39 protein-coding genes, 1 pseudogene and 3 riboswitches (2 of these 43 cut by a window edge) are annotated in these 57671 nt (G+C 73.1%); of the genes and pseudogenes, 12 read left to right on the top strand and 28 right to left on the bottom strand.

Going from position 1 to position 57671, the window contains the following annotated elements; genetic code table 11:
• Nucleotides 1-683: the 3' portion of a cobalt-precorrin-6A reductase gene (locus ACIBMZ_RS22770; RefSeq protein ID WP_396696883.1), read on the top strand. 67 nt of this gene lie to the left of the window's left edge; 683 of the gene's 750 nt are visible here — the last part of the coding sequence; the start codon falls outside the window, past its left edge; the stop codon is at nt 681-683.
• Here ACIBMZ_RS22770 and ACIBMZ_RS22765 read toward each other — a convergent pair.
• From ACIBMZ_RS22765 to ACIBMZ_RS22755, 3 genes are read right to left on the bottom strand one after another with little or no spacing between them, the layout of a single operon-like run.
• Nucleotides 671-2185 (bottom strand): precorrin-2 C(20)-methyltransferase, encoded by a 1515-nt coding sequence (locus tag ACIBMZ_RS22765; protein WP_396696881.1) that lies wholly within the window; start codon nt 2183-2185, stop codon nt 671-673. The two genes, ACIBMZ_RS22770 and ACIBMZ_RS22765, sit on opposite strands and share 13 nt — an antisense overlap.
• 2 nt (nt 2186-2187) lie before the next feature.
• On the bottom strand, nt 2188-2817 hold the full coding sequence (locus tag ACIBMZ_RS22760; protein WP_396696879.1) for a precorrin-8X methylmutase: 630 nt from the start codon (nt 2815-2817) through the stop codon (nt 2188-2190).
• Nucleotides 2814-4013, bottom strand: a complete 1200-nt coding sequence (locus tag ACIBMZ_RS22755; RefSeq protein ID WP_396696878.1) for a precorrin-3B synthase — start codon at nt 4011-4013, stop codon at nt 2814-2816. The genes ACIBMZ_RS22760 and ACIBMZ_RS22755 overlap by 4 nt, the downstream gene beginning before the upstream one ends.
• 66 nt (nt 4014-4079) lie before the next feature.
• A riboswitch (cobalamin riboswitch) is annotated at nt 4080-4158 on the top strand.
• A 66-nt stretch (nt 4159-4224) separates the two neighbouring features.
• Here ACIBMZ_RS22755 and cobN point away from each other — a divergent pair.
• On the top strand, nt 4225-7863 hold the full coding sequence (gene cobN, locus ACIBMZ_RS22750) for a cobaltochelatase subunit CobN (protein WP_396696876.1): 3639 nt from the start codon (nt 4225-4227) through the stop codon (nt 7861-7863).
• 43 nt (nt 7864-7906) lie between these two features.
• On the opposite strand, the gene cobA is transcribed toward cobN, so the two are convergent.
• The 4 genes and pseudogenes from cobA to ACIBMZ_RS22730 form a co-directional block, all read right to left on the bottom strand.
• Nucleotides 7907-8674, bottom strand: a complete 768-nt coding sequence (gene cobA, locus ACIBMZ_RS22745) for a uroporphyrinogen-III C-methyltransferase (protein ID WP_396696936.1) — start codon at nt 8672-8674, stop codon at nt 7907-7909.
• Nucleotides 8675-8797: 123 nt separating this feature from the next.
• Nucleotides 8798-10180 (bottom strand): annotated as a pseudogene (locus tag ACIBMZ_RS22740) (cobyrinate a,c-diamide synthase); the annotation flags it as partial.
• On the bottom strand, nt 10174-10788 hold the full coding sequence (gene cobO, locus ACIBMZ_RS22735; protein ID WP_396696874.1) for a cob(I)yrinic acid a,c-diamide adenosyltransferase: 615 nt from the start codon (nt 10786-10788) through the stop codon (nt 10174-10176). The pseudogene ACIBMZ_RS22740 and the gene cobO, both read right to left, overlap by 7 nt.
• Nucleotides 10788-12800 (bottom strand): magnesium chelatase subunit D family protein, encoded by a 2013-nt coding sequence (locus ACIBMZ_RS22730; RefSeq protein ID WP_396696934.1) that lies wholly within the window; start codon nt 12798-12800, stop codon nt 10788-10790. The genes cobO and ACIBMZ_RS22730 overlap by 1 nt, the downstream gene beginning before the upstream one ends.
• Before the next feature lie 119 nt (nt 12801-12919).
• Nucleotides 12920-13023: riboswitch (cobalamin riboswitch) on the bottom strand.
• Nucleotides 13024-13112: 89 nt separating this feature from the next.
• Here ACIBMZ_RS22730 and cbiE point away from each other — a divergent pair.
• Genes cbiE through cobF form a run of 3 tightly spaced genes read left to right on the top strand, consistent with a single transcriptional unit; the run spans nt 13113 to nt 15867 of the window.
• Entirely contained in the window at nt 13113-14324 is a 1212-nt protein-coding gene (cbiE, locus tag ACIBMZ_RS22725) for a precorrin-6y C5,15-methyltransferase (decarboxylating) subunit CbiE (RefSeq protein WP_396696932.1), read from the top strand.
• A complete protein-coding gene (gene cobM / locus ACIBMZ_RS22720) occupies nt 14321-15091 on the top strand; it encodes a precorrin-4 C(11)-methyltransferase (RefSeq protein ID WP_396696872.1) in 771 nt (256 codons plus the stop codon). Before cbiE ends, cobM begins: the two co-directional genes overlap by 4 nt.
• Before the next feature lie 5 nt (nt 15092-15096).
• The gene (gene cobF, locus ACIBMZ_RS22715) at nt 15097-15867 is read left to right on the top strand and encodes a precorrin-6A synthase (deacetylating) (RefSeq protein ID WP_396696870.1); all 771 of its coding nucleotides are present in this window, start codon (nt 15097-15099) and stop codon (nt 15865-15867) included.
• Nucleotides 15868-16009: 142 nt separating this feature from the next.
• Here the strand turns inward: cobF and deoC are convergent, their stop codons facing one another.
• The 9 genes from deoC to ACIBMZ_RS22670 all read right to left on the bottom strand — a co-directional run bounded on the left by deoC (nt 16010) and on the right by ACIBMZ_RS22670 (nt 28152).
• Nucleotides 16010-16720: a deoxyribose-phosphate aldolase gene (deoC, locus tag ACIBMZ_RS22710; RefSeq protein ID WP_396696869.1), complete on the bottom strand. Its 711-nt coding sequence runs from the start codon at nt 16718-16720 to the stop codon at nt 16010-16012.
• A gap of 127 nt (nt 16721-16847) precedes the next feature.
• Complete coding sequence (locus ACIBMZ_RS22705) at nt 16848-17894, bottom strand: zinc-binding dehydrogenase (protein WP_396696867.1); 1047 nt, start codon at nt 17892-17894, stop codon at nt 16848-16850.
• A 26-nt stretch (nt 17895-17920) separates the two neighbouring features.
• Nucleotides 17921-19396, bottom strand: coding sequence for an FGGY-family carbohydrate kinase (locus ACIBMZ_RS22700; RefSeq protein WP_396696865.1), 1476 nt, complete (start codon nt 19394-19396; stop codon nt 17921-17923).
• Complete coding sequence (locus tag ACIBMZ_RS22695; protein WP_396696863.1) at nt 19393-20217, bottom strand: carbohydrate ABC transporter permease; 825 nt, start codon at nt 20215-20217, stop codon at nt 19393-19395. The genes ACIBMZ_RS22700 and ACIBMZ_RS22695 overlap by 4 nt, the downstream gene beginning before the upstream one ends.
• Nucleotides 20217-21188 carry a carbohydrate ABC transporter permease gene (locus tag ACIBMZ_RS22690; protein WP_396696861.1) on the bottom strand — a complete coding sequence of 324 codons (972 nt, stop codon included), beginning with the start codon at nt 21186-21188 and terminating at the stop codon, nt 20217-20219. The genes ACIBMZ_RS22695 and ACIBMZ_RS22690 overlap by 1 nt, the downstream gene beginning before the upstream one ends.
• Before the next feature lie 64 nt (nt 21189-21252).
• A complete protein-coding gene (locus ACIBMZ_RS22685; RefSeq protein ID WP_396696859.1) occupies nt 21253-22629 on the bottom strand; it encodes an ABC transporter substrate-binding protein in 1377 nt (458 codons plus the stop codon).
• 104 nt (nt 22630-22733) lie between these two features.
• Nucleotides 22734-23516: a GntR family transcriptional regulator gene (locus ACIBMZ_RS22680; RefSeq protein WP_396696857.1), complete on the bottom strand. Its 783-nt coding sequence runs from the start codon at nt 23514-23516 to the stop codon at nt 22734-22736.
• A 198-nt stretch (nt 23517-23714) separates the two neighbouring features.
• A complete protein-coding gene (locus tag ACIBMZ_RS22675; protein WP_396696856.1) occupies nt 23715-24707 on the bottom strand; it encodes a glycoside hydrolase family 11 protein in 993 nt (330 codons plus the stop codon).
• 649 nt (nt 24708-25356) lie between these two features.
• Nucleotides 25357-28152, bottom strand: a complete 2796-nt coding sequence (locus ACIBMZ_RS22670; RefSeq protein WP_396696854.1) for an AfsR/SARP family transcriptional regulator — start codon at nt 28150-28152, stop codon at nt 25357-25359.
• A 195-nt stretch (nt 28153-28347) separates the two neighbouring features.
• Between ACIBMZ_RS22670 and ACIBMZ_RS22665 the strand changes: the two genes are divergently transcribed.
• The 5 genes from ACIBMZ_RS22665 to ACIBMZ_RS22645 all read left to right on the top strand — a co-directional run bounded on the left by ACIBMZ_RS22665 (nt 28348) and on the right by ACIBMZ_RS22645 (nt 35886).
• Nucleotides 28348-28989 carry a hypothetical protein gene (locus tag ACIBMZ_RS22665; protein ID WP_396696852.1) on the top strand — a complete coding sequence of 214 codons (642 nt, stop codon included), beginning with the start codon at nt 28348-28350 and terminating at the stop codon, nt 28987-28989.
• Nucleotides 28990-29175: 186 nt separating this feature from the next.
• Nucleotides 29176-29889 (top strand): hypothetical protein, encoded by a 714-nt coding sequence (locus ACIBMZ_RS22660; RefSeq protein ID WP_396696850.1) that lies wholly within the window; start codon nt 29176-29178, stop codon nt 29887-29889.
• A gap of 316 nt (nt 29890-30205) precedes the next feature.
• Complete coding sequence (locus ACIBMZ_RS22655; RefSeq protein WP_396696848.1) at nt 30206-30790, top strand: hypothetical protein; 585 nt, start codon at nt 30206-30208, stop codon at nt 30788-30790.
• Nucleotides 30791-31055: 265 nt separating this feature from the next.
• Nucleotides 31056-34424 carry an endo-1,4-beta-xylanase gene (locus ACIBMZ_RS22650; RefSeq protein ID WP_396696846.1) on the top strand — a complete coding sequence of 1123 codons (3369 nt, stop codon included), beginning with the start codon at nt 31056-31058 and terminating at the stop codon, nt 34422-34424.
• 205 nt (nt 34425-34629) lie between these two features.
• The gene (locus ACIBMZ_RS22645) at nt 34630-35886 is read left to right on the top strand and encodes a M14 family zinc carboxypeptidase (protein ID WP_396696844.1); all 1257 of its coding nucleotides are present in this window, start codon (nt 34630-34632) and stop codon (nt 35884-35886) included.
• A 148-nt stretch (nt 35887-36034) separates the two neighbouring features.
• Here ACIBMZ_RS22645 and ACIBMZ_RS22640 read toward each other — a convergent pair whose 3' ends face one another.
• Both ACIBMZ_RS22640 and ACIBMZ_RS22635 read right to left on the bottom strand, forming a co-directional pair.
• Nucleotides 36035-37687, bottom strand: coding sequence for an amidohydrolase (locus ACIBMZ_RS22640; RefSeq protein ID WP_396696842.1), 1653 nt, complete (start codon nt 37685-37687; stop codon nt 36035-36037).
• A gap of 1 nt (nt 37688) precedes the next feature.
• On the bottom strand, nt 37689-38264 hold the full coding sequence (locus ACIBMZ_RS22635; protein ID WP_396696840.1) for a TetR/AcrR family transcriptional regulator: 576 nt from the start codon (nt 38262-38264) through the stop codon (nt 37689-37691).
• A 117-nt stretch (nt 38265-38381) separates the two neighbouring features.
• On the opposite strand from ACIBMZ_RS22635, the gene ACIBMZ_RS22630 reads away from it, so the two are divergent.
• Complete coding sequence (locus ACIBMZ_RS22630; RefSeq protein WP_396696838.1) at nt 38382-39623, top strand: cytochrome P450; 1242 nt, start codon at nt 38382-38384, stop codon at nt 39621-39623.
• 40 nt (nt 39624-39663) lie between these two features.
• Here the strand turns inward: ACIBMZ_RS22630 and ACIBMZ_RS22625 are convergent, their stop codons facing one another.
• From ACIBMZ_RS22625 to ACIBMZ_RS22580, 10 genes are all read right to left on the bottom strand, one after another.
• Nucleotides 39664-41160 (bottom strand): FGGY-family carbohydrate kinase, encoded by a 1497-nt coding sequence (locus ACIBMZ_RS22625; RefSeq protein ID WP_396696836.1) that lies wholly within the window; start codon nt 41158-41160, stop codon nt 39664-39666.
• Nucleotides 41161-42795, bottom strand: a complete 1635-nt coding sequence (locus ACIBMZ_RS22620; RefSeq protein WP_396696834.1) for a fucose isomerase — start codon at nt 42793-42795, stop codon at nt 41161-41163. It lies immediately after the preceding gene.
• 49 nt (nt 42796-42844) lie between these two features.
• A complete protein-coding gene (locus ACIBMZ_RS22615; protein ID WP_396696832.1) occupies nt 42845-43726 on the bottom strand; it encodes a dihydrodipicolinate synthase family protein in 882 nt (293 codons plus the stop codon).
• Nucleotides 43723-44745: an exo-alpha-sialidase gene (locus tag ACIBMZ_RS22610; protein WP_396696830.1), complete on the bottom strand. Its 1023-nt coding sequence runs from the start codon at nt 44743-44745 to the stop codon at nt 43723-43725. Before ACIBMZ_RS22610 ends, ACIBMZ_RS22615 begins: the two co-directional genes overlap by 4 nt.
• Complete coding sequence (locus tag ACIBMZ_RS22605) at nt 44742-46274, bottom strand: tripartite tricarboxylate transporter permease (protein ID WP_396696828.1); 1533 nt, start codon at nt 46272-46274, stop codon at nt 44742-44744. The genes ACIBMZ_RS22610 and ACIBMZ_RS22605 overlap by 4 nt, the downstream gene beginning before the upstream one ends.
• Nucleotides 46271-46765, bottom strand: coding sequence for a tripartite tricarboxylate transporter TctB family protein (locus ACIBMZ_RS22600; protein ID WP_396696826.1), 495 nt, complete (start codon nt 46763-46765; stop codon nt 46271-46273). The genes ACIBMZ_RS22605 and ACIBMZ_RS22600 overlap by 4 nt, the downstream gene beginning before the upstream one ends.
• On the bottom strand, nt 46765-47730 hold the full coding sequence (locus ACIBMZ_RS22595) for a tripartite tricarboxylate transporter substrate binding protein (protein WP_396696824.1): 966 nt from the start codon (nt 47728-47730) through the stop codon (nt 46765-46767). Before ACIBMZ_RS22595 ends, ACIBMZ_RS22600 begins: the two co-directional genes overlap by 1 nt.
• Nucleotides 47727-48410, bottom strand: coding sequence for a GntR family transcriptional regulator (locus ACIBMZ_RS22590; protein ID WP_396696822.1), 684 nt, complete (start codon nt 48408-48410; stop codon nt 47727-47729). Before ACIBMZ_RS22590 ends, ACIBMZ_RS22595 begins: the two co-directional genes overlap by 4 nt.
• A 942-nt stretch (nt 48411-49352) precedes the next feature.
• The gene (locus ACIBMZ_RS22585) at nt 49353-50408 is read right to left on the bottom strand and encodes a ribonucleotide-diphosphate reductase subunit beta (RefSeq protein WP_396696820.1); all 1056 of its coding nucleotides are present in this window, start codon (nt 50406-50408) and stop codon (nt 49353-49355) included.
• Nucleotides 50399-52774 (bottom strand): ribonucleoside-diphosphate reductase subunit alpha, encoded by a 2376-nt coding sequence (locus ACIBMZ_RS22580; RefSeq protein ID WP_396696818.1) that lies wholly within the window; start codon nt 52772-52774, stop codon nt 50399-50401. The genes ACIBMZ_RS22585 and ACIBMZ_RS22580 overlap by 10 nt, the downstream gene beginning before the upstream one ends.
• Nucleotides 52775-52910: 136 nt before the next feature.
• A riboswitch (cobalamin riboswitch) is annotated at nt 52911-53119 on the bottom strand.
• Between the two features lie 120 nt (nt 53120-53239).
• Here ACIBMZ_RS22580 and ACIBMZ_RS22575 point away from each other — a divergent pair.
• Nucleotides 53240-57671, top strand: partial view of an amino acid adenylation domain-containing protein gene (locus tag ACIBMZ_RS22575; protein WP_396696816.1) — the 5' end (the start) only. It continues 7637 nt past the right edge of the window; 4432 of the gene's 12069 nt are visible here — the first part of the coding sequence; the start codon lies at nt 53240-53242; its stop codon lies beyond the right edge, outside the window.

Raw genomic sequence — 57671 nt, 5'->3', positions numbered from 1 at the left:
CGGCGCTGTCGGTGATCTCGTCGCTGGCCGGGCGGGTCGCCGATCCCCGTCTGCCGGTCGGTGAGGTACGCGTCGGCGGGTTCGGCGGTGCCGACGGGCTGGCCGGTTGGCTCGACGCCCATCGCGTCGACGTGCTGGTCGACGCCACCCACCCGTACGCGGCCCGAATCCGGACTGCCGCCGTCACCGCTGCCGCCCGGGTCGGCGTACCGCACCTACGGCTGGAGCGGCCGGGCTGGACGGCCCGTCCGGGTGACCGCTGGCACCGCGTACCGGACGTGGCCGCCGCGGTCCGGGAACTGCCGGCGCTCGGGCGGCGGGTCCTGCTCACCACCGGACGGCAGAGCCTCGCGGCGTTCCGCCCGTCGACCGGGTTGTGGATCCTGGCCCGGGTGGTGGACGCGCCGGACGACCCGCTGCCGGAGCACATTCGGCTGCTGCGCAGCCGGGGCCCCTACACGCTCGCCGGTGAACTGGAGCTGATCCGTACCCATCGCATCGACGTGGTGGTGACCAAGGACAGCGGCGGCCGGCTCACCGAGGCGAAACTCGACGCGGCCCGACAGCTCGGCCTACCGGTCCTGATGATCGACCGGCCGGTGCCCGCCGTCCACCCGACGACGGTGTCCAGGGTGGACGAGGCGGTGGACTGGGTGTCGGCGCTGCCGCTTCAGCCGGGATAGGTGCGCGGCGTCCAGACCACCACCGACTCGTCCCCTCGGGTGCTGACCTGGGTGGTCGACGAGCCGATGATGAGCAGGCACCGCATGTCCACCGTCTCCGGGTCGAGATCGCCGAGCGTGACCACGGTGATCGACTCGGTCGCCCGGCCCACGTCCCGGGCCAGCACCACGGGCGTCTTCGGGTCACGGTGACGCAGCAGCGTCTCCCGGGCCGCGCCGACCTGCCAGCGACGGCTGGCCGAGGCCGGGTTGTAGAGCGCGAGCACCAGGTCGGCGGCGGCTGCTGCGGCCAGCCGCGCCTCGATGACCGGCCACGGCTTGAGCCGGTCCGACAGCGACAACACCGCGAAGTCGTGCCCGAGCGGGGCACCGACCCGGCTCGCCGCCGCCTGCGCCGCGGTCAGGCCCGGCAGCACCCGCACCGGCACTCCGGTGAACCGGGCCTGCCCGGTCGCCACCTCGTAGACCGCGCTGGCCATCGCGAACACCCCGGGGTCACCGGAGGACACCACCACCACCCGGGCCCCGCCGAGCGCCAACTCCAACGCGTGCGCGGCCCGTTCGGTCTCCACCTGGTTGCCGGAGGTGTGCCGCTGCTGGCCGGGGCGCACCGGCACCCGGTCCACGTACGGGCCGTAGCCCACCAGGTGTTCGGCCTCGCGCAGCGCCCGCGCCACCTCCGGGGTGAGCCAGCGCGGTCCGGCCGGGCCGAGCCCGACCACGACCACCTCCCCCGCCGACGCCGGTGCCGGTGCCGGAAGGTCGTCCCGGCTGGCGGCACTGGTCGGGCTGGGCAGCAACGCCAGCGAGAAGTACGGCACCTCGTCGGCGGACACGTCGGCCAGTGGGGCGTGCCGTCCGCGCCGCGAGGTGGCCCGTTCCACGTACCACGTCTCGGGCAGCCGACCCGCGTCGTCCAGGGCGGCACGGACGTTGTCGAAGGTCCGACCCAGCTTGAGCACGGCGGCGGCGTCGGTGTCGGCGAGCCGCCGGGCGAGTTCCTCGGCGGGCAGCGTGCCGGGCAGGACGGTCAGCACCTCGTCGCGTTCGACGAGCGGCCGACCCAGCACGGCGGAGGCGGCGCTGACCGAGGTCACCCCCGGCACCACCTCGGCCGGGAACCGGTGCGCGAGCCGTTCGTGCAGGTACATGTAGGAGCCGTAGAACATCGGGTCGCCCGCGCAGAGCACCACCACGTCACGTCCGGCGGCGAGGTGGACGGCGAGCCGCTCGGCGCTGTCGTCGTAGAACCGGCGGATCACCCCCTCGTAGCCGTCCGGGTCGTCGGTGCCCTCGGTGGTGACCGGGTAGACCAGCGCCTCGTGAACGTGGTCCTCCCGCAGCAGCCCGGCCACGATGGACCGGGCGATGCTGCGACCGTGCCGGGCCGAGTAGTACGCGACCACGTCGGTCTCGGCGATCAGCCGGGCCGCCTTGACCGTCAACAGTTCCGGGTCGCCGGGTCCGACCCCGACGCCGTAGAGCGTGCCGGGCTCCACCATGGTCACTCCACCTCGCTCGCGATGCCGTTCACCGCCGCCGCGGTGACGGCGCTGCCACCTCGACGACCGTGCACGACCAGGTACGGGATCCCGGCCGGATGTGCGGCCAGGGCCTGCTTGGACTCGGCCGCACCGATGAACCCGACCGGCACGCCGACCACCGCCGCCGGCCGACCCGCGCCCTCGTCGACGAGTTCCAGCAGCCGGAACAGCGAGGTCGGGGCGTTGCCGATGGCGACCACCGCACCGTCGAGCCGGTCCCGCCACAACTCCATCGCGGCGGCGCTGCGGGTGGTGTCCAACTGCCGGGCCAACTCCGGAACCGCCGGATCACGCAGCGTGCACACCACCTCGTTGTCGGCGGGCAGTCGGCTGCGGGTGATCCCGGCGGCCACCATCGCCGCGTCGCAGAGCACCGGCGCACCGGCGGCCAGTGCCGCGTACCCGGCGGCAAGCACTTCGGGGTGCGCGTCCACGTCGTCGATCAGGTCGACCATGCCGCAGGCGTGGATCATCCGCACCACCACCCGGGCGACGTCGGCGGGGAACCGGGACAGGTCGGCCTCGGCGCGGATGGTGGCGAACGAGCGGCGGTAGATCTCGGCGCCCGCGCGGACGTAGTCGTAACTCATCGTGGTCTCCGTGCCTGTGCCACCCGCTCGGCCAGCGGGCCGTGGTGATCTCCTCCTGGGCCGGCGACACGGTAACCGGCGCCGGTGGCCACCGCCAGGGCCGCCGGACCGGCGGGACGCCCGCAGCACCGGTCGCAGCCGGCCCAGTGCAGGGGAAGCGCGGCGGCGGCGGGCGGTGCGGCGGCAGTCAGGGCGGCGGTGGCATCGGCGCGGACGTCGGCGAGCGCGCTGGCGCAACCGGGTCGGCCGGCGCAGGCGGTCACCCCGACCCAGGGCGAGGCCGCGTCGACGACCAGCCCGGCCCCGGTCAGCGCCGGCACCGCCGTCTCGGGTGCGGCGACCACGACGACGGTCCGCCACGGGGTCACCACCACCGGCTCGTCGGTCAGTGCGGCGAGCGTGTCGGCCTGCGCGGCGGTGAGCCGACCCAGTGGTGCGGCGGCGACCACGATGCCGGCCGGATGCGGACCGACTGGAGGCGGGTCGCTCTGTGGCGGGTCGGTCGGCTCGGCGTGCGGCTCGCCGAGCGCCGCGACGATGGCGGCGGATGCCTCCGGTAGGTCGGCCACCCGCCACACGTCGCGCCGTCCGGCACGAAGCCGCAGGAACGCCCGGGCGGCGGCGACGATCGTTGCGGCGACCTGGTTGGTGTCGGCCCGCAGCCCGACGTCGCGGCCCGCCACCAGCAGCGCACCGGTGTCGGCCAGCCAGCACAGGTCCGCGCCGAGGGCGGCGACGTCACCCCGGCCGTCGTCGACGGCGACGAGGAAACGGCCGCTGAGGTCGGCCAGCTCGGGACAGGCGCAGAGGGCCTCGTCGACCCGGGCCACCACCGGCCGTACGTCGGGTCGGCCGCCGTGGTCCAGGCCACTCAGCGGTGAGGCGAGGATGTTGCGGACCGTCTCGTGGCTGGCGCTGGGCAGCAGCCCCGACTCGACCAGGACGGCGGCGATCCGGTCCACCGCCTCCTGGTCGCCGATGCCGCGGAGCTGCACGTTCGCCCGTGAGGTCAGCTCCAGCGTGCCGTCGGCGTCGCGTCGGGCGGTGGCGGCCAGCCGGCGCAGTTGGGACGTGCTCAGCCGACCGCCGGGAAGGCGTACGCGCACCAGGAGTCCGTCGGCGGCCTGATGGGCTCGGAGCGCCCCGGGACACCGGTCGGCGCCGGAGCGGCCGGACGGGGTGGAGACAGCGGGCACCCGTTCATCGTAGAGTCGGAGTCTCGGCACGGAACCCGCCGAGATCAGCATCACGCGGTCGGCGCGGAGGAACCCGGTGCGAGTCCGGGGCGGTCCCGCCACTGTCACCGGCCCGGCCCCGTGCCGGGCCGCGAGCCAGACACTCCGGTCGACCGCGACCGACGGCCACGGGCGCGGACCCGGGGAGGAGTCAACCATGCCCGGTGACGGCGTGATCCTACTACTGTCCACCTCGGACACCGACCTGCTCAGCGCCCGGTCCAGCGGTGCGGCATACCGGCTGGCGAACCCGGCCCGCGTCGGTGAGGAACCGGAGGCGCTGGCCGACCTGACGGCCGGCGTGGACCTCGTGGTGGTCCGCATCCTCGGCGGTTACCGGATGTGGCAGCGTGGTCTGGACACGCTGCTCGGCGGCGACGTGCCGGTGGTCGCGCTCGGCGGTGAACAACTCCCCGACGCCGACCTGATGGCCCGCTCCACGGTGAGCCAGGGCATCGCGGCACAGGCACACGCCTATCTGGCGCAGGGCGGTCCGGACAACCTCCGCGAGCTGCACGCGTTCCTCAGCGACACGGTGCTGCTGACCGGGCACGGTTTCGCGCCGCCGCTCGCGCACCCCGACTGGGGGGTCATGTCGCGTCCGGCACCGACGGTGACCGGGCCGACGGTGGGCATCCTCTACTACCGGGCCCACCAGCTCAGCGGCAACACCGCCTTCGTGGAGGGGCTCTGCGCGGCCGTCGAGCAGGCCGGTGGCGTACCGCTGCCGGTGTTCTGCGCGAGCCTGCGCGCCCCCGAGCCCGGCCTGTTGGAGACGCTCGGCCGGGCGGACGCGCTGCTGGTCACGGTGTTGGCGGCCGGGGGCACCCGGCCGGCGGAGGTGTCCGCCGGGGGTGCCGACGAGGCGTGGGACGTCGGCGCGCTCGCCGAGTTGGACGTGCCGATCCTCCAGGCGCTGGCGCTGACCCAGGACCGGGCGTCCTGGGCGGAGAGTGACGACGGGCTCAGCCCGCTGGACGCGGCCACCCAGGTGGCGGTGCCGGAGTTCGACGGTCGGCTGATCACGGTGCCGTTCTCGTTCAAGGAGACCGACGCCGACGGGCTGCCGCACTACGTCGCCGACCCGGAGCGTGCCCGCCGGGTCGCCGGCATCGCGGTCCGGCACGCACGGCTGCGCCACGTGCCCCCGGCCGAACGACGGATCGCGGTGGTGCTGTCGGCGTACCCGACGAAGCACGCCCGGGTCGGCAACGCGGTCGGTCTGGACACTCCGGCCAGCGCCGTACATCTGCTGCGGACGCTGCGCGGGCGGGGCTACGACGTCGGTCCGGTCGACGGCCCGGACGCGCTGCCCGGTCTGCTGCCCGGCGGTGACGGCCAGGACGCCGACGGGGACCGCCTGATCCACGCCCTGATCGCGGCCGGCGGCCAGGACCCGGAGTGGCTCACCGAGGAGAAGCTGGCCGGTAATCCGGTCCGCGTTCCGGCCGCCACCTACCGCCGCTGGTTCGACGCGCTCCCCGACGACCTGCGGGAGGCGATGACCGAGCACTGGGGTCCGCCGCCCGGTGACCTGTTCGTCGACCGGTCCGCCGACCCGGACGGCGAGATCGTCCTGGCCGGGTTGCGGGCCGGGAACGTGCTGCTGATGATCCAGCCGCCCCGCGGGTTCGGCGAGAACCCGGTCGCCATCTACCACGATCCGGACCTGCCGCCGACGCACCACTACCTGGCCGCCTACCGGTGGCTGGACGAGGAGTTCGGCGCGCACGCCGTGGTGCACCTGGGCAAGCACGGGTCGTTGGAGTGGCTGCCCGGCAAGAACCTCGGCCTCTCCGCGAGCTGCGGGCCGGACGCGGTCCTCGGCGAGCTGCCGCTCATCTATCCGTTCCTGGTCAACGACCCGGGTGAGGGTGCGCAGGCCAAGCGGCGGGCGCACGCCACCATCGTGGACCATCTGGTGCCGCCGATGGCCCGCGCGGAGAGCTACGGCGACATCGCCCGGCTGGAGCAGTTGCTCGACGAGCACGCCAACATCGCCACCATGGACCCGGCCAAGCTGCCGGCCGTACGGGCGCAGATCTGGACGCTCATCCAGGCCGCCCGGCTCGACCACGACCTGGGGATGGAGCAGCGCCCGCACGACGCCGAGTTCGACGACTTCCTGCTGCACGTCGACGGCTGGCTCTGCGAGGTCAAGGACGCGCAGATCCGCGACGGCCTGCACGTGCTCGGGCACGCCCCGACCGGCGAGGCGCGGGTCAACCTGATGCTGGCCATCCTGCGCGCCCGTCAGGTCTTCGGCGGGCAGGCCGACGCCGTGCCCGGTCTGCGGGCCGCGCTCGGCCTCGACGAGGGCGGCGCCGAGCAGACCGCCGAGGTGGACCGGATCGAGGCGGTGGCCCGCCGGCTGGTCGAACAGATGGAGCGGCACGACTGGTCCGTCGAGGCGGTCGACCGGGTACGCGCCGAGGTGCTCGGCGACGACCACCCGCACGGCGCGGAGGTCGGCCGGGTGCTGACGTTCGCCGCCAGCGAGGTCGCGCCGCGCCTGGCCGGCACCACCGGCGAACTCGACGCCGTGCTGCACGCCCTCGACGGCGGCTACGTGCCCGCCGGGCCGAGTGGTTCGCCGCTGCGCGGACTGGTCAACGTACTGCCGACCGGCCGCAACTTCTACACCGTCGACCCCAAGGCGATCCCCAGCCGGTTGGCCTGGGAGACCGGGCAGGCGATGGCCACCAGCCTGCTGGAGCGCTACCGCCGGGACACCGGCGAGTGGCCGCGCTCGGTCGGCCTGTCGGCGTGGGGCACCTCGGCGATGCGGACCTCCGGCGACGACATCGCCGAGGTGTTGGCGCTGATCGGCGCGCAACCGGTCTGGGACCCGGCGTCCCGGCGGGTCACCGGCGTCGAGATCGTCCCGCTGGCCGACCTGGGGCGTCCCCGCATCGACGTCACGCTGCGGATCAGCGGCTTCTTCCGGGACGCCTTCCCGCACGTGGTGCTCCTGCTGGACGACGCGATCCGGGCCGTCGCCGCGCTGGACGAGCCGGACGAGGAGAACTACCTCGCCGCGCACGCCCGCGCCGACGCCGCCCGGCACGGCGACGACCGGCGCGCCACCACCCGCATCTTCGGCTCCAAGCCCGGCGCGTACGGGGCCGGGCTGCTGCCGCTGATCGAGAGCGGGAACTGGCGCGACGACGCCGACCTGGCCGAGGTCTACACCGTGTGGGGTGGCTTCGCGTACGGCCGTGACCTGGACGGGCGGCCCGCGCGGGAGGACATGGAGTCGGCGTACCGGCGGATCGCGGTGGCGGCGAAGAACACCGACACGCGTGAGCACGACATCGCCGACTCCGACGACTACTTCCAGTACCACGGTGGGATGATCGCCACGGTGCGGGCGTTGACCGGGCAGGCGCCCCGGGCGTACATCGGGGACAGCACCACCCCGGACGCCACCCGTACCCGGTCGTTGACCGAGGAGACCGCGCGGGTGTTCCGGGCCCGGGTGGTGAATCCCCGGTGGATCGCGGCGATGCGTCGGCACGGCTACAAGGGCGCGTTCGAGATGACCGCCACCGTGGACTACCTGTTCGGGTACGACGCCACGGCCGGCGTCGTCACCGACTGGATGTACGAGCAGCTCGCGGAGAGCTACGTGCTGGACCCGGAGAACCAGCGGTTCCTGCGCCGGTCGAACCCGTGGGCGCTGCGCGGGATCGTGGAGCGGCTCACCGAGGCCGCCGACCGTGGGCTCTGGGCCAAGCCCGACCCGGCGCTGATGGACGCGCTACGGCAGGCGTACCTGGAGGTCGAGGGCGACCTGGAGGAATCCGGCTGAGTGCTGCCGCCCCGGGGAGACACGCCGGTTCCCCGGGGCGGGTTCAGACGTCGTGTCCGGGGCGGGCGCTGGCGTCGGCGAGCGGGGTGACGTCGGCGAACGCGGCGACCGCACCGATCACGGTGACGGCGGGCGCGCTCAGGTGCCGGGCGGCGGCGACGTCGGCGATGTCGTCCAGCCGGCCCCGCAGTACGCGTTGCCGATCGGTGCCGCCGTTCTCCACGCTGACCGCCGCCGTGGCCGGGTCCATGCCGTGCCGCAGCAGCGCGGCGGTCACCTCGGGCAGCGTCTGCACCGCCATCAGCAGCACGATCGTGGTGCCGGATCGGGCCACCCCGGCCCAGTCGACGGTGCTGCCCGGGTCGTCCGGTGGCAGGTGGGCGGCGAGGACGGTGAAGCCCTGGGTCAGACCGCGATGGGTCACCGGCACACCGGCCAGCTCGGGCACGGCCACCGCGCTGGACACCCCGGGTACCACCTCCACCGGCACCCCGGCGGCCCGGCAGGCCAGCACCTCCTCCATGCCCCGGCCGAAGACGAACGGGTCGCCGCCCTTGAGCCGCACCACCCGGTGTCCGGCCTGGGCCTCGGTGACCAGGATCTGGTTGATCTGCTCCTGGGGGACGAACGCGCCGCGTGGCACCTTCGACACGTCGACGACCCGGACGCCGGGCCGCAGGTCGCGCAGCACCGCGTGCGGCACGAGCCGGTCGGCCACCACCACGTCGGCCTCGGCGAGACGGTCCAGCGCCCGGCGGGTGAGCAGACCCGGATCGCCGGGGCCACCCCCGACCAGGGTGACCCGACCCACGGCGGGCGGATCGGTGGGGGTGGGGCCGGCCGATCCGGGCACACGCGGGGCCGGGATCGCGCCAGCAGAGCCCGCGACGGCCGGGACGACAGTGGGGGTACGGGGTGCCGCGCCGGTGGTGTGCCGGTGCACGGCGGTGGCGAAGCGGGCCGCCAGGCTCGGGTGTCCGGCCCAGTGCACGTGCAGGTAGGAGGCGTGCACGGTGCCGGACACGACGCCGTCGGGCACCGGCGCGGCGGTGCCGTGCGCGGCGGACGGTCGGGGCCGGAACCGCCACGCGGGCGCGGTGTCGGGGTCGGCGTCGACGCGGGTGCGGTGGAACTCGTGGCCGGTGACCTGCTGGTCGGTGTCGGCGAGCACGCTGTCCGTGGCGGCCCGTGCGTCCCGGTAGCCCAGTGTCAGCCGGTCGGTCATCCGGGCGCGCACCGGCAGCACTCCGGTCATCGGCGCGCCGTCGAGGTCGCGGGCCAGGTAGAGCAGCCCGGCGCACTCGGCGACCGTCGGGACGCCGCGCGTGGCGGCGTCGGCCACCGCCCGACGCAGGGACGCGTTCTCGGTCAGTCCGGCGGCGTACACCTCGGGGAAGCCGCCACCGAGGTACAGCCCAGCGGTCTGCTCGGGTAGCCTCGGGTCGTGCAGCGGGTCGACCGGGGCCAGCCGCAGCCCGGCCGCGGTGAGCAGCTCGTCGGTCTCGGCGTACCGGAAGGTGAACGCCGGTCCGGACGCGACCGCGACGGTCCCCTCGACGGTGAGGCCGCCGAGTTCGACCGCCGGGTCCCAGGCCGGGCCGGGCAGCGCGGGTGCCCGGCGGGCCACCGCGACGACCTGGTCGAGGTCGACTCCGGCGGCGACGTGGGCGGCGAGCGCGTCGACGGTGCGCGCGGCGGCGGCGGCCCGCTCGGCGACCGGCACCAGGCCGAGGTGCCGGCTCGGGGTGTCCAGAGTGGCGTCCCGGCCCAGCGCCCCGAGCACCGGCACACCGGTGACGGCCAGCGCGTCGCGGATCTCCGCCTCGTGGGTCACCGAGCCGACCTTGTTGAGGACCACCCCGGCGACGGTGAGCTGCGGGTCGAAGGTGGCGAAGCCGTGCACCAGGGCGGCGATGCTGCGCGAGGCACCGGAGACGTCCACCACGAGCAGCACCGGGGTACGGGTCAGCCGCGCCACGTGGGCGGTGGAGGCGAACCCGGCCCGACCGACCGCGCCGTCGAGCAGACCCATCACGCCCTCGACGATCGCGATGTCGGCGGGGGCCCCGACGGTGGCGCCGTGCCGCAGCAGCGGCAGGATCCGCTGCTCGCCCTGGAGGAACGGGTCGAGGTTGCGACCTCGGCGGCCGGTGGCCAACTCGTGGTAGCCGGGGTCGATGTAGTCCGGGCCGACCTTGTGGCCGCTGACGGTGAGGCCGCGCCGCCGCAGCGCCGCCATCAGGCCGGTGGCCACCGTGGTCTTGCCCTGCCCCGAGGCCGGAGCGGCGACGATCAGCCGGGGCGGGAGGGTCACCATTCGATGCCCCGCTGCCCCTTCTGACCGGAGTCCATCGGGTGTTTGATCTTGGTCATCTCGGTGACCAGGTCCGCCGCGTCCACCAGCCGAGGGTCGGCGTCCCGCCCGGTCACCACCACGTGCTGGCGGCCGGGACGATCCCGCAGCGTCTGCACCACCTCGTCGACGTCCACCCACCCCCACTTCATCGGGTAGGTGAACTCGTCGAGCACGTACAGGTCGTGGGCGGAGGTGGCGAGCCGACGCTTGATCTCAGCCCACCCCTCCGCGGCCTGTGCCGCGTGGTCGCTCTCGGTGCCCTGGGTGCGGCTCCAGCTCCAGCCGGCACCCATCTTGTGCCAGGAGACCGGGCCACCCTGGCCGGTCTGCTCGTGCAGCGTGCCGAGGGCGCGCAGCGCGTGCTCCTCGCCCACGGTCCACTTGGCGCTCTTGACGAACTGGAACACCGCGATCGACCAGCCCTGGTTCCAGCCGCGCAGGGCGAGCCCGAAGGCGGCGGTGGACTTGCCCTTCGACGGTCCGGTGTGGACCATCAGCAGCGGCCGGTTGCGGCGTTGCCGGGTGGTCAGCCCGTCGTCCGGCACGGTGACCGGTTGGCCCTGGGGCATCAGGCGGCCCCCCTGGAGGTGCGGACGGCGGTGTGGGCGCGTACCGCGTCGGTGAGCGCGTCGGCGGCGACCCCCTCCAGCGGCAGGTACTGACCGCCGAGCGTGGTGGCCAGGTCGGCGGCGAGTCGCATGCGTACCCGGCCCTGCTCGCAGTCGACGACCACGGTGCTGGTGCCGGCGGCGGCGAGCAGGCGGGCCGCGTGCCGGGCCCGGCCCACCGCGTCCGGGCCGGTGGTGGCGCGCCCGTCGGTGACCAGCACCAGCAGCGGACGCCGTCGCGGGTCACGGATCCGTTCCACCCGTAGCACCTCGCGGGCGCGCAGCAGCCCCTCCGCCAGCGGGGTGCGGCCTCCGGTCGGCAGCGTGGCCAGCCGGGCGGCGGCCACCTCCACGCTGGCGGTGGGCGGCAGGGCCACCTCGGCGGCGGTGGCGCGGAACGTGACCAGGCCGACCTTGTCCCGGCGCTGGTAGGCGTCGAGCAGCAGGGACAGCACCGCGGCCTTGACCGCGCCGACCCGCTGGCGGGCGCCCATCGAGCCGGAGGCGTCCAGGCAGAACAGGATCAGGTTGCCCTCCCGGCCCTGCCGCACCGGCAACCGCACGTCGCCGGGGTGGACCAGGATGCCGGGACCCTGTCGGCCCCGGGCCCGCTGGTGCGGTGCGGCGGCGTGCAGGGTCGCCACGAGGTGTGGCCGTCCGGTCGTCGCGCCGTCCGGACGCCGGGCGCCGACGGTCCGGCCGGTGGTGGTGCGGGCCGGTGAACGGCGGCCGGCGACACCGAGGCCGCTGCCGGGGACCTGCAACAGCCGGGCCCGGTAGGGCGCGCCGGCCGGTACCGGGGCGGGGACGGTCCGCTCCCCCTCGGTGCCCGGGGCGGGCGGGGTGTCCGGGCGGGAGCGGTACGGGCGCTCGTCGGCCGCGTCGGCCTCCGGGTCCCCCGGGCCGCCACCGTCGGGCGGGCCGTCCGGGTCGTCCGGGCCCGGTGGGCCGTCCGTGGGCGGATCCGGCTCGTCCTCGGGCGGCGCGGGCTCGTCCAGCCCGGCGTCGTGCAGCGCCCGATCGAGGTCGGCGGCGTCCTGCTGCGGCGGATCGAACGGGTTGCGGCGGCGGCGGTGTGGCAGGGCCAGCCGGGCGGCGACCCGGACGTCGCCGACGCTCACCTCGGTGCGCCCGCACCAGGCCGCGTGGGCGATGGCGGTCCGGGCGATGACCAGGTCCGCGCGCATCCCGTCGACCTCGGCGGCGGCACAGAGGGCGGCGATGCGGGTCACCGTCGAGTCGTCGAGGCGTACCGTCGGCAGCAGGTTGCGGGCCCGGGCGACCTGTGCGCCGAGCGCCGCGTCGCCGTCGGCGTACCGGGCGGCGAAACCGTCCGGGTCGGCCTCGTACGCCAGCCGTCGGCGCATCACCTCGGCACGCACCTGCGGGTCCCGGCTGGCGGCGACCTCGACGGTCAGACCGAAGCGGTCCAGCAACTGCGGACGCAGTTCCCCCTCCTCGGGGTTCATGGTGCCCACCAGCACGAACCGGGCCGCGTGGATGACCGAGACGCCGTCGCGCTCCACCGTGGCGCGGCCCATCGCCGCCGCGTCGAGCAGCACGTCCACCAGGTGGTCGTGCAGCAGGTTGACCTCGTCGACGTAGAGCAGGCCACGGTGGGCGGCGGCGAGCAGGCCCGGGTCGTACGCGGTGACGCCCTCGCGCAGCGCCCGTTCCAGATGCAGCGCGCCGAGGAGGCGGTCCTCACCGGCACCGACCGGCAGTTCCACCAACCGGGCCGGACGCGTACGGGCCGGTGGGTCGGCCGGGTGCGGCCCGTCCGGGCAGTCCGGGTCGGGTGCCGCCGGGTCGCAGGAGAAGCGGCAGTCGGTGACCACCTCGACCGGGGGCAGCAGTGCGGTCAGGGCCCGCACGGCGGTCGACTTCGCGGTGCCCTTCTCGCCCCGGACCAGCACACCGCCGATCGCCGGGGAGACCGCGCACAGGTTCAGCGCCAATGCCATGTCGTCCATGCCGACGACGGCGGAGAAGGGGTACGACCGCACGGCCACACCTTTCACCTCGCGCGGGTCCTCGCCCACGACCGGTCACCGACCGCGTCGACACACCGGTCGACGCGGTACGGCGCAGCGAGTGTCTGGCTTCCGGTGGCCGGCGCGGCGCCGGACCGGTCACAGTGGCGGGACCGCCCCGGATTCACCGGCCCCACTCGGGCCGACTCACCGGTGTTCCCCACCGCGCCGTCGTCGCCGATGATGTCACACCGACCCCCCGGGGCGGCAGGGTCGCGCATTGCTGGACTACCGTTGCGCCGCGTGAGGTCCATGACATCCCCGGTCGCCGTGGTCGGCGTCGGCGCGGACGGCTGGGCGGGGCTCGGCGAGCGCGGACGCGACGCGGTGCGGCAGGCAGAGGTGGTGCTGGGCGGGAAGCGGCACCTGGACCTGCTGCCAGCGGGCGTGCCGGCGCAGCGGGTCGCCTGGCCGACCCCGCTGCTGCCCGCCCTGCCCGACCTGCTCGCGACCCACGCCGACCAGCGGATCTGCGTACTGGCCAGCGGCGACCCGATGTGGTTCGGCATCGGCACGCACCTGGTGCGGCTGCTCGGCGCCGACCGGGTGCGCGTGGTCAGCCATCCCTCCTCGATCACGTTGGCGTGCGCGCGGATGGGCTGGCCGGTGGAGCGGGTCACCGTGCGCAGCGCGGTCGGCCGCGACCTGGACGAGGTCCGCCGCGACCTCGCCCCGGGCCGGTTGCTGCTGGTGCTCAGCACCGACGCCGACACTCCCGCCGCGCTGGCCGGGCTGCTCACCGACACCGGGTACGGCGAGAGCGAGCTGACCGTCCTGGCCGCGCTCGGCGCGCAGACGGAGCAGCGGGTCGACGGCCGGGCCGAGGGGTGGGACATCCCACCCGGCGATCCGCTGAACGTGGTCGCCGTGCAGGTCGCCGCCGCGCCCGGCACCCGGGTGCTGTCCACTGTGCCCGGTCTGCCGGACGACGCCTTCGCGCACGACGGTGCGCTGACCAAACGAGAGGCCCGCGCGATGGCTCTGTCCCGGCTCGGCCCCACCTGCGACGACCTGCTCTGGGACGTCGGCGCCGGCAGCGGCAGCGTGGCCGTGGAGTGGCTGCGCAGCGACCCCCGCACGTCGGCGGTGGCGGTGGAGAGCCGCGACGACCGCGCCGACCGGATCGTCGCCAACGCACGTGACCTCGGCGTACCCCGGTTGCGGGTGGTCCGGGGCCGGGCGCCGCAGGCCCTCGCGGAGCTGCCCGCACCCGACGCGGTCTTCGTCGGCGGCGGGCTGACCGCGCCGGGGATCTTCGACGTGGCCTGGGACGCGCTGCGGCCCGGCGGGCGACTCGTCGCCCACGCGGTCACCCTGGAGGGCGAGCGCGAACTCACCGACCAGATGGCCCGGCGCGGTGGGGACCTGACCCGGCTGTCGATCGAACGGGCCGCGCCGCTGGGCGGTTTCACCGGGTGGAAACCCGCCCGCGCGCTGGTGCAGTGGGCGGTGAGCAAGCCGTGACGGTGCACTTCATCGGCGCCGGACCGGGCGCCGCCGACCTGATCACCGTACGCGGGCAGCGCGTCCTGTCCCGCGCCCAGGTCTGCCTGTACGCGGGCAGCCTGGTCCCCGCCGACCTGCTCGCCACCTGCCCGCCCGACGCCCGACTGGTGGACACCGCCGAGCTGACGTTGGACGAGATCGTCGCGGCGATGGTCGAGGCGCACCGCGACGGGCACGACGTGGCCCGCCTCTGCTCCGGTGACCCGGCCGTGTTCAGCGCGGTCGCCGAGCAGACCCGGCGGCTGGACGCGGCCGGGGTGCCGTACGAGATCGTGCCGGGCGTGCCGTCGTACGCGGCGGCGGCGGCCACGTTGCGCCGGGAGCTGACCGTGCCGACCGTCGGGCAGACGGTGATCCTCACCCGTACCCAGGCCCGGTCGACGCCGATGCCGTCCGGGGAGACCCTGGCCGAGCTGAGTCGCAGCCGCGCCACGTTGGTGCTGCACCTGGCGGTGGCCCGGACCCGGCAGATCGCCGGGGAGTTGGTCGGGCACTACGGGTCGGACTGTCCGGTGGCCGTGGTCGCCAACGCCAGCCGCCCCGACGAGGTCGTGCTGCGCGGCACTCTGGCCGACATCGCCGACCAGGTGGAGGCGCACGGCATCCGCCGGACCGCGGTGATCATCGTCGGTGCCGCGCTGGCCGCCGACTCCTTTCCGGACAGTTACCTCTACTCCCCCGGCCGGGACCGCGGCGCCAAGCGTCCGACCGGGCCGACGGGGTGAGCGCGGTGCGGACGATCCTGGTGATCGGCATCGGGGCGGGCGACCCGGGTCAGCTCACCCTGGCCGCGGCCGAGGCGATGCGCCGGGCGGACGTGTTCTTCCTGCTGGACAAGGGCGCGGAGAAGCACGACCTGATCGCGTTGCGGCAGGAGTTGCTGGCCCGTTTCGCCCGGCCGGAGCACCGGGTGGTGGAGGTGCGCGACCCGGACCGGGACCGGAGGGCCGACGGGTACGTCACGGCGGTGGACCAGTGGCGGCGGCACCGCGCCGACCTGCTGGAGGAGGCCGTCGCCGCGCACCTGCCCGACGGGGGCTGCGGCGCGTTCCTGGTCTGGGGCGACCCGGCGCTCTACGACAGCACGCTGGCGGTGGTGGAGGAGATCCAGGCGCGCGGGCGGGTCGCGCTGGAGCACACGGTGGTCCCGGGCGTCAGCAGCGTGGCGACGCTGGCGGCGCGGCACCGCATCGGGCTCAACCGGGTGGGCCGGGCGTTCCTGGTCACCACCGGTCGCCGGTTGGCCGAGCGGTTGCCCTCAGACGTCGACGACATCGTGGTGATGCTGGACGCGAACTGTTCCTTCACCCACTACCTGGACGAGGACTTCGACATCTTCTGGGGCGCCTACCTGGGCACCTCCGACGAGATCCTGGTCGCCGGACGGCTGTCGGAGGTGGCCGAGCGGATCGTGGAGACCCGCCGGGAGGCCCGCCGCCGCAAGGGCTGGATCATGGACACGTACCTGCTGCGTCGCCGGGACCCGGTCGGGGAGGCGTGACCGGGTCGGGGAGGCGTGACCGCCCTGCCCGGCGGGACCGGGACGGCGGGCGTGACCGGGGAGGCGGCGACGGGGCCCGGGCGCGGGTGCGAGGGTGCCTCTCGCCGACCCACGCCCGGGCGGTCACGTCGTCACCGGCGGGTCAGTAGCTGACCGTCGAGGCGGTGGCGGTGTCCGTGACGATCGCGATGCCGGCGCTGGTGCCGAGCAGTTCGGCTCCGGCCCGCAGCAACCCGACGGCCTGCGGGTAGGACTTGATGCTGCCCGACGCCTTCACCCGGCTCCGGCCGGCGGCCCGGGACACCAGGTAGCCGATGCTCTCCGGGTTGGCGACCTCGACGGCGCCGCTGCTGGCGTTCTTCAGGTACGCCGCACCCGCCTCGATGGCCAGCTCGATGGCGGTCTCCCGCTCGGCGGCGGTCAGCAGCGGCAGTTCGAGCATCACCTTGATCGGCACACCGGAGGCGCGGACGACACCGGCGATGTCCTCGCGGAACTCGTCGTACATGCCGCTCTTGAGCCAGCCGACCTGCACGCCGATGTCGATCTGGGCGGCACCGGCGCGGACCAGGCTCTCCGCCTCGAACGCCTTGCCGGCGCTGGTGGTCACGCCGACGGTCGGGAAGTCGAGGGCGGAGGCCACCTGGACGTCGGTGCCGCGGAGCACCTCGGCGACGACCGGCACCCAGGAACCCGGCACCATCGCCGCGTTGAAGCCGTGCGCGAGCGCCTCCTCGGCGTGCTTGATCATGCGGTCCCGGGTGGTGCCCACCTCGATCAGGGTGTGCTGGATGTACGGCGCGAGGGCGGCCGGGGTCAGGTCGGCCGGCAGGGCCGTCGTGGCGGACGTCATGGCGGGGATCTCCTTTGTGCGGACGTGCGGCACCCGGCGGCCGGCGTCGCGCGCCTGGGCCGCCGCAGTGGCGGAACTGGGGATGGTCAGGGACCGGGTGGACGGGAGCGGCACACCGCTCGTCGGGTCACGACCAGTCGATCAACACCTTTCCGACGTGGCCGGCGTCGGCCGCGGCCAGCGCCTCGGCCGCCTGGTCGGCGGGGAAGGGCGGGGCCAGCAGGTGCGCCAGCGCGGGCAGGCCACGGGCGGCGCGGAGCACGGCCGGGAACTCCGGCTGAGTGAAGACCCAGCTACCGAGCACCCGCAACTCCTTGCGGATCACGTCCACGCCGGGGTCGATCTCCATGCTGTTGTTCGCGCCCAGCAGCACCACCGTGCCGTGCGGCCGGGCCAGTTTCATCACCTGCGCCTGGGCGGCCGGGTTCGCCGAGCACTCGAAGACGATCTCCGGCCCGCGCCCCTCGGTGACGGCCGCGACGGTCGCGACCGGGTCCTGCCCGCGCGGGTCGACGACCACCGCGCCGAGCGTCTTGGCCAGGTCCCGCCGCCCCTCGATGGGGTCGACGGCGTAGACCTCGGCCCCGGCGGCCACCGCGAGGGCCACCACGCAGCAACCCACCGGCCCGAGACCGAACACGGCGACCCGGTCGCCGACACCGACGCCGGACTTGCGCACCGCCGAGTACGCGGTGCCGAAGTTGCAGGCGATCAGCGTCGCCAGTCCGTCGCTGACGTCGTCGGGCACCGGCAGGACGCCGGTCGCCGGAGCGGTGACGTACTCCGCGTCGGCGCCGCCCCGGTGGTTGCCGAGCGTCCGCCGGTCGGCGCAGAACATCGGCTCGCCGCTGCGGCAGAAGACGCACTCGTCGCAGCCGGAGTGCTGGTAGACGATCACCCGGGTGCCCTCGGCCGGTCCGGCGCCGGAGGCGGCGGCCACCGCGACCACGCCCACCGCCTCGTGGCCGGGCACGGTGTGCAGGCGGTTGTCGAGTTCGGCCGCCGGCTTGCGGTAGTGCGGCAGGTCGCTGCCGCAGACCGCCGACGACGTCACGCGTACCAGCACCTCGTCGTGGGCCGGCACCGGACGCGGCACACTGCGTACGACCGAGGTGCGGTCACCGGTCAGCATCAGCGCCCGCATCGACGGTTCTTCCGTGGGGTGGGCTTCCATCTCGCGTTCTCCTCGGATGTGGCGTGTCACGCCAGGCCCGCCAGGTCGAGGTACCGGCGGTACAGGGCGTCGTAGACAGGGACGGTGGTGGGGTCGGGCAGGTGACGGCGGGCGGCGGGCCGGGAACCGGCAGCGTGCGCCAGGTCCGGGTACCGGCCGAGACCCACCCAGGCGGAAAGGGCGGCACCACGCAGCGGTGCGGCCTGCGGGTCACCGGTCGGCACCTCGATGGTGCGGCCGGTGACGTCGGCCAGGATCTGGCCGAAGACGTCCGAGCGGGCACCACCGCCGATCGCGGTCAACGTCGGTCCGGCCAACTCCGGCGGCAGGTGCCGCAGCACGTCACGGACCTGGAGCGCGATGCCCTCCATGGTGGCGCGCACGAGGGCGCCCGGTCCGTGGGTGAAGTCGAGGCCGTCGATCCGGCCACCGGTCGCCGTCCAGTGCGGGGTGCCGACGCCGGCCATGGTGGGCGCGAAGAGCAGGCCGCGTGCGCCGGGTTCGACCTGCCGGGCGTCGGCCGACATCCGCTCGTACGCCGTGTCGTCGTCGCCGTAGCGCAGCAGATCCCGCAGCCAGCGCAGGGCCGACCCGCAGGCCGGGATGGTGCCCTCGACCGAGACGCAGCCCGCGACGACGTGGGCGGCGCGGACGAACCCGGCGGGGTCGGCCGCGTCACCGACGGCGGCCGGGAAGACCATCGTCGCCGAGGTGCCGAGGTTGACGGTGGCCGCGCCGGGACGGACCCCGCCGCCACCGGCCGCCGAGCACTGCTGGTCGCCGCCGCCCACGTACACGGGCAACCCGCGCGGCAGGCCGGTCCGATCGGCGACCTCGTCGCGCAGGCCACCGGCGACGTCGGTGGCCGCGCGCAGCTCCGGCAGCCGGTCACCGTCGAGGTCGAACGCCGCCAGCAGGTCGGCGCTCCACTGCCCGGTGTGCAGGTCCAGCAGGCCGTACCAGGAGGCGCAACTGCGGTCGACCTGCGGTCGGCCGCCGGTCAGCCGCGCCAGCAGCCACTCCTGGACGCCGACGAAGAAGGACGACGCGGCGTACGCCTCGGGGGCGTGTGCCCGCAGCCAGACCAGGGTGGCCAGGGCCGGCATGGTGCTCAACGGCATCCCCGACACCCGGCTGTAGGTCTGCGCGTCGACGGCCGCCCGCAGGGCGTCCAGCTCGCTGGCACCCCGCTGGTCCATCCAGAGCACGAGCGGGGTGACCGGCCGCAGGTCGTCGTCGAGTCCGGCGACGGAGGCCCGCTGGGTGGCCAGGGTCAGCGCGACCACCCGATGCCCGGCCCGGTCGGCCACGGCCCGTACGGCGCGCAGCTCCCCGACGGTCGCCTCCCACATCGCCGGCAGGGACTGCTCGGCCCGTCCCGGCTGCGGGTGGTCGACGGCCAGGTCGCGGCTGTGCTGGCCGCGCACCTCGCCGTGCTCGTCGACCAGGGCGCAGCGGATCCCGGTGGTGCCGGCGTCGACCACGCACACGACGTCGGTCATCCCTTGACCGCCCCGAAGCTCATGCCGGTGACGAGCTGCTTCTGCGACAGGAACAGCACGACGGCGACGGGCAGCACGGCCAGCGTGCCGGCGGCCATCATCGGGCCGATCGCCACCGACTGGAACTGCATGAACCCGAGCATCGCCACCGAGACCGTCTTCGCCTCGCCGCTGGCCAGGGTCAGCGCGAAGACGAACTCGTTCCAGGAGAAGATGAAGTTCAGCACCGCCGCCGCGGCGACGCCGTTGCGCACCATCGGCCACGCCACGCTGACGAACTTGCGGGTCTCCGAGCAGCCGTCCAGGTCGGCGGCCTCGAAGACCGCCGCCGGCAGGTCGGCGAAGAAGCTGCGCAGCAGGAAGAACGTCACCGCGAGGTTGACCACCGTGTGCATCACGGTCAGCGCCCACACCGTGTCGATGCCGCCGAGCTGGCGGAACAGCACGAAGTACGGGATGACCACGACGACGGCGGGCAGCATCCGGGTGGACAGCACCCAGAACTCGAAGTCGGCGCGGCCCCGGAACTTCATCCGGGCGCAGGCGTACGCGGCCGGGGTGGCGGCGGCGATGGCGATCGCCGAGGAGACCACGGCGACCAGGACGGAGCGGCCGATCGCCGCCATGAAGTCCGCGTCGCCGAACAGGTCGACGAAGTTGAACATGTAGAGCGGGGCCAGCCAGTCCGGTGCGCCACCACGGATGTCGCTGGGGGCGGCGAAGCCGACGCGGAGCATGAAGGCGAACGGCAGGACCGACCAGAGGATGAGACCCCAGATCGCCACGGTCCGCAGGACCCGGCCTTTGCGCGTCTCGTGCACTAGTGCTCCAACCGTTGCAGCGCGGGCGCGGCGAACCGCTTGCCGAGGATGAAGAGGACGACGAGCAGCAGCAGGCCGAGCGCGGACGCCTCGCCGATGTGCAGGTCGTTGAAGGCGGTCCGGTAGATGCGCACGACGAGCGTCTCGGTCGCCGCGCCCGGTCCTCCCCCGGTGATGATCCAGATCGAGTCGAAGGTGCGGATCGCGTCGATCGCGCGGATCGTCACGACGAAGGCCACCAGTGGCTTGAGCATCGGCAGCGCGATGCGGACCAGCCGCTGCACGGCGTTCGCGCCGTCCAGGGCGCCCGCCTCGAAGGTCTCGTCCGGCAGCGACTTGAGCCCGGCGAGCATGACCAGGGTGATGAACGGCGCCCACTGCCAGATGTCGACCACCACGAGGGCCACCACGGCCAGCATCGGCTCGGAGGTCCAGCCCGGGGTGGGCAGTCCGAGCGCGCCCAGGGTGGCGTTGATCTGCCCGCCGTCCGGGTTGAGCATCAACCGCCAGGACAGGTACGCCGCCACCGGAGTGGCGCCGAAGGGGAGCACCAGCAGAGCCAGGTAGAGCCGACTGCCGCGCAGTGGCCGCCAGAGCAGCGAGGCCGCGAGCGTACCCAGGACGAACTCGGCGACCACCGCGACGACCACCATGCCGACGGTGAGCAGCACCGCCCGCAGCAGACCGGGCTCGGAGAGCGCGTCGGCGAAGTTGGCCAGGCCCGCGAACCCCTGCTCGTCGGGGCGGGTCAGGTCGTTGCGTCGCAGCGACCCGACCAGCACCGACACGAACGGGTAGAGCGTGAACGCGAGCAGCAGCACCGTCATCGGCGCGAGCATGCCGACCAGGAAGAGTCGCCGGCCCCGGTCCTCGCGGGGGCGGCGCGGCGGGCCACCGGTGGTACCCGGACGCGTCGGCGGCGTCGGGTCGGCGGCCTGCCGCGCGAGCACGGCTGTTCGATCTGCGGACATCACAACCTCGTTCGGCCTTGACTGCTCCGGCAGTCGTGCACGGCGGTGGGGGTGGAGCGGGGCGTCATCGGCCGGCCCGGGCCATCGCTGCCGCCGCGTCCGACATGGCCCGCTTCGGGTCCTTGCCGTCCACCAGCACCTTGATCAGTTCGAGGGAGAGCGCGTCGGCCTCGCTCGGGAAGGTCGGCCGCGCGTACGGCACCCGCTCCGGCGCGACGGCCTGGAGGTTGGCGACGATCTCCTGCGACATGTCGCCCGGGTAGAAGGCGAGGAAGTCCTTGTTCGACCAGACCGACTCGCGGGCCGACGGGCTGCCCGACTCGGAGCTGACCGCGGTGGCGGTCTCCTTGCTCATCGCCCAGGCGTAGAAGAGCGCCGCCTGCTCCTTCTTGCGCGACGCCTTCGGGATGCCGGCCATCCAGTACCAGTAGTTCGGTGCGGCCGGGGCGGCGGCGCTGCCGGGCCAGCGCGACACCGCGATCTGCTCGGTGTGCTGGCTGCTGCTCTTGTCCAGCACCACCGACAGCAGTCCGCTGGCGTCGGTGTAGAGAGCCGCCCGGCCCTCGTTGACCGAGCCGGTGGCCTCCAGCCAGCTCATGTTCGACGCGCCCTTCGGGCCGTACCGGTTGAGCAGTTGCTGCACGTACAGCTCGGTCGCGGCGACCGCCTCGGGGCTGTCCACCGCCGGGGTGTTGCCGGCGTAGAACTCGCCGCCCTGGGTGAGGAAGTAGTTGGTCCAGGTCCAGACGATGTCGAGACCGCGCCGGCCCCGCCCGGCGAACGGGCGCTCCATGCTCGCGGCGAGCTTCGCGCTGGCGTCGACCAGGCTCTCCTGGGTGGGAAAGCCGGTGATCCCGGCCTGCGATGCCAGGTCCTTGCGGTAGATCACCACGCCCGCCTCGGCCGACAGCGGCAACGCCATCAGCTCACCGTTGAGGCTGCTGGCCCGGCGGGCCGGCTCGAAGAAGTCGTTCGGGTCGAACCAGCCGGTGTTGACCAGGTCGCCGCCGCCGAAGTACTTGTCCAGCGGCTCCAGCCAACCCGCGTTCATGTACTGCCCGGCCTGCAGGTTGCCGACCATCAGGGCGTCGTAGGTGGTGGCGCCGGAGGAGAGGGCCACCAGCGCCTGCTGGTAGTAGCTGTCCTCGGAGAGCGTGTTGGCCTTGAGCTTCATGCCGGTGAGCGACTCGAACTCGGCGAACCGCTTGCTGACCGCGGAGGTCCACCAGTGCTCGCAGAGCAGGAGGTTGAGCGTCTCGCCCTTGAAGCGGTCCCAGGACATGCCGGAGCCGCTGAACGTCTCGCTGGCCGCCGCGGCGTTCGCGGGGCCGTTGTCGCCCTCGCGGCCGGCGCAGGCGCCGAGCGCCACGGCGCCGCCGATCCCGAGCGCGCCGGTCAGCAGGCCGCGCCTGGACAGCCGGAAGGGAGCCTCGTTGCGCATGATGTCTCCTCAGGGCAGCGTGCGACGACGGCGGTGGCGAACCACCGTCGGCACGGGTGGGGGTGGGGTGTGGAGGGGGAAGGACGTGGGTGGGGCGGGGCGTCCTACCGTTTGATCCAGGAGGAGATCCGTACGCGGTCGCCGCGTACCCAGACGTCGGAGTACTCGACCGAGTCTCCGTCGGCCTGGTAGGAGATCTGCTCGAGGTAGAGGACGGGGACCCCGGGACGCAGCGACATCGCGGTGCTGACGTCGTCGTCGGGAAGTATCGCGGAGAAGGTACGCCGGACCGAGTCGACGGTCACGCCGTAGTCGTGTTCCAGCACTCCGAACAGTGACCGCTCCTGGAGGACCTGCGGTGACAGGTCCGGACACAGGGCGGTGGGCAGGTAGTTGTCCAGCAGGTAGACCACCTCGCCGCCGACCGATCGGGTCCGGCGGATGGCCAACACGCTGAGGTCGTCGGCACGCAGGCCGAGGTGGGCGGCGATGTGCGAGGGGGCCTGGACGACGCGGGCGGAGAGCACCTGCGTGTGGTACTCGACGCCCTCCCGGTCCAGGCTCTGCGCGGTGGAGATCAGCTCCTGGGCGAACTCCTGCTCCAGCATCTGTCCCCGGACGAAGGTGCCCTTGCCCCGGGTCTGCTTGAGCAGGCCGGCCTCGATCAGCGTACGGATGGCCCGGCGGACCGTGCCCCGGGATACGTTCAGCGCGGCGGCCAGCTCGGGTTCGGCGGGGAGCTTCAGGTGTTCCGGCCACTCCCCCGACTCGATGCGCTGCCGCATGAGTTGCGAGATCTGCTCGTGCAGCGCCTCGGCCTCGGCGGGCGAGACCTGTCGGGTGAGTGCCCTGAGGGCGGCGGGGTTCAGTTCCTGGGTCGTCGCCACGCCTGCTCCTCGTCGCTTGTTCAGTGATGTCCGCATTAGTCTGTGGACATCACTGAACATAGGGCTGGTCGATCACGGCGTCAAGCCCCTGACCTCAGGAAACTTGGCGCGGGTCAACTCACCCCACGACCGCGCAGTGATGCACGACGACGGACGGGGTGCCGGCCGATGGCCGACACCCCGTCACGGTCGATCACGTCAACTCGCGGAGCAACTCGCGGTCGGCGTGGTGTTGTTGCCGTTCTTGTAGAGCGTGACGCCGAAGTTGTTGCCATTGCCGTTCGGCCGCGCGGTGAGCGTGCCACTGGAGCCGCTGATCGACGCGTTCCAACTGTTCTGCACGCTCTGGCCGCCGTTGGTGCGGATGGAGACGGTCCAGTTGTTGCTGCCGCTGACCGAGAAGTTCACGTTGAACCGGTCGCTCCAGTCCTCGGCCCGGCTCACGCTGACCGAGCAGCCGCCGTTGCCGGGCGGCGGGGTGGTGGGGTTGGTGGTGCCCCCACTGTTCACCGTGATGTTGGAGCTACCGCTGCTCTGGTACCCCTCGGTGGCCATGATCTGGTAGTAGTGGTTGCCCAGGTTCATGCCCCGGGCGGCCCACGCGTCGAAGTGGTTGCCGGTGGTGATGGTGCCGCCGACCCGCTTCGACGTCCGGACGCTCCAGTACTGGTAGAAGGTCTGCGTACCGTCGATCGACGGCTGGTTGACCCGCTGGGTGCGGTAGATGTCGTACGTACCGCCGTCGGTGTTGATCGTGCCCATGGAGTTGGCGCCCGGCGGACGCCAGCTACCCCAACTGTCCACGATGTAGTACTCGACCAGCGGGCTACGGGTCCAGCCGTACAGGGTCAGGTACGAGTTGCCGTTCGGGTTGAAGGTGCCCGAGTAGGTCACGTTGCGCCGCGTACCCGGGTTCCAGCCCTTGCCGGCGACGAAGTTGTTGACGTTGCTCCACTGGGTGCTGTACTGACCGCCGTTGCCCATCGTCATGGAGACGTTGCCGCTGTCCTTCCAGAACGAGAAGAAGAACCCGTTGTGGTTCCCCTCCTGGTTGGAGGTCACGGTCTGGGCGTGGGCGGGGCCTGTCGTGATCGCCACGGTTCCGGTCGTGATCAGCGCCACGGCACAGGCCGCGCCGATCAGCGACCGGAGGGGTCTGCGGCGTCTCGGTTGCACGAGGCCGTCGGGCATGCTTCCTCCTCGGGACGGCTGGCCGGAGGCCAGCGGTGCGTACGCGCCGACCGCCGCTCGGCGGCCCGGGCGACCGCCGTCGACGGTCGGCGCGTATCGCATTCGGTGGTGGTGGGGTACCGGTCGTGCCGCACGGTGACCGGCGGAACTGGTGGCGAGGTCGACGATGATTGAGCTGCGTCGATGGCCAACAGTATTGGCCGTTTTCCCTGGACACGTCAACAACTTCCGGAAACACTCCCGACATCTCCGGCCCGCCGGAACTACCGCCCACCGCGATGTTGATCCTGTTCAGCGCTATCGAGAGTGCGTCACCTGGGTGAATATAGACCGCAACTATCGGTGTCGCCCCGGACACGCCCAGCCCCTGCCGTCGGAAGTTCCAGTGGGTTTCCGGACGACGAGCGGGCACCGGGCGGGGTACATGTCGTGCATGGTCGACCTCGGGTACACCGTGCTCTGTCCGGAACTGCGCGGCTATGGGCAGTCCGGCAGGGTGCCGAACCGGCCCGACCACTCCCCGCAGCCGTGTGGCGTCGGTGGGCCGACGACCTGCGCGGGCACCCGATCGAGTCCGGCCATCACGTGGCCGAGGAGAACCCGGTCGCGCTGACCGGGGCGCTGCACCGCCTCCTCGACAGACCGGCGTCTACCCGGAGCGACGCAGGTCGGCGAGTCGGCGGCGGGCGCCCTCGGCGGCCGGATCACCCAGGTCGTCGAAGATGGCGGCGGCCAGTCGCCAGGCCGCCTCCGCCCCGTCGAGGTCGTCCATGGCGGCGCGGGTGTCGCCGAGGCGGGTGAGGGTCTCCGCCTGGTGATAGCGGTCGGCCGAGTCGCGGAACAACTCGATGGACTGCTCGTAGCAGGTCACCGCCGACCGGTACTCCCCCAGACCGTGGTAGGCGAAGCCCAGGCTGTCCAGCGTCGCCGCCTGCCCGTTGCGGTCGTCGATCAACCGTTGCTGGGCGAGCGCCTCGGTGCAGTCCGCGATGGCCTGCCGATGGTTGCCCAACACGGCGTGCAGGTAGCCGATCGCGTTCAGCGCCCGCCCCTCGCCCGCCCGGTTGCCGACGAGCCGGTAGAGCCGCAACGCCTCGTGGGCGTGCGTCAACGCCTCGTCCCGTCGGCCGAGCACGAAGCAGTGCTCGGTGTAGTTGTGCAGCGTCTGCGCCAGTCCGTCCTGGTCGCCGAGCTTCTCGTACAACGTGATCGCGCGCTGGAGGCGGTCACCGGCGGTGTCGTACTCGCCCAACCGGTAGGCGGCCCGGCCGAGCAGGCGGTTGGCGGTGGCCTGCGCCTCCAGGTCACCGAGACGTTCCGCCGACTCCAACGCGGCCTGCTGGGCGGTCGACTGGTCCTGCCAGAGCCCGCCCGGCGCGAGGAACGTGGTCAGCGCCCAGGCCAGCCGCCAGGCGTACGCGTCGAAACCGGTGGCGGTGGCCTGCCGGACCACCCGGAGCAGCACGTGCCGTTCGGCGGTGAACCAGGCCAGCGCGGCGTCCTGGTCGACCATCGGCACGCGGACGTTGCCGGGTAACGCCGGCAGCGCGGTGACCGGCGGCCACTGCGGCTGCACCAGGCGACCGGCCGGTTCGGCGCTGTGCAGGTAGTGGTCGTACAACCGGCGATGGGCCGCCCACCGCTGGTCGGCCGGCTCGTCCGCCTGGGCCAGCTCAGCGGCGTACGAGCGCAGCAGGTCGTGGAAGGCGTACCGGTCGGGACGGTGCTCGGTCAGCAGGTGCAGCCGGGTCAGCTCGGTGAGCACCGGGGCGACCGCGACGCGCGGCCAGCCGAGCAGCGCGGCGGCGGCGAAGCCGCTCAGTTCCGGCCCCGGGTGCAGCCCGAGCAACCGGAACAGGCGTGCCGCGTCCGGGCTCAGCGCCTCGTACGACCAGGAGAACACCCGCCGCACGTCGCCGTCGGCGAGCACCGCGAGCCGGGTCTCCGGGGCCCGCAGCTCGGCGACGACCGCCTCCAGCGGGAACGTGGGCCGGGTGGCGACCCGGGCCGCCACGATGGACAACGCGAGCGGAAGCCGACCGGCCGCTTCGATCATCTCGGCCACGGCGGCCGGTTCGGCGTCCAGGCGGCTGCCGTCGATCCGGCTCCGCAGCAGGTGCGTCGACTCGGAGTCGGTCAGCACGTCGAGGGTCAGCAGGCGGGCGCCCTCGGCGGCGACCAACGTGCTGAGCTGGTCCCGGCTGGTCACCACCACGGCGCAGCGGCCCCCGCCCGGCAGGAGCGGGCGCACCTGGTCGGCGTCGCGGGCGTTGTCGAGCACGATGAGCATCTCGCGGTCGGCCAGCAGGCTGCGGTACAGGCCGGTGCGGGCGTGCCGGCTGCTGGGTATGCGGGCCAACGGTACGTCCAGCGCCTCCAGGAAGCCGAGCAGGGCGTCGGCCGGGGAGACCGCCTCGCCCTCGTCGTAGCCGCGCAGGTTGACGTAGAGCTGCCCGTCGGGGAAGCGGTCGGCGACCCGGTGCGCCCAGTGCAACGCCAGCGTGGTCTTGCCGACCCCGGCCATCCCGCACACCACGGTGACGACCACGGAGGTCGGTCCGCCGCCCGGGTGCCCGACGACCGCGTCGAGCCGGGCGAGTTGCTCCCGACGACCGACGAAGTCCGGCGTGGTGATCGGCAACTGCGCCGGACGGGTCCGGACGGCGGCGGGCGCGGCCCGGGCGGGCGGTGGCGGGCCGGGCGGCGGGCAGCGGTGGTGCAGGATGTCGTCGTACAGGCGGGTCAGCTCGGGCCCCGGGTCCATCCCGGTCTCCTCGGCGAGCACCTGTCGGGCCTGCCGGAAGGCCGCCGTCGCCCCGGCCACGTCCCCGCTGTGGTACAGGCCGGTCATCAGGTGCGCCCAGGCGCGCTGCCGCAGCGGATGCCGTTCGAGCAGGGCCCGGAGTCGGGGGATCACCTGCGCCGCCGCACCCAGCGCGAGTCGGGTGCCGGCGTGGTCCTCCTCGGCCAGCAGACGCCGCTCGGCCACCTGCCCGACCCAGCGCGACAGTGCCCGGGGCAGCGGCAGTCCGGCCAGGACGGGCCCGCGCCACAGCGCCAGTGCCTGCGCCAGCTCGGCCTCGGCGCGTACCGGGTCACCGCTGGTCGCGGCGGTGCGCCCGCGCGCCACGGCGGCGTCGAAGCGGTCCAGGTCGCGGTCGTCCGGCTCGACCCGCAGCAGATAGCCCCCGGCGGTGGTGACGATCCGTCCGTCGCAGTCGATCGCCTGCCGCAGCCCGCGCACGTAGGTGCGGATGTTGGCCCCGGCGGAGGCCGGCGGCTGGTCGCCCCAGAGCAGGTTCACCAGTTCGTCGGCGGGTACGGCCTCACCGGGGCGGGTCAGCAGCAGGGCCAGCAGCAGCCGTTGTTTGACCGAGCCGAGGTCGACCGGGTGCCCGTCCCGGGACACCGACAACGGGCCGAGAAGGTCGAAGCGGAGAAGCATCAGTCACCTCAGCCGACGGCCGGAGCCATTGGACCGGACACCATCCGAACCGCGTCGTCGCGCGGCCGGACCGGCCGACCGCCAGGAGTCGAGGACAATTCATTTGTACGCCAGTTGTGCGCGACGGATACGTCGGAGACCGTACCATCGGCCGCCAATCGATGATCTTTCCAAACGGTGGCGGTCGAGGTGCGCATGCGGGAACGGATCCAGGTCGCCCGGAGCCGGGAGGTGACTCTCGTCGACGTCGCCTCGGTGGTCGCCGGCTGCTCACCACGGCTGTCGGTGGCCGGCACCAACCGGATCCAGCAGTTGGCCGAGTCGGTCGGGGTGATCCCGCCGATCCTGGTGCAGCGGTCCACGATGCGGGTCGTCGACGGTGCACAGCGGCTGGCCGCGGCCCGGCGGGCCGAGGAGCTGATGCGTCGCCGACCGGAGGCCAGTCTGCGCGAGGTGGCTCGGGAGGCCGGCATCTCGGTGGGCACCGCCTTCGACGTCCGTCGACAACTGGCGGCCGTCTCCGGCGAGGGCGCGGCGGAGACCTCGCCGAGCGCACCGCCCGGGCAGGGCCCCGCCGATCCCCTCGGACCGGCACTGCGGGCCGGGCTGGAACGGCTGGCCGACGACCCGTCGCTGCGCCACACCGAACGCGGAGAGGCATTGCTGCGGCTGGTCTCGGCGACGCTGGCGCTCGCCGAGCAGTCCGACGCGGTCGCCGACGCCACGCCCGGCCACTGCCGGGACGTGCTGCGCGACGTCGGGCAGGCCTGCGCCCGCGCCTGGTACGAGTTCACCGACCGGCTCGGCGACACCGACCTGGCCGAGCGGGCGGCTTGACGACCAGCGGCAACCGGCCCCAACGGCGGCCACTGTGGTGGGCGTGGTGGTCCGGACCGTCGGCATCGGGATCGCCGACGGTCCGGACCAGCACGCCCACCCCGGTGCGAACGGGCCCGCCGGCCGGCGGCCGGGCCGGTCGGGACGAGGCGTTCGCCGGCAAACTGATCTCCTCCGGAGGTGTCGATGAGTGAGGACCCGTCGCCCCGGCACGGCCCGTCGGACGACCGGGCCACGGGCCTGATTCAGGCGGTCCGACGGCGGACGTCGGTGGCCGGTCGCACCGCGCCTCGGCTGCCGATCCCGGCGTCCCGGCTCCCCGGTGAGGATGTGGACCAACTCCTGCGGACCCGGCAGCCGGTGCGGCGGTACCTCTGTAACCCGCTGCCCCGCGCCGACGTGCTGCGGATCTGTCAGGCCGGTGCCGACGCCGCGCAGCCGGTCGCACTGGAGGACGCCGACGGCGCGCGTTGGCTGGTGTTCGCCCGCGCGGTCACCGACACCAACCCGGGCGTCCACGAGTACCGCGACGGCGAGCTGGTCGACGCGTCCGGACTACCGGCGGCCGAGGCGATGGCCGGGCTGGCATCGGGCCCGTGCGCCACGGTGCCGTGCGTGCTGGCTCCGGTGTGGGACCTGGGCGCCGCGCCGAACCGGCAGGACGTCGACGGCCACCTCGGCCTGTTGCTGCGTACCGGCGTCAGCCTGCACGCCGCGTATCTGCTTGCGGTGCGGCGGGGTTTCGGCGGCGGCCTGTTCCGGGGCCCGCACCCGGCCCTGCTGACCGGCGTCGGCGGCCGGGACGACCTGGCGGCCCGGCCGTTCCTGGCGCTGGCCTTCGGCCGGCCGGACCCGCAAGACGCTTTCGACGACCTCCCGGTGACGCGCCGGACGGAATAGCCACCTCGGCGGCCGTCGATGTTGCCGGACCGGGTCCGCGCGTGCTGGAATGGCTCATATCGCCGCAGCGCGGGGGCAAACGCGCTGGGAACGGCCTGCGCACGGGAGCAGCGCTATGCCGGCAGCGCGCCGCATCGGCAGACGGTCGCGCGCCGCATCGCCAGGCCATCACCACGACGACGGGCACATTCCGGGCAGATGTCCCCACCGTACGTGTGTCCTCCGGGACGAGTCCGCGCTCGCGGGCCGGACCTGCCGGGGGCGTCCGATGCGATCTGCCGACGCACCAGAACCGGCGACGAGGTGAGAAGCAGTCATGATTTCCCGACAGAGTGTGGCGGGGTGGTACCGGAACCGCTTCGTGTGGGTGGCGGTGATCGTGCTGACCGTCTCGGTCACCGCGGTGGCACTGGTCCGCGCCGCCGAGACGGACACGAAGCCGGCGGACCTGCGCGGGCAGCTCATGACCTGGATGCGCTCCACGCTCGAACAGGCGGACCCGGGGCAGCACAACCACGCCGGCCACGGGCCCGGGCAGGCGGCCGAGGGGCAGGAGACGCCACCGGCGGTGGTCTGTGGGGTCCACGTGTACGGCTTCGAGCCGGCCGAGGTGACCACGATCGCCGACGTCCGGACCGTCTACGGCTTCCACCTCTGTGGGGTGGCCGAGGAGAAGCGCACCTGGGACTGGGCGGTCAAGCTGGCCGGTCCGGTCATCATGGACCGCTCCACCAACCCACCCGGCATCCAGGTGGTCGAGGCGACCGAGGACGTCATCTTCATCGACCGGCTGCGGCAGATGTTCCCGGCGAAGTACGCCGACCTGGCGCAGAAGGAGGCGCTCGAGCCCGGGGAGATGGCCGACCTGCGTCGCCGGTACGACGCGGCGGCCGGGCTGTGACCCGTACCGGCTGACGCGGCGCGGATTCGGCGGGCTCGGCGCAAGGAAGGGCACCTTACTAACGCCTGGTGCATAGGAAGGGCCCCTTCCTAACGGTCGGTGTCAACCTCCGTCAGGCCGATCATCACCGCGCCCTTTTCCGAAACTTTCCGGAAGTTCTGGTCAGGGCAATCGGCCCGACATAACATGCACGCGCTTGGATGCGTCTGGTACGCGCCCGGCTTCACACCCCGCCACCAGCCACAATCGCGTAAAGGGATCACCGATGCGCCTCTGGAAATCCTCCCGCCGATCGCGACAGCGATCGCGGCTTCTCGCCGTCCTCTGCACCACCACACTCGTCGCGACGGTCGCCGTCGCACCCGGTCCGGCCGCCGCCGCGCAGACCGTCCTCTCCTCCGACTTCGAGTCCGGCTCGTACGCCCCGTGGGGAGCGCGGGGCGACGTCACCCTCGCCATCGCGTCGGAGGGTCACGACAGCGACAGCAGCCTCTCGGTCACCGGCCGTACGGCGAACTGGCAGGGCCCGGCGACCAGCGCGACCGCCCTGTTCACCCCTGGTACGCGTTACTCGGTCGGCGCGTGGGTGAGGCTCCCGGCCGGCACCGAGGGCACCGCCGGGGTGCACTTCACCGTCGAGTCGACGCCGGCCAACGGCGGCGACAACACGTACACCTGGATCGGCGACAGCGTCACCGCCTCCGCGGACGAATGGGTGCGGATCGGCGGCGACTACACGCTGCCCACCGGGCTGAGCGCGGCCACCCTCTACGTCGAGGCGGAGGGGACCACCCCGTTCCTGCTGGACGACGTGCTGATCACCGCGCCGGACGGCGGGACCGGACCCGCGCCGGGGACCGTGGTCGTCGACACCGACTTCGAGGACGGGTTGGACGGTTGGGGACCGCGCGACGGCGGTCCGGGTGCCCCGAGCGTCACGCTGACCGACGTCGCGCACGGCGGGGAGGCCGCGGCGCTGGTCAGCGACCGGGTCAACCAGGGCGCCGGGCTCGGCCGGGACGTGACCGGGCTGGTCGAGCCCGGCGTGACCTACGAGCTCGACGCCTGGCTGCGCTTCGCCGAGGGGCAGCCGACCGACGAGGTCTGGCTCAGCCTGGCCAGCACCAGCGGGGGCAGCCAGTCGTTCGCCACGCTGGCCCAGTTCACCACCGTGACCAACACCGGGTGGACGCAGGTGACGGCCCGCTTCACCGTGCCGGCGGCGGACAGCGCGTACCTCTACTTCGAGACCCGCTGGCAGGGCGCGGACGTCCCCGGCAACACCAGTGACTTCCTCGCCGACGACATCGTCGTCCGGGTGCCCGAGCCGCCGGTGGTGGAGGACCTCACCGGCATCCACGAGACCACCGACTTCCCGGTCGGTGTGGCGATCGACGGCCGGGAGACCGAGGGTGCCGCCGCGCAACTGCTGACCCGGCACTTCAACCAGATCACGGCGGAGAACCACATGAAGCCGGAGGCCTGGTACGACGACGAGGGCACCTTCCGCCCGCACGACCAGGCGCTGACGATGATGGACTTCGCCCGCGACAACGACCTGAAGGTCTACGGTCACGTGCTGGTCTGGCACAGTCAGACGCCGGCCTGGTTCTTCCAGGACTCGGCGGGGCAGCCGCTGAGCACGTCCGCCGCCGACCAGCAGGTGCTGCGCGAGCGGCTGCGTACGCACATCTTCGCCGTCGCCCGTTCGCTGAGCGAGCGGTACGGCGCGTTCGGCTCCGCCACCAACCCGCTCTACGCCTTCGACGCGGTCAACGAGGTGGTCAGCGACAGCGGCGAGTACGCCGACGGCCTACGCCGCAGCGAGTGGTACCGGATCCTCGGCGAGTCCTTCATCGACCTGACGTTCGAGTACGCCGACGAGGCGTTCAACGACGTGTACGCGGTCGACGGCACCGACCCGGTCACCCTGTTCATCAACGACTACAACACCGAGCAGAGCGGCAAGCAGGCCCGCTACCGGGCGCTGGTGGAACGGCTGATCGCCCGGGGTGTGCCGGTCGACGGGGTGGGTCACCAGTTCCACGTCTCGCTGGCCACGCCGGTGAGCAGCCTGGAGGCGGCGCTGGACGCGTTCACCGACCTGCCGGTGACCCAGGCCGTCACCGAACTCGACGTCACCACCGGTACCCCGGTCACCCAGGCGAACCTGATCGAGCAGGGCTACTACTACCGGGACGCCTTCCGGATCTTCCGGGAGCACACCGACGACCTGCTGGCCGTCACCGTGTGGGGGCTGACCGACGGTCGTTCGTGGCGGTCCGGCAACGGTGCGCCGCTGCTGTTCGACGACAACCTGCGTGCCAAGCCCGCCTACCACGGGGCGGTCGACGGCGAGCTGCCCGCCCGGCTGCGCACCGCCACGGTCTTCGCCGGGGAGGTGCCGCTGACCGCCGCCGCTCCGACGGACCTGACCTGGCGCAAGCTGCCGCTGCACCCGGTCGAGGAGGCGGCCCGGTTCCAGTTGCGCTGGGCAGCGGACCACCTCACCGCGTACGTCACGGTCACCGACGCCACGGTCTCCGACGACGACCGGGTCGAGTTCGCCCTGGACGGCGAGACCTACCGGGTCCGGCGCGACGGCACCGGGGACGTGCCCGCCGTGGCGGCGGCCCGGGACGGCGGCTACCACCTGGTCGCCCACCTGCCGCTGACCGAGGCCACCCGGGGGGACACGCTCTCCCTCGACGTGCGGGTGACCGACGACGGCACCACCTCCGGCTGGAACACCCCGGGCGCGGTCGGCACGCTGACCCTGGTGGAGGAGTTGTCGTACCTGGAGGTGCGCCGTGCACCGAGCGCACCGGTGGTCGACGGCACCGTGGACGCGGTCTGGAGCCAGGCGAGCACGGTGACCACGGCCAAGCAGGTCTCCGGCACCGACGGGGCGTCGGCGCAGGTCCGTACGCTGTGGCGGGATCAGACGCTGTACGTGCTGGCCGAGGTCACCGATCCGGAGGTGGACGTCTCCGGGTCGGACCCGTGGACCCAGGACTCGGTCGAGATCTACGTCGACGCCGGCAACGCCAAGAACGGCTCCTACCGCTACGACGACACCCAGATCCGGATCAACGCCGACAACGTCGTGTCGTTCGGCACCGGTGACGAGGCGTTCCAGGCCGGACGGCTGACCAGCGCGGTCGTGCGGACCGCGACGGGCTACACCGTCGAGGCCGCGATCAGCCTGCTCGAGTACGGCGGCCTCGACACCTTCCACGGCCTGGACTTCCAGGTCAACGACGCCTCCGGGGGTACGCGCACGTCGATCCGCAACTGGGCCGAGCAGGAGGGCGTCGGCTACCAGAGTACCGCCCGCTGGGGCGTGGGACGGCTGGTCGAGGGTTCCACCGTGGACGTCACGCTCACCCGGGTGGCCCGCTGGAACTCCGACAGCGGTGGCGGTTACTGCGCCACCATCACCGCCACCAACACCGGTGACAAGCCGGTGGCCTGGACCGCGATCGTCGACCTGGAGGGCGACATCTACACCGCGTGGAACTTCACCCGGGAACGTCAGGCCGACGGCGGCTACCGGATCAGCGGGGTGGACTGGAACCGGACCCTGAAGCCCGGCGCCAGTACCCACAGCGTCGGATACTGCGCCAACCTGTAGGAACCGATCCGACTCGTGGCGGCCATCGCTCCGGCGGTGGCCGCCACACCCGTCCGGGCACCAGTCCACGCAGCCGCCCGCCGGTACGTCGACCACGCCGGAGACGGGTCGGGTAGGACATTCGACGGAGCCACCGATGTCCCACCCTGGACAGACGACGGAACTTACGCAGCGCACTTGACCTGCGAAAACGCCCCCTTGTTGAATGAGCGCACCGCGGAGCCTTCCGACCGGGAAGGTCGCGGCCAGCCAGCACGGCGGCGCCTACCGGCGCGCGGAGTCGCACCCGAACGTCTCGCTGGACGCCACCGCGACCACCTCAGAAGGGACGTCACCAGTGTCCAGACCACGACGCCGGCATCTCATCCTGCTCGCCGCCGCGCTCCTGCTCGCCCCCACCGTCGTACCCGGGGTCGCCCAGGCGAACGGGCCGTTCGTGCCACCGAACCAGGAGACCGTCAACCGCTCCTCGATGCTCAGCGCCGCCGAGGTCTCGGCCGAGTTGCGCGCGTTGCAGGCCCGCAGCAAGGGCGCCCTGCGGGTGCAGGAGGTCGGCCGCAGCGGCCAGGGCCGCCCGCTCGAGGTCGCCTTCATCGGCACCGGCAGCACCCGGATCTGGATCCAGGGCCGCATCCACGGCAACGAGCCGTACGGCGCCGAGGCGTCGCTGGACTTCCTGAAGACGCTGGTCTCCGGCGGCAAGCACGCGCGGGAGGTGTTGCAGCAGGTCAGCTTCGCGATCATCCCGATCTACAACCCGGACGGTTTCGAGGCGTACCGGCGGCAGGACGGCGTCCACAACATCGACCTCAACCGCGACTGGGGGGTGGACCGGCCGATCTTCGACCGGCTCAACGCGGTCCGGGCGGGTCTCGGTCAGGCGCCGCTGTCCGAGCAGACCTTCGCGAACTACACCCGGCACCGGGCCGTCGAGTCGCAGGCGTTCTGGTACGTCTGGGCCGGCTTCAAGCCGCACCACATCATCGACCTGCACCACCAGGGCACGTACGTGGTCGGGGACACCGACGAGATGACCACGTTCTCGGTCGGCGTCTCCCTCGACCCCGGCATGCTCACCCCGCAGCAGTGGGACACCGTCCGCCGGATGGGTGTGGTGGCCGCCGACGCGGCGGGTCGCAGTGGCGTGGTCAACGTGACCCGCTACCCGTACATCAACATCCCGGAGGGCGTCACCTCCGCCGCCATGCTCAACGCCCCCGGCCCCCGGGGCGAGTACGCCGACTGGCGCAGCAACGCGATGTTCTTCGAGTCGCGTGGCGGCATCGGCCACAAGAGCAGCGGCTACCTCATCAAGCAGAACGTCGACGGCCTCTGGGCCATCGTCGACTCGATCAGTGACGGTTCGCTGGCCGGCGTGGACGCCGACCGGTGGAGCGACATCCCGGCCCGGGGCGCCTCGATCTCCACCTGCGCCAAGTTCCCCCAGCAGTGTGAGTTCTGATCGTCGACGCGACGCTGACCCGGCGGTGGTCCACCTGGACCACCGCCGGTCCGGCCGTTCGGACCACGTGGCCGGCCGGGGGCTGATCGGATGGCTGACGGGTGCCGACGACGCCACGTCGGGCTGAGCCTTCAGCCGCGGAAGCGGCTCAGGCGGTCCGCTGTCCCGCGCACCAGGTGCCGGTGACGGCGATGCCGTCGAGATGGTCGGGGTCGACGTGCACTGGGTCGCGGTCCAGTTCGACCAGGTCGGCGGCGGCGCCGGGGCGCAGCACACCGGCCCGGTCGGCGAGCCCGAGCGCGGCGGCGGCGTCCCGGGTGTAGGCCGCGAGTGCCTCGGTGACGGTGAGTCCCTCGTCCGGGTGGACGACGTCGCCGCCCGCCACTCGTCGGGTGACCGCCGCCTTGATGCCGACCAGCGGCGACAGCGTGCCCGCCGGGTAGTCGGTGCTGGCCGCCACCGACGCTCCGGCGTCGCGCAACGTGCGCAGCGGAACGAGCCGCAGGGGTGCGGGCAGCGGGAGCACGGTCAGCTCCGCGCCGAGGTCGTGCAGGAAGGACGGCTGCGTGACCACGTGTACGCCCGCGTCGGCGAGGCGGCGGGCGATGGCCGGATCGCAGACCATCGCGTGCTCGATCCGGATCGGGGTGTCGAGCCCGTCGACGGCGGCGAGGGCGTCGGCGAGGGCGCCGTTTCCGACCGCGTGCAGGGCCGGCGCGAGGCCACGCTCGACCGCCGCCCGGACGGCGGCGGCCAGCCGGTCACGGCCCAGCACCCGAAGGCCGTTGTGCCAGCGGCCGTCCGGGCGACGGGTCGGGGTGCCGCCGCGCCGGGACAGGGCCAAAGCCCGGCGACCGTGCCGCAGCAGCGCCCGGGGCATGCCGGCGACCGAACGGAGCACCTGTCCACCGGTGAGGCACAGGTCGCACCGCTCGCCCCCGTCGACGAGGAGCTTGAAGCCGCCGAGCGGGGTACGGGGATGTCCGTGGTCCCGGTCCGGGTCGAGGTCGGGCACGGTGGGGTCACCGATCTCGGCCGCGCCGACGTGCCAGCGGTGCACGGTCACGGCGAGTTCCGGAGCGGCGCGGGCGTACCGGGCGGCACCCTCCGGCGGCACCGCGAGGTCACCGATGCGGGTGATGCCGTGCCGGGCCAGGATCCGGCTGTGCGCGACGGCGCGGTGCACCCAGGCGTCGTCGTCGGCGCTGGCGCGACGGGTCAGCGACTCGGCGACGAAGCTGGCCTGTTCGACGAGGACGCCGGTGGGGCGTCCACGGCGGTCCCGTTCCAGGTGGCCGCCGCCCGGGTCGGGGGTGGCGCTGCCGTACCCGAGGGCGGACAGCCCGGCGGAGTTGACCGTGGACTCGTGGTAGCTGACCGAGAACAGGTGCAGCGGCCGGTCCGGGCAGGCGGTGTCCAGTTCGGCGGCGGTCGGCAGGCGCCCCTCGGCCAGGTGCAGCGGGCGTACCCCGTGCAGGCGCAGCCAGCCGGTGCCGTGGTCGGCGCGGGCGACGGCGGCGATCCGGTCGAGCAGCTCGCGCACCGTCGCGGGGTGCTCGTCGAAGGCCCGGGTGTGCTGGTCGGCGGCCACCAGATAGAGGTGGTGGTGCGGGTCGACGAAACCGGGGAGCAGGGTCCGGCCGGCGAGGTCGTGCACGGCCGCGCCGGGGCCGACGGCGGCGCGTACGGTCGCCGCGTCCCCGGCCGAGACGATCACCTCGCCGTCGATCGCCACCGCCTCGACGACCGGGTGGGCGGGGTCCATGGTGCGGATCGTGCCGCCGCTGAAGACGGTCCTCATGTCACGCTCCAAGCTGGGCGAGCAGCCCCTCGGCCCACGCCGCGAGGAAACGGTCCCGCGCGACGTGTCCCGGCGGGCAGCCGTAGGTGAACTCGCTGATCGCGAAATAGAACAGCGACGACAGGGCCACGGCGGCGACGGCCTCCGCGTCGAACCGGGGGCGGTCTCCGGCGAGCTGCGCCAGCCACGCGGCGACCTCGTCGAAGCCCGGCTGGAACAGCCGCTGGTAGACGTCGGTGAGATCGACCGGCAGGTCGCCGCCGCGCAGGACGAGCCGGTAGAGGTCCCGGTCCGCCTCGACGGTGGCGAGCACGGCCCGGCCGGCGACCGCGATCGCGGTCTGCGGGTCGGTGAGGTCGGCGATCCCGGGCTGGGCCTGTGCGGCACGGCGGCTGTGCAGGACCCGGTCGAAGGCGGCCACGAGCAGTTCGCGTTTCGACCCGACGTGGCGGTAGAGCCCGCCCGCACCGGGAGACAACCCGGCGGCGGCCTCGATCTGCGTGATCGTGGTGGCCCGGTAGCCCTGCTCGGCGAAGAGACGCAGCGCCGCGTCGATGATCTCGTCCCGACGACCCATCGCATAAGTAAACACTTACTTATGCGATGCTCGCAACCCGCGCTCGGCGCGCCTGCCCTGCCCGTTCGTGTCCGGCGGGACCGGTTTGACCGTCGGGTGAACGGGCAGGACCCCGGTATGCCGACTGACCTGCTGCATCGGGTGGACGACACCCTGACACTCGCGATCCAGGGCTACGGGTGGCTGCCGAACCGCCTGCGTGCGGATCAGACGGACGTGGTGCGTACCCGTCTGCTGGGCCAGACCGCCGTGGCGCTGCACGGCCCCGACGCGGCCCGCTTCTTCTACGACGAGCGCCACATCCGGCGGCACGGGGCGATCCCGGAACCGATCCGCGGCACGCTGTTCGGCAAGGGAGCGGTGCACACCCTCGACGGTGAGCCGCACCGGGTGCGGAAGGCGATGTTCACCTCGCTGCTGATGAGCGGCGGGTTCGACGGGTTGGTGACCCGGACCGAGGTGGCCTGGGACGAGGCCGCGCGGTCCTGGGCAGGTCGGCGGGTGGTGCTGTTCACCGCGACCGCCGAGGTGTTGACCCGGGCGGTCTGCGACTGGACCGGGGTCCCGGTGGACGACCGGGAGGTGCCGGAACTCGCCGCGAACCTGGTCGCCGAGGTGGACGGCTTCGCCACCGCCGGGCCCCGGCACTGGCGGGCCCGCCGCTCCCGGGGGCGCCTGGAGCGGTGGCTCGGCGATCTCGTCCACCGGGTACGCCGAGGCGAGGTCGCCGCCCCGGACGGCTCGGCGTTGGCCGCGGTGGCCGCACACGTCGACAGCGACGGGCGGCTGCTGGACCCGAAGACCGCCGCGGTCGAACTGCTCAACATCATCCGGCCGACGGTGGCGATCACCTGGTTCGTGGCCTTCGCCGGGCACGCCCTGCACCGGTGGCCCGCGCACCGGGACCGGCTGCGCGCGGCGGAGCCCGCCTTCGTCGAGGCGTTCGCCCACGAGGTCCGCCGCTTCTACCCGTTCGCGCCCTTCGTCGGCGGGCGCGCGGTGACCGACCTCACCTGGCAGGGCACCGACATCCCGAGCGGCGCCATCGTGCTGCTCGACCTGTACGGCCAGAACCACGACACCCGGCTGTGGAAGGACCCGTACCGGTTCGACCCGGACCGCTTCGTGGGCCGGGAGATCGGCCCGTTCGAGCTGATCCCGCAGGGCGGCGGTGATCCCCGCACCGGCCACCGCTGTCCCGGTGAGCAGATCACCGTCGCGCTGCTCGGTGCGCTCGCCGTCCGGCTGGCCCGCCTCGACTACCGGGTCCCGGACCAGGACCTGGACATCCCGCTGCACCGCATTCCGACCCGGCCGGTGAGCGGTGTGGTGCTCGCCGTGGCGGGGCCGTCCGACTGAGCGACGGGTCGGCGCACCCGGCCACGCCCGGCCCGGCCGCCTATCCGGTCCCGCCCTGCAACCGCGCGAGGGCGTGGACCTCGGCCCGGGTGTTGCGGTACAGCGAGGTGTAGCCGGCGTAGAGGCCGTCGTAGGTGGCGGCCACCGACGGGTCGGGGCGCACGATCTGCCCGGGCCGGGTCCAGTCGGTGTCCGGGGCGGCCAGACCGGCACCGATCGCGGCCAGCAGGGCGTCGCCGTAGCTGGCCCCGATGGTCACCTCCGGCACCTCCTGCTCCCGGCCGGTGACGTCGCTGACGATCCGGGTCCAGAGTCCACCCTGGGTGCCGCCGCCCACCGCGACCAGCCGCGCGACCGGGTTCTCCGGGGTGTCCAGCAGTTCCAGGATCTGCCGGATGCCGAAGGCGATCCCCTCGTACCCGGCGCGGAACAGGTGACCCCGGCCGTGCCGCAGGGTCAGTCCGGCGATCACCCCCCGGGCGTCCGGGTCGAAGATCGGGGTCCGTTCCCCGGCGAAGTACGGCAGCAACAGCAGGCCGTCCGCGCCCGGCGGCACCGCCGCCGCCTCCTCGACCAGCGTCTCGAACGGCACCTCGCCCGTCAGGTCGCGCAGCCAGGTGGTGAGGCTGCCGGAGGTGGCCATGCCGGCGGCGAGGCAGTACGAGTCCGGAGACACCCCGACGGTGTTCCAGAGCTGCGGATGCCGGGCGACGCCCCGGAGTTGCTGGACGAAGAACATGGTGGAGCCGTACATCAGCATCAGGTCGCCGGGTCGGCGGACGCCGACGCTGACCGACTCGGCCCAGGCGTCCACGGTGCCGGCGCAGACCGGCGTGCCCACCGGCAGCCCGGTCGCCTCGGCCGCCGCCGGGGTCACCTCGCCGACGATCTGGGCCGACCAGGCCAGCCGGGGCGCGGGCAGGTCACCCATGACCTCGTCGTACCAGGGCCGGTGCCACTGCCGGGCCTCGATGTCGTACAGCGGCACCGACTGGCTGGCGGTGTGGTGGTCCAGGACGTACTCACCGGTCAGCTTCCGGACCACGTACGAACTGGAGTTGTACCACCGGGCCGCCCGCTCCCACACCTGCGGTTCGTGGCGTCGCACCCAGAGCGCCTTGGGACCGACCGCCTGGCTGGTGATCGGGGTCGCCGCCCGCTCCAGCACCGCGTCGGCCCCGAAGCGCTCGGTCAACTCGGTGATCTCGGCGGTGGCCCGCATGTCGATGCCGTAGAGGATCGCCGGACGGACCGGCTCGTCCCGCTCGTCGCAGAGCACCAGGCAGGGGCCGACACCGCTGACGCAGACCGCCGCGATCTGCGCGCCCTGGGCGGCGGCGGTCAGCTCGGCGGCGATGGACACCACGTCGCCCCACCAGACCGTCTCGGCGTCGACCTCCGCCCACCCCGGCCGGGGCAGCGACATCGACCGGGGCCGGGAGCGGACGGCGGTGGCCAGCACCCGCCCGGCGGCGTCGGTGAGCACGCCCTTGCTGCTCCCGGTGCCCAGGTCGATGCCGATCAGCAACGGTGCCATCTACAGGTTCACCTCACCGCAGAGGTGCACCGCCAGGCCCAGTTCGGCGAACATGGCGGCCTTGGCGGCGAGCGCCCGGTCGGCGGTGTCGGCGTCCGGGGCGTACACCACGTTCAGGTGGTTGGCCTTGTGGCGGGCCATCAACTGGTCGCGGTCGACGCCGTGCAGGACGGCGTGCATGATCGGCCACTGCGGGGTGGTGGCGTCGAGCCGGCGCCGGGTCTCCTCGGCCGGCAACTCCACCGCGCTACCCCGACCCAGGTCGACGTGGAGGACGCCGTCGGCGATGAAGACCCGGGACCAGACGATCTCCCCGGGCTTGGACACGCCGCTGAGGGTGCCGCCGCCGAGCGGGAAGTACATCGGCGGCTGCCGCATGCTCCAGCTCTTGTCGTAGCCGCCGTTGTGCGAGGCCGGGACCGAGCCGGAGATCTCCATGACCCAGACGAACCGGCCGTCGTACTCCTCGCCCCAGCGGATGTCGTGCAGGGTGGTCGCCGGGTCCAGCCCCATCGCGGTCCAGATCCGGTTGGTCACCAGGGAGTCCACCGCGACGCCCTCGTCGACCTCGTTGAAGTGCGGCAGCGGCGCGCCGGCGTAGAGTTCCCGGGCACCGTCGCGGCTGGTCACCGGCGGACGGGAGACGTTGTTCAGCAGCCCCTCGACCAGGTCGCTGGCGGGTACGACGTCCTTGAGCCCCTGCTGGTACTGGATGCCGACCGCGTCCAGGCCGAAGTCGTCGGCGATGCGCAGCGCGGCCACGTACATCGTGAACTGGCTGTGCAGTTGGGCGTCGGTCAGCTCGGTGGCCTCGTCGGTGCCAGTGTGGAAGGTGAACCCGGCCGCGTCCAGCCAGTCCCGTACGGCCTGCGCCTCGGCGTCGGTGACCGTCGCCATCTCGGCGACCAGGGCGCTCTGCGACAGCCGCTCCTTGTAGACGCCGAGCGGGTTGAGCAGCTCGTCGTCGATGATGGCGTTGTACATGCCCATGCAGCCCTCGTCGAAGACGCCGATGATCGCCTTGTCCCGGACGAGCTGCGCCGCGAGTGCCCGACCGAGCCGTACCTCCTCGGTGGCCGGCAGCGCCGGCAGGTCCCGGACGTGGCTCTGGTCGTGCTCCAGCGTCCCGGTCTTCAACCAGGTACGCAGCCGCGACACCGCCCAGTCGTCGGTGAACTTCTCGCTCCACAGGATGGAGTGCGCCACGCCCGCCTTGGTGAGGCTGGCGGTCAGGCCGAGCAGGCCGACCAGGCCGGGGAACTCACCGCTCCAGTTCGCCACCACCAGGATCGGGCCCCGGTGGGTACGCAGCCCGGCCAGCACGTGGTGGCTGTACTGCCAGACCGCCTCGGCGACGATCAGCGGCGCGTCCGGCGGGATCGACTTGAACACCTCGATGCCCTGGCGCTGGCTGGCGATGAAGCCGTGCCCGGCGGTGTCGTCGACCGGGTGCGCCCGCCGCACCCGGTGGCCCAGGGCGGTGACCGCCCGCTCCAGGTCGGCCTCGAACTGCCGCTGCACCGGCCAGCAGGTCACGTTGGCGCTGGGCCGCAGGTCGCCGCTGGCGACGGTCCAGACCACGCCGGGCTCGGCCACGGGCTGGTCGGTCAACTCGGGAAAGGCGTAGCTGCTCACGCGGGGCTCCTTCGAGGGCGGCGGTGTCGGGTGACGGCGGTGTCGGAGGTCAGAGCAGGTCGGCGACGTCGGCTTCGAGCGCGCGACGGTCGTCGGCCGAGATCGGGTCGAGCGGGGCACGCATGCCGCCGGCCGGCAGCCCGCGCAGTTCCAGGACGGCCTTGAGGTGGGCGAGGTTGCCCTGCCGGGTGGCGGCCACCGCCCGCAGCGACCGTTCCCGGGCCACCGCGAGCGCGTCGGCGTCCCCGCTGCGCAGGGCGTCCCGGACCGCGAGGAAGGGTGCCGGCAGCGCCGAGCTGACCCCGGAGACCACTCCGGCGCCGCCGGCCGCGACGACCTCGGTGAACTCCGCGTCGGCACCGGAGTACGCCGGCAGGTCCCGGTCGCCGAGCGCGGCGAGGTACTCGGCCAGCACCGGGGTCGGCTCGCCGCTGATCTTCACGCCCGCCAGACCCGTCCCGGCCAGCCGGGCCAGCGACCGTGGCGAGACCGTCGTGGTGGTCCGGGCGGTGAAGAGGTACGCGTACACCGGCCGTCCGGCGGCGGCGGCCACCACCGCCTGGTAGTAGTCGAGCAGGGCGCGCTCGGTGGCCGGGAAGTAGTGCGGGGTCAGCGCCGCGAGTCGGGCCGCGCCCCGGTCGACGGCCGCGCGGGTGAGGCGTACCGCCTGGTGGGTGCTGGCGTGCCCGACGTGCCAGTAGGTGCGCTCGGGCCCGAAGGCGTCACCGGCGGCGGCGGCGACGTCCAGCCGCTCGTCGTCGGTGAGGGTGGTGAACTCGCCGGTGGTGCCGGCCACGAACACCCCGTCGACGGGGTGCGCGGCGAGGTGGTCGTAGGCCGCCCGGGTGGCCTTGAGGTCGACCGCGCCGTCGGGGTCGAACAGGGTCGGCAGGGCGCTGATCAGGTTGGCTCCGGGGTGGGCCGTGGTCATGAGGTGTGCTCCGAGGGATCGAGCAGGGCGAGCACGATGCCGCGCCGCTGCCAGGTGTACGTCACAGCGAGCCGGTCCCCGACGGGGATCAGGCAGGGGTACGAGAACTCGTTGCTACCGGTGGTCCGGACTCCCGAGTCGGCGGGCCGGTAGCCCTCGTCCGCCGTCTCGCCGAGCGACTCCTGAAGGGTCAGCCAGGGCCGGAAGGTCTGCCCCTCGTCGGTGGAGACGGAGACGATCAGGGGCGCCCGGCTGGCCCAGTCCCCGGTGGTCGGGTTGTGGGCCAGGTGGACGCGGTCGCCGAGACGGGTCACCGCGATGCCGGAGTTGTTGTTCGGCACGGTGGACAGCGTCCCGGGCGACCAGGTGCGGCCGTCGTCAACGCTGGTGGCGGTGACGAGCCGGCCAGCGGTGCTGCGGGCCAGCAGGCGTACCTCGCCGGTCGGGGTCTGCCAGAGCGCGGGCTGGATGGCGCCCGCGCCGGGGAAGGTGGCGTGGTCGAGCCGGATGTCCGGGGAGCGCTGCCAGGTGTCGCCGTCGTCGTCGCTGCGCTCGACGAAGCAGTCCCACCGGGGGCGCTCGCCCCACGTCTCGGTGGAGGCCCCGGCGAGCAGTCGGCCGGAGCGCAGGCGCAGCGGCGGGGTGCGGACCGGTCCCCGTCCGCCGGGCTCGGCATCGCCGAGCGGTCGGGGCGTCGACCAGGTCCGGCCGCCGTCGGTGGAGACGACCCGGTGGGTCACCCAGGTCGAGATGGTCGCGCCGACCTTGAACCAGCAGACCAGGTCCCCGCCGGTACGCCGGTGCAGCACCGGGTTCCAACAGGGTGCCAGGTCGCCGCTGACCACCGTCGGGGCGCTCCACCGGTCGTCGGTCCCCCGGCTGAGCCAGATCCGCGAGTCGGCGGCTCCCTCGTGGTCGCCCTGGAACCAGGCGACCACGAAGGTGTCCTCGGTGACGCAGACGGTGCTGCCGTGGCACTGGCCGGGCACGTCCCGGACCACGAAGTGTCGTGCCGTCACCGGCTCGCTCCGGCGGGGACCGGCGGGTCGGTCGGGGTGTCGCGGTCGGTGGGGCCCTGCCGGCGGGCCTTCGTCCGGCTGCGGATGCGGGGCACCGCCACGGCCAGCACGGCCAGCACGAGCAGCCCGACCGCGATCGGGCTGGTGTAGATGGTCTCCAGCCCGCCCAGCTCCATCGACCTGCGGAAGTTGCGTTCGGCCAGCGGGCCGAGGATCAGTCCGAGCACGATCGGGCCGGCCGGGAAGCCGTACCGACGCAGCAGCAGGCCGAGTACGCCGAACAGGACCATGACGCCGACGTCGAAGACGCTGTTGTTCACCGCGTACGTGCCGACGATGCAGAAGGCCAGGATCACCGTCCACAGGAACCGGCTGGGCAGTTCCAGCAGTTTGGCGACGCCGCGCATGCGCAGCAGGCTCAGCCCCAGCGTCAGCACGGTGGCGAAGAACATGATGCCGGCGATCGAGTAGACCAGGTCCGGTTGCGAGGTGAACAGGCCCGGGCCGGGCTGGATACCCCAGATGATCATCGAGCCGAGCATCACCGCCATCACCGAGTCGCCCGGTACACCGAGAGCCAGCGTGGTGAGCACGGACCCGCCGACACCGGCGTTGGAGGAGCCGTCGGCGGCGGTGAGCCCCTCCAGGGAGCCCTTGCCGAACTTCTCCGGCTCCTTGGAGACCCGCTTGGCCTGGTTCCAGGCGACGATGCCGCCGATGTCCCCGCCGACGGCGGGCAGCACGCCGACCACGGTGCCGACGGAGGAGCCGACGGCGATCGGCTTGACCATCTGCCGGGTCTCCTGCTTGTTCGGCCACCAGCGGCCGAAGCTGGTGATCGCCTTCTGCTTCTGGTGGCCGCGCGAGATCATCTGGCCGAACACCTCGGCGATGCCGAACAGGCCGATGATCACCGCGATGAACGGGATCCCCTCGACCAGTTGCGGGATGCCGAAGGTCAGCCGGTCCGAGCCGTCCATCGGGTCCCGGCCGACGGTGCCCAGCGCCAGACCGAACAGGCCGGCGATGAGGCCCTTGACGAGCTGCCGGCCGGAGACCTCGATCATCATGGTGAGACCGAAGACCACCAGCGCGAACATCTCCGGCGAGCCGAAGCGCATGGCCACCGTGCTCAGCGGGATCGCGGCGACCATCAGCACCGCGATGCCGACGAAGCCACCGACCGCCGAGGCGAAGGCCGACGCGGTCAGCGCCAGGCCGGCCTTGCCCTGCTTGGCCATGGCGTAGCCGTCGAAGGTGGTGGCGATCGACGCCGGAGTGCCCGGGGTGTTGATCAGGATGGCCGGGACCCGGTCGCCGAACTGCGCGCCGATCAGGATGGTCAGCAGTACGGCCAGGCCGGGCAGCGGATCCATGGTCAGGGTGAAGGCGCTGGCCAGGGCGACCGCCATGGTGGCGGTGATGCCCGGGAACGCGCCGACGAGCATGCCGATCGCGGCGCCCGCGAGGACGCAGAGCAGCATCTGGACGGAGAGGAGGGCACCGAAGCCCTCGACGAACGCGTTCACAGCGGCACCCTCAGCAGCAGGCCGAACAGGCCGTAGATCACCACGGTCACCCCGGCGGGGAAGACCAGCAGGTCCTTGACCCCCCGCCCCCCGGCGATCCAGGTGAGCGCGGCGACGAAGATCAGTCCGGAGACCAGGAAGTGCAGGTAGTACCAGAGCACCCCGAAGGCGAGCGTGGCCGCGACGAAGCCGACCACCCGGACGATCCCCGAGCGGGTGGCCGGTTCCTCCTCGTCCTCGTCGTCGGCCACGGCGGGCGTGGTGACGAAGGCGAGGACGATCTGTAGGGCCGACAGGCCGATGATCCCGATGGCGAGCGTCTCCGGCCAGATCCGGGGGCTCACCGCCAGGGCCCGGGCGGGCAGCTCGATCGAGCGGGCCAGCCACAGGAACACGGCGCCCAGCACCAGGAAGACCATCCCCGGTGCCGCCGCGCGCCAGCGCGCGGCGGCACCGTGATCACCCTGGATCGGCGGGTGGTGGATAGCCATCAGCCGTAGATCTGGCCGAAGCGGTCGTACTCGGTCTGGGCGAACTGGCTGGCCTCGTCCGGCGAGGTCGCCAGCGGCGTGTTGCCGGCCTTGGTCATCACGTCCTTGAACGCCTCCGAGGAGGCGGCCTTGCGGACGGCGTCGGCGAGCCGCTGCCGGACCTCGTCGGGCAGTCCGGCGGGGGCGCCCATCAGGCCCCAACCACCGATGACCACGTCGACGCCCTGCTCCTTGGCGGTGGACACGTCCGGCAGCGAGGAGACCCGCTCGGGGGCCAGCACCGCGAGGATGCGTAGCTGGTTGTTGCCGGCCGCGGCGGCGGACTCGCTCACCCCGGCCATCACGGCCTGGACCTCGCCGGAGACCCCGGCGGCCACGGCCGGCGCGCCGCCGTCGTACGGCACCGGCTTGAAGGTCGCACCGGCCGCCTCGCCCAGGGCCAGGGTGGCGGCCTCCCAGATGGCCCCGGCACCGGAGTTCGACACGGTGATCGTGCCCGGCTCGCGCTTCGCCGCCGCCAGCAGGTCGTCGAGGCTCTGGTACGGGCTGTTCGTCGGCACCGACAGCGTGGCCGGTGCGTTCATCACCTGCCCGAGGACGGTGAACTGCTCCGGGGCGATGTCGGCGCCCTGGTGCCCGAGCATCGCCACCTCGACCGGGATGAAGCCGATCGAGTACCCGTCGGCGGGACGGCCCTTGAGGTAGGTCAGGCCCACCCGTCCGCCGCCACCGGTCCGGTTCTCCACCACGATCGACCGGCCGAGGTCCGCCTCCAGCTCCTTGGCCAGGGTGCGGGCGGTGAGGTCGGAGCCACCACCGGCGGCGGCGTGCACGACGAGGGTGAGGTCCTTCTCGGGGAAGTTCTCGCCGGAGGCGGTCTCGCTCCCGCCGCGGTTGGCGCAGCCGGTCACCACGAGGGTGCCGGCGACGGCCAACGCGGCGAGGCGCAGCATGCGTGATCTCATAGGTCGTTCTCTCTCTGGACGGGGGTCGGGGGGTTCGCGGAACGCAGCCGCGAGCAGGTCGTCTGCAGGTGTCGGTGCAGCTCGGCCTTGACCTCGGCGACCTTGCCGGCGGTGATCAGCCCGGCCAGGTCGTGGTGCTCCCGCGCCGAGGGCGCGAGGTCGGCCAGCCGCTTGCCGGAGGCGTGCAGCAGACCTTCGATGGTGGGGCGGAACTGGTCCCACAGGACGCTGAGCCGGGTCATCCCGGCGGTCGCGAAGAACGCGCTGTGGAACCGGATGTCCGCGGTCGTGAAGGCGACCGGGTCACGGTCGGTGACGGCCGCGTCCATGTCGACCAGGGCGGCACCCAACTGACGGGCGAGGACCTCGCGTCGGACGGTGATGGCCCGCTCCACCGCCAGCAGCTCGAACGACTCCCGAAGGGCCATCAGCTCCTCGATGTCGGCGTCGTTCAGCGACCGGGTGACGGCGTTGCGGCCGGAGCCGGTGACCAGTCCCTCCGACCGCAGGATGCGGATGGCGTCACGGACCGGACCTCGGCTGACCTGGAAGGAGTCGGCCAGCTCCTCCTCGACGAGCCGGGTGCCCGACGGCACGTCGCCGACGATGATGCGACGGCGCAGCTCGCCGGCCAGCTTCTCGCCGAGGGACTCCGCCCTGATCGGCCTCACGTCCAACACGATGTCCTCCTGATAACTGTTAACAGTTAACACTCGACTCATCCCACGGTCAACGGAAGATGACGAACGAGTTTCTCGATGTTTCCTGCCGGCGTTTCGCCTGGTGGATGCCCTGGACGATGGGACGCCGCCGCGACGACCGGCGGCGGACAAGCGGGCCGGGATGGGCGCGCGGGCCGGGAGCAGGACGGCCACCACGGGCCGCTCAGCGGACGGCGGGGCCGCGCCCGGCCACCGGTCCCCGCACTGCGGTCGCTGCCGACACAGCAGGGACCCGACCCGGCCGGCGGTCCCGCGACCGCACGTCGGTGGCCCCGAGGTCGCGCCGGATCAGCAGAGACATTGCGACAGGGTACGGGCGCGACCGGTTCCGGTCCGCCCACGGCGAGCGGCCATTCCCCGCAGTCGCACGAATCGCTCGGCCAGCACGCCAACACGCGTCGAAGCTCGGCATCGGCCGAGGGCCGGGGAAGCCGGCATAGGCCGGGGGGCCGGGGGCCGGGGGCCGGGGGGCCAGGGGCGCCGACCCGCTGACTCCCATGTCTTACACGGACACTGTCGAGCTGACTGCGGCGACGGATCGCGGTGATCCGCCCCGCCTCGTCGGGCCGGCCGCAACCCACGCCGTTCACCGGACCAGCCATGACCCACGCCGTTCGCCGGGGCGGCCGTGACGGTCACCGGCCGAGAGTGCCCGGCCCGCCACACCGCCGACCGCGTCGGTCCACCGCTCTTCCACGCCCGCACCGGCGACTTCGCCGACATCACCGTGCAGGCCACCGTCGGCCGCTCTCCCAGTCGAGGAGCCGATAGCGCAAACGGTTCAGCTCGACAGGGGCCGCCGACACGACCAGTCGGCCAGGCACCGGCCGGAGCCCGAGCCGGAACGCCGCTGTCCCGGGCGGCGTCACGCCACCCGGGACAACGGCACAGCTCGGTCGATCAGAAGTCGTCGTCGAAGCTGACCGAGCCGGTCACCCCGACCTGGTAGGCGGAGACCCGCCGCTCGAAGAAGTTGGACAGTTCCTGGACGTCCTGCAACTCCATGAACGCGAACGGGTTGCCGCTGCCGTACATGGGAGCGATGCCGAGCACGGCCAGTCGCCGGTCGGCCACGTGCTGGAGGTACTCGCGCATGTCGGCCAGCGACATGCCGGAGACGCCCTGCTCCAACAGGTCGGCGGCGAACTGCACCTCGCACTCGACCGCCTCGGCGAGCATGTCCTTGACCTGCTGCTCCATCTCGGCGTCGAACAGGTCCGGCTCCTCGGCACGGACGGTGTCGACCACGTCGAAGGCGAACGCCATGTGCATGGACTCGTCGCGGAACACCCAGTTGGTGCCCGAGGCGAGGCCGTGCAGCAACCCCCGGGAGCGCAGGAAGTAGACGTACGCGAAGGCGCCGTAGAAGAACAGGCCCTCGATGCAGGCGGCGAAGCAGATCAGGTTCAGCAGGAAGGCCCGCCGGTCCGCCCGGGTCCGCAGCTCGCGCAGCGCGAAGATGGAGTCGATCCACTTGAAGCAGAACTCGGCCTTGCGGGCGATCGACGGGATGTTCTCCACCGCCGCGAACGCCGCGAACCGCTCCTTCTCGTCCGGGACGTAGGTGTCCAGCAGGTTCAGGTAGAACTGGACGTGCACCGCCTCCTCGAACAACTGCCGGGAGAGGTACAACCGTCCCTCCGGCGAGTTGACGTGCTGATAGAGGTTGAGCACGAGGTTGTTGGCGACGATGGTGTCACCGGTGGCGAAGAAGGCCACGAGTCGCGACACCAGGTGCTGCTCGGCCGGGGAGAGCTTGGCCAGGTCGGCGAGGTCGGAGTGCAGGTCGACCTCCTCCACCGTCCAGGTGTTCTTGATGGCGTCCTTGAAGCGGTCGAAGAACTGCGGGTACCGCATCGGCCGCAGGGTCAGGTCCATGCCGGGGTCGAGCAGCAGGTGCCGCTCCCCCGTGCCGGTGCTGGTGCTGGTGGTCTCGGAGACGGTGGTCACTGGCATGCCTCGCAGCTCTCGGGGTTCTCCAGGGAGCAGGCCAACGCCTCGTCGTCGCTGACCGCCACGACCGGCGTGACGCTCGGGGTGACGGCGACGGTGGCCTGCTGGATCCGGGTCGCCGGACGCGACCGCAGGTAGTAGGTGGTCTTCAGCCCGGACTTCCAGGCGTACAGGTACATCGAGGAGAGCTTGCCGATGGTCGGCGCGCTCAGGAACAGGTTCAGCGACTGCGACTGGTCGATGAAGGGGGCACGGGCCGCCGCCAGGTCGATCAACGCCCGCTGCGGCAGCTCCCACGCGGTCCGGAACAGCTCGCGTACGTCCGCGGGCAGCTCGACGACGCCCTGCACGGAACCCTCGGCGCGCTTGATCTGCTCCCGGATCGCGGCCGTCCACAGTCCCCGCGCCTTCAGCTCACGGACCAGGTAGGTGTTGATCTGGAGGAACTCGCCGGACATCGTCTCGCGCTTGAACAGGTTGGACACCTGCGGCTCGATGCACTCGTAGCAGCCGGCGATCGAGGCGATGGTGGCGGTCGGCGCGATCGCCACCAGCAGCGAGTTCCGCAGGCCGTGCCGACCGACCGTCTCGCGCAACGCGGTCCACCGCTCGGGCTGGCCGACCTCGGCGCCCCACAGGTCCGGATGCAGCTCACCCCGGGCGGCGCGGGTCTCGGCGTACGCGGGATGCGGGCCGAACCGCTCGGCGAGCCCGGCGGAGGTCTCCAACGCGGTCAGGAAGATCTCCTCCTGCACCCGGGTCGACAGCTCCCGGGCGGCCGGCGAGTCGAACGGCAGGCGCAGCGTGAAGAACGCGTCCTGCAAACCCATCAGCCCGAGCCCGACGGGGCGCCAGCGCGGGTTCGACGCCGCCGCCTGCTCGGCCGGGTAGTAGTTGATGTCGATCACCCGGTCCAGGAAGACCACGGCGGTACGCACCGTGGCGCGCAGCCGCTCCCAGTCGACACCGTCCGCGGTGACATGCGCGCCCAGGTTGACCGAGCCGAGGTTGCAGACCGCCGTCTCGGCGTCGTCGTTGACCTCCAGGATCTCGGTGCAGAGGTTCGACAGGTGGATGGTGTTGCCCGGGGTGCCGGTCTGGTTCGACAGCCGGTTCGAGGCGTCCTTGAACGTCATCCACCCGTTGCCGGTCTGCGCGAGCGTCCGCATCATCCGGCCGTACAGGTCGCGGGCCTTGACGGTCTTGACCGCTTTCTTCTCGGCCGCCCGGTACGCCTCGTCGAACTCCTCGCCGAACAGGTCGGGCAGCTCGGGGGCGTCCGACGGGTCGACGAGCGACCAGTCGCCGTCCGCCTCGACGCGCCGCATGAACTCGTCCGGGATCCAGTTGGCGAGGTTCAGGTTGTGCGTCCGCCGGGACTCCTCGCCGGTGTTGTCCCGCAGTTCGAGGAACTCCTCCACGTCCGGGTGCCACGGTTCGAGGTAGACGCAGGCCGCGCCCTTGCGACGGCCGCCCTGGTTGACCGCGGCCACCCCGGCGTCCAGCGTCTTGAGGAACGGCACGATGCCGTTCGACCTGCCGTTGGTGCCCCGGATCAGGGCGCCCCGACCGCGTACCCGGGACCAGGAGATGCCGATGCCGCCGGAGAACTTGGACAACTTCGCGACCTGGTGGTAGCGCTCGTAGATGGAGTCGAGTTCGTCGCGCGGCGAGTCGACCAGGAAGCACGAGGACATCTGGGTGTGCCGGGTGCCGGAGTTGAACAGCGTCGGCGAGCTGGGCAGGTAGGCCAGGCTGGACATGAGTCGGTAGAAGCCGATCGCCTCGCCGGGCGTCTGCGACAGGCCGCAGGCGACGCGCAACAGCCAGTACTGCGGCGTCTCCACCACGAGCCGGGTCTGCGGGTGCCGCAGCAGGTAGCGGTCGGCGACCGTGCGCAGCCCGAAGTACTCGAAGCGCAGGTCCCCCGCCGGGTCGACGGCGTCGTCCAGCTTGCGCGCGTTGCGGGCCACGAACGCGGCGGTGTCGTCGCCGATCAGGCCCAGGCCGTGTGCGTACCGGATGGACTGGCTGAAGCTGGCGACCTGTTGCCCACGGACCTCCTTGTCCACGTACGCGGCCAGTAGCCGGGCCGCCAGCTTCGAGTACTGCGGCTCCTCACCGATCAGTTCGGCCGCGGTCTGGATGGACAGCTTGTCCATCTCGGCCGTGGTCGCGCCGTCGTACAGCCCGCTGATGGTCTTGGTGGCCACCCGCAGCGGGTCGATCTCGTCCAGGTCGGCGACCCACCGCTCCACCGCCTTGACGATCTTGTTGACGTCCACCGGCTCGGTGTCGCCGTTCCGCTTGCGGACCTGCATGACGTGCCGGCGTTGCTCCGGCCCCGCCTGCTCCTGGGTCACCGTCATGTTCCCCCTCCTCACGCCTGTCCCCGAGATCGTCGGGTCCGCGCGGGAGGACGCCGCCGGTCATCCGACGGCACTGCTGCCGTGACTGACCAGCTCCTGGCGTCGGCCGTCCCACGCGGCCTTCGACCGCCGCACACGTCGCGTGCGGCGCGCTGGCAGGTCTTCGGACTCGTGGGCCTGGTGCTCGCGCCTACTGGCCGTCGCTTCCCAGACCTGGCGGGTCCAGTGCGTGATGACGGCGGTCGTTCCCACTCACCGCTGCGGGGCAGTCCCGGATTCCCACCGGGTTCCCTCTTGCCTCGACCGTCGTGGAGCGGCGGCCGAACCAGCTACGGGGCACACCATATATGGGTGCGGTGCGGAGATGGCAACACCAGATGCTGTGCCGGGCGTGTCGCGTGCCAGATGTCGGGCATCCCGCCGACCGTCGGCCGGGTACTCGATCATGCCCACTAGCATCGTCGCGTGCAGACAGCGGCCGGACCCGGCGACCGACGGGCACTGCTCGACATCCTCGTCCGGGCCGCGGATCGGACGCCCGACCAGGTGATCGTGCACGTGCGCGAGGACGGCACCGAGCGCACCGTGACCGTCCGGCAGTTGCGGGACGAGTCGCTGCGGGTGGCGGGTGGCTACCGCGCGGCCGGAGTGATCCCGGGCACGCCGGTGATCCTGGTCGCCGACGCCGGGGACGACTTCCAGCCACTGTTCTGGGGTGCGCTCGCCGCCGGGCTGGTCCCGGTGCCGCTACCGCCCGAACCGGCCCGGGTACGGGCCGTCCGCGAGCTGCTCGCCGACGCGGTGACCGTGGTGGACAACACCACCGGGGCGGTCGCCGACGGGCTGGCCGGACCGGTGCTGCGGCTGGCCGACCTGCGGACCGGCGCCCCACCGGAGGATCTGTTCGCCGCCGACCCCACCGACGTGGCGTTCCTCCAGTTCTCCTCCGGCAGCACGGGCACGCCCCGCGGGGTGGAGTTGACCCACGCCAACGTGCTGGCCAATGTGGAGCAGTCCCGGCTGGCCAGTGGCGCCGGGCCGGACGACGTCCTGGTCACCTGGATGCCGTACTTCCACGACATGGGGTTGATCGGTACGCATCTGACCCCGCTCGCCATCGGGTGCACGCAGGTCCGGGTTCCCCCGTTGGCGTTCGCGAAGCGCCCGGCGCTGTGGTTCACCGCCGCGCACCGACACCGCGCGACCCTGTTGTCGGCGGCGAACTTCGCGCTGGCGCTGGCGGTCCGCCGGGTCCCGACGGACCTCCTCGCCACGCTGGACCTGAGCCGGGTCCGGTGCGTGGTGGTGGGTGCGGAACCCATCTCCCCCACGGTGTGGCGGGCCTTCCTGGCGCACGTACGCCCGGCCGGGCTCGCCCCGGCCGCCCTGCGACCGGTGTACGGCCTGGCGGAGGCGACCCTCGCGGTGACCTTCCCGCCGCCCGGGGAGGTCGCCGCGCCGCTGGTGCTGGACCGGGCCGCGCTGAGCCAGGGCCGGGCGGTTACCACCGGGCCGGGTACGCACGCGGTGGAGCTGATGGACCTGGGACACCCGGTGCCCGGCTGCGAGGTACGCGTCGTCGACGAGCGGCACCGGCCGCTGCCCGAGGGTCGGGTGGGCCTGATCGAGGTACGCGGCCCGAACGTGGCGCGCGGCTACCACCGGGACCCGCAGGCCAGCCGGGAGACCTTCGTGGACGGTTGGCTGCGCACCGGTGACCTGGGTTTCCAGCGCGCCGGTCGGCTCTGCGTGACCGGCCGCGCGAAGGACGTCGTCTTCGTCAACGGCCGGACGTTCCACGCTCCCGACCTGGAGGCGGTGGCCGCCGCGACCGTCGGGTTGCCGGCCACGGCGACGGCGGTGGTCGGCTGCACCGACCCGGACAGCGGCGGCGAGCGGATCGTGGTGTTCGTGGCCTGGGCCCGTCCGCCCGCCGGGGCGACCGGGGTGCTCGACGCCACACGGGCCCGGGTGGCCGAGGCGGCCGGGCACGACGACGTGCGGGTGCTGCCGCTGCCGCCCGGCGCGTTCGCCCGGACCACCAGCGGCAAGCTGCGGCGACGACGGATGCGCGAGCGCTACCTGGCCGGCGACTTCGCCGACCGGGAACGCCGCTGGCACCCGGCGACCGGCCTGCCGGGGACGTCCGCGTCCGGGGACACACCTCCGGCGACACCGGCGAACACGCACCCGACACGACAGCCGGAGGCGCGGCCGTCGGACGGCTCGGGGCCGCTGTCCCGGCGGCGGGTCGAGCAGGTCGTCCGGACGGTCTGGGCGCGGGTGCTGGACCGGCCCGCCGACACCATCGCGGCGGACGACCGGTTCCTGGCCATCGGCGGGTCGTCACTCAAGGCGATGGAGGTGCTGGCCGGGCTGGAGGACGCCCTCGGCACCACGTTCGATCCGGCGGACCTGCGGGACTGCCCCACCGTCGCCACGTTGACCGACCGCATCCTGGCCGGGCCGCCCACGACCCGACCGGCACCGCCCGACGGGTGCGCCCCGGCGCGGCAGGACCCCCGTTCCGACGCGACGCCGCTCGCGGTCATCGGCATGGCCTGCCGTTTCCCCGGCGCGGAGGACCCCGACGAGTTCTGGCGTGGACTCGTCGGCGGCATCGACGCGGTCCGGCCGGTCCCGGAGCACCGGTGGACGCCGCAGGACGGCCGACCCCGTTGGGGGTCCTTCCTGGACGATCCGATGCAGCTCGACGCGGACTTCTTCGGGCTCTCCGACGAGGAGGCGCGGCTCACCGACCCGCACGCCCGACTCTTCCTGGAGATCGGGTACGAGGCGCTCGAACGGGCCGGGTACGCCGGACCGCGTCGGCAGGGCCGCCGGGTCGGGGTCTTCGCCGCCGTCGGCGAGAGCGCCTATCCGGAGCTGCTGGCCGCCGCCGGTCCGGTCACCGCACCGGCGGCGCTGGTCGGCAACCTGCGCAACCTCGTGGCGGCCCGGTTGGCGCAGGCGCTGGACCTCGCCGGGCCGGCGATCACGGTGGACACGGCCTGCTCCTCGGCGCTGGTCGCACTGCACCTGGCGGCGCGCAGCCTGGCCACCGGCGAGTGCGACATCGCGGTGGTCGGCGGCGTGAACCTCAACCTCACCGAGACCGGCTACCGGCTGTTGGACGCCGCCGAGGCGTTGTCGCCGACCGGCCGGTGCCGCGCCTTCGACGCCGACGCCGACGGCTTCGTGCCCGGCGAGGGCGGCGCGGCGCTGGTCCTGTGCCGCCCCGACGACGCGTACGCCGCCGGGGACCGAGTGCTCGCGCTGGTCGCCGGCACCGCCGTGGGTAACGACGGCCGGTCGCTGAGCCTGCTCGCCCCGAACCCACAGCGGCAGTGGGAGGTCATCGCGCGCGCGTACGCGGACGCCGGGCTCGACCCGGCCGCCGTCTCGTACGTCGAGGCGCACGGCACCGGCACCGGCCTCGGTGACCCGGTGGAGGCACGGTCGCTGGCCGCCGCGTACCCGCCCCGCCCCGACGGCACGCCCCGCGGGCTCGGGTCGGTCAAGACCAACCTGGGACACCTGCTCAACGCCGCCGGGATGCCGGCGCTGCTGAAGGTGGTGCTGGCCCTGCGGCACCGGCAGTTGCCGCCGTCGCTGCACCACGTCCGGCCGTCCACCCGGTACGACCTCGACGCCGCCGGCTTCACGGTGGTCACCGAGGCACGTCCGTGGACCGCACCCGGGCCCTTGGTGGCCGGGGTGAACGCGTTCGGCTTCGGCGGCACCAACGCACACGCCGTCCTGTGCGAGGCACCGCCCCACCGGCCCGTACCGCAGCTCGCGGGTCCCGGCGTACACCTGGTGACGCTCACCGCCCGGTCGGCGTCCGCGCTGCGGCGCAGTGCCCACGACCTCGCCGGGCACCTGCGCGACCGGGGCGACCTGGACACGGCCGACGTGGTCGCCAGCGCCGGGACGGCCCGCGACGACGCGCCGTACCGGTTGGCGCTCGTCGCCGACGACACCGGGCTGGCCGACCGGTTGGCGGCTGCCGCGACCGCGTACCGGGACGGGCCGGTCCGCCGTCGACCCCGGATCGTCTTCGTCTTCCCGGGCGACGGCTCGCCGGCCGCACCTGCGGTCCGCGACCTGCACGACCGGCTCCCGGTCTTCCGGGATCTGCTGACCGGGGCCTGTGTCGCCGTCGGTCCGGTGGCGGGGCGTCCGCTGCTGTCCTGGTGCCTGGCGGACGGGACGGACCGGCGGGTCACCGCCCCGGTGCGCGTGGTGGTGGCCCTGGCCCTGGCCGGGCAGCTCGCCGCCTGGGGGGTGCGGCCCGACGCGCTGCTCGGTCACGGGGTCGGCGAGCTGGCGGCAGCCGCCGCCGGGGGCGCGCTGGGCGTCGCCGACGCGGTCCGGCGTGCCGTCGCGCTCGCCGACCCGAGCCACGCCGGGGACGGTCCCGACGACCGGGACGACGGCGGGTACGCCCTCGCGGCGCTGCGGGGCGTGCCGGTGTTCAGCCCGGCGGCCGGGCGGTGGGACCCACCGGAGCCGGTGCGGTGGGCCACCGACGCGGCTGAGCTACGCGCGGCGTGGCGGCGGCTGCACGACGACGGGTACGACACCGTGGTCGAGTTGGGCGTCGCGGAGGCGACGGAGCACGGTGGCGGACAGGTCGACGTCGAGCCGACCGACGGACTGGTGCGGTTGGTGGCGGCGCACTGTGGGTCGACCGGCGGTGCCGCGTCGCTGCTGGCCACGGCGGGACTGCTCTGGGCCCGGGGCGGCCCGCTCGACCGGCCCGCCCTGTACGGGGGGCGGCAGCGGGTGCCGGTGCCGACCTACCCGTTCGAGCGTCGCGCCTTCGCGCCACCGGGGACGGCGCACCCCGTACCGCTGCACATCGTCGCCTGGCGGGAGGTGCCGGCGGCGGTCG

This window comes from Micromonospora sp. NPDC049900 (assembly GCF_044461025.1).
Taxonomy (GTDB): domain Bacteria; phylum Actinomycetota; class Actinomycetes; order Mycobacteriales; family Micromonosporaceae; genus Micromonospora.
Note: the sequence above shows the minus strand (reverse complement) of the source record. Positions and strands in the feature narration are given on the sequence as shown.

Coding starts and splice junctions, on each gene's coding strand:
- ACIBMZ_RS22640 (WP_396696842.1), bottom strand. CDS start 37,687: ATGAGGACCGTCTTCAGCGGCGGCACGATCCGCACCATGGACCCCGCC.
- ACIBMZ_RS22675 (WP_396696856.1), bottom strand. CDS start 24,707: ATGCCCGACGGCCTCGTGCAACCGAGACGCCGCAGACCCCTCCGGTCG.
- ACIBMZ_RS22615 (WP_396696832.1), bottom strand. CDS start 43,726: ATGACCACGGCCCACCCCGGAGCCAACCTGATCAGCGCCCTGCCGACC.
- ACIBMZ_RS22665 (WP_396696852.1), top strand. CDS start 28,348: ATGCGGGAACGGATCCAGGTCGCCCGGAGCCGGGAGGTGACTCTCGTC.
- ACIBMZ_RS22600 (WP_396696826.1), bottom strand. CDS start 46,765: ATGGCTATCCACCACCCGCCGATCCAGGGTGATCACGGTGCCGCCGCG.
- ACIBMZ_RS22645 (WP_396696844.1), top strand. CDS start 34,630: ATGAGCGCACCGCGGAGCCTTCCGACCGGGAAGGTCGCGGCCAGCCAG.
- ACIBMZ_RS22655 (WP_396696848.1), top strand. CDS start 30,206: ATGATTTCCCGACAGAGTGTGGCGGGGTGGTACCGGAACCGCTTCGTG.
- ACIBMZ_RS22685 (WP_396696859.1), bottom strand. CDS start 22,629: ATGCGCAACGAGGCTCCCTTCCGGCTGTCCAGGCGCGGCCTGCTGACC.
- ACIBMZ_RS22700 (WP_396696865.1), bottom strand. CDS start 19,396: ATGACCGACGTCGTGTGCGTGGTCGACGCCGGCACCACCGGGATCCGC.
- ACIBMZ_RS22760 (WP_396696879.1), bottom strand. CDS start 2,817: ATGAGTTACGACTACGTCCGCGCGGGCGCCGAGATCTACCGCCGCTCG.
- ACIBMZ_RS22705 (WP_396696867.1), bottom strand. CDS start 17,894: ATGGAAGCCCACCCCACGGAAGAACCGTCGATGCGGGCGCTGATGCTG.
- ACIBMZ_RS22690 (WP_396696861.1), bottom strand. CDS start 21,188: ATGTCCGCAGATCGAACAGCCGTGCTCGCGCGGCAGGCCGCCGACCCG.
- cobO (WP_396696874.1), bottom strand. CDS start 10,788: ATGCCCCAGGGCCAACCGGTCACCGTGCCGGACGACGGGCTGACCACC.
- ACIBMZ_RS22630 (WP_396696838.1), top strand. CDS start 38,382: ATGCCGACTGACCTGCTGCATCGGGTGGACGACACCCTGACACTCGCG.
- ACIBMZ_RS22650 (WP_396696846.1), top strand. CDS start 31,056: ATGCGCCTCTGGAAATCCTCCCGCCGATCGCGACAGCGATCGCGGCTT.
- ACIBMZ_RS22595 (WP_396696824.1), bottom strand. CDS start 47,730: ATGAGATCACGCATGCTGCGCCTCGCCGCGTTGGCCGTCGCCGGCACC.
- ACIBMZ_RS22580 (WP_396696818.1), bottom strand. CDS start 52,774: ATGACGGTGACCCAGGAGCAGGCGGGGCCGGAGCAACGCCGGCACGTC.
- ACIBMZ_RS22660 (WP_396696850.1), top strand. CDS start 29,176: ATGAGTGAGGACCCGTCGCCCCGGCACGGCCCGTCGGACGACCGGGCC.
- ACIBMZ_RS22625 (WP_396696836.1), bottom strand. CDS start 41,160: ATGGCACCGTTGCTGATCGGCATCGACCTGGGCACCGGGAGCAGCAAG.
- ACIBMZ_RS22670 (WP_396696854.1), bottom strand. CDS start 28,152: ATGCTTCTCCGCTTCGACCTTCTCGGCCCGTTGTCGGTGTCCCGGGAC.
- cbiE (WP_396696932.1), top strand. CDS start 13,113: ATGACATCCCCGGTCGCCGTGGTCGGCGTCGGCGCGGACGGCTGGGCG.
- ACIBMZ_RS22730 (WP_396696934.1), bottom strand. CDS start 12,800: ATGGACGACATGGCATTGGCGCTGAACCTGTGCGCGGTCTCCCCGGCG.
- ACIBMZ_RS22585 (WP_396696820.1), bottom strand. CDS start 50,408: ATGCCAGTGACCACCGTCTCCGAGACCACCAGCACCAGCACCGGCACG.
- deoC (WP_396696869.1), bottom strand. CDS start 16,720: ATGACGTCCGCCACGACGGCCCTGCCGGCCGACCTGACCCCGGCCGCC.
- ACIBMZ_RS22765 (WP_396696881.1), bottom strand. CDS start 2,185: ATGGTGGAGCCCGGCACGCTCTACGGCGTCGGGGTCGGACCCGGCGAC.
- ACIBMZ_RS22635 (WP_396696840.1), bottom strand. CDS start 38,264: ATGGGTCGTCGGGACGAGATCATCGACGCGGCGCTGCGTCTCTTCGCC.